At 60.2% G+C, this 56,349-nt stretch carries 54 protein-coding genes, 1 tRNA gene and 1 pseudogene (1 of these 56 only partly in view); 31 read left to right on the top strand and 25 right to left on the bottom strand.

The features are described from left to right. Positions 1–134: the 5' end (the start) of a pyridoxine 5'-phosphate synthase gene (locus tag U1A53_RS00280; RefSeq protein WP_322278085.1), read on the bottom strand. Its footprint begins 622 nt before the window's first position; 134 of the gene's 756 nt are visible here — the first part of the coding sequence; the start codon lies at positions 132–134; the stop codon falls past the left edge of the window. A gap of 158 nt (positions 135–292) precedes the next feature. Here U1A53_RS00280 and U1A53_RS00275 point away from each other — a divergent pair, with 158 nt between their 5' ends. The 3 genes from U1A53_RS00275 (at position 293) to U1A53_RS00265 (ending at position 1,759) form a co-directional block, all read left to right on the top strand. After that, the gene (locus U1A53_RS00275) at positions 293–1,207 is read left to right on the top strand and encodes a hypothetical protein (RefSeq protein ID WP_322278083.1); all 915 of its coding nucleotides are present in this window, start codon (positions 293–295) and stop codon (positions 1,205–1,207) included. A 116-nt stretch (positions 1,208–1,323) separates the two neighbouring features. Beyond that, positions 1,324–1,400: transfer RNA gene (locus tag U1A53_RS00270), tRNA-Asp, on the top strand. 44 nt (positions 1,401–1,444) lie between these two features. Beyond that, positions 1,445–1,759, top strand: coding sequence for an MGMT family protein (locus tag U1A53_RS00265; protein WP_322278081.1), 315 nt, complete (start codon positions 1,445–1,447; stop codon positions 1,757–1,759). Positions 1,760–1,765: 6 nt separating this feature from the next. Here the strand turns inward: U1A53_RS00265 and U1A53_RS00260 are convergent, their stop codons facing one another. Then, positions 1,766–3,604, bottom strand: coding sequence for a hypothetical protein (locus U1A53_RS00260; RefSeq protein WP_322278079.1), 1,839 nt, complete (start codon positions 3,602–3,604; stop codon positions 1,766–1,768). A 245-nt stretch (positions 3,605–3,849) separates the two neighbouring features. Between U1A53_RS00260 and U1A53_RS00255 the strand changes: the two genes are divergently transcribed. From U1A53_RS00255 to U1A53_RS00240, 4 genes are read left to right on the top strand one after another with little or no spacing between them, the layout of a single operon-like run. Further along, on the top strand, positions 3,850–4,587 hold the full coding sequence (locus U1A53_RS00255) for an ATP-binding cassette domain-containing protein (RefSeq protein WP_322278077.1): 738 nt from the start codon (positions 3,850–3,852) through the stop codon (positions 4,585–4,587). Between the two features lie 37 nt (positions 4,588–4,624). Beyond that, positions 4,625–5,383, top strand: a complete 759-nt coding sequence (locus U1A53_RS00250; protein WP_322278075.1) for an ABC transporter permease — start codon at positions 4,625–4,627, stop codon at positions 5,381–5,383. Positions 5,384–5,421: 38 nt separating this feature from the next. Next, entirely contained in the window at positions 5,422–7,497 is a 2,076-nt protein-coding gene (locus U1A53_RS00245) for a GldG family protein (protein ID WP_322278074.1), read from the top strand. A gap of 36 nt (positions 7,498–7,533) precedes the next feature. After that, positions 7,534–8,916: a DUF4340 domain-containing protein gene (locus U1A53_RS00240; RefSeq protein WP_322278072.1), complete on the top strand. Its 1,383-nt coding sequence runs from the start codon at positions 7,534–7,536 to the stop codon at positions 8,914–8,916. 96 nt (positions 8,917–9,012) lie between these two features. On the opposite strand, the gene U1A53_RS00235 is transcribed toward U1A53_RS00240, so the two are convergent. After that, the gene (locus U1A53_RS00235; protein WP_322278071.1) at positions 9,013–9,948 is read right to left on the bottom strand and encodes an endonuclease/exonuclease/phosphatase family protein; all 936 of its coding nucleotides are present in this window, start codon (positions 9,946–9,948) and stop codon (positions 9,013–9,015) included. A gap of 129 nt (positions 9,949–10,077) precedes the next feature. Between U1A53_RS00235 and fabG the strand changes: the two genes are divergently transcribed. Next, on the top strand, positions 10,078–10,824 hold the full coding sequence (gene fabG, locus U1A53_RS00230) for a 3-oxoacyl-[acyl-carrier-protein] reductase (protein ID WP_322278069.1): 747 nt from the start codon (positions 10,078–10,080) through the stop codon (positions 10,822–10,824). Between the two features lie 3 nt (positions 10,825–10,827). Here fabG and U1A53_RS00225 read toward each other — a convergent pair whose 3' ends face one another. The 4 genes from U1A53_RS00225 to U1A53_RS00210 form a co-directional block, all read right to left on the bottom strand. Beyond that, positions 10,828–11,655 (bottom strand): CPBP family intramembrane glutamic endopeptidase, encoded by an 828-nt coding sequence (locus U1A53_RS00225; RefSeq protein WP_322278067.1) that lies wholly within the window; start codon positions 11,653–11,655, stop codon positions 10,828–10,830. Between the two features lie 2 nt (positions 11,656–11,657). Then, positions 11,658–12,689, bottom strand: coding sequence for a signal peptide peptidase SppA (gene sppA, locus U1A53_RS00220; protein WP_322278065.1), 1,032 nt, complete (start codon positions 12,687–12,689; stop codon positions 11,658–11,660). A 107-nt stretch (positions 12,690–12,796) separates the two neighbouring features. Next, a complete protein-coding gene (gene galU / locus U1A53_RS00215; RefSeq protein WP_322278063.1) occupies positions 12,797–13,669 on the bottom strand; it encodes a UTP--glucose-1-phosphate uridylyltransferase GalU in 873 nt (290 codons plus the stop codon). Between the two features lie 2 nt (positions 13,670–13,671). Beyond that, positions 13,672–15,162 carry a hypothetical protein gene (locus U1A53_RS00210; protein WP_322278060.1) on the bottom strand — a complete coding sequence of 497 codons (1,491 nt, stop codon included), beginning with the start codon at positions 15,160–15,162 and terminating at the stop codon, positions 13,672–13,674. A 110-nt stretch (positions 15,163–15,272) separates the two neighbouring features. Between U1A53_RS00210 and U1A53_RS00205 the strand changes: the two genes are divergently transcribed. Further along, positions 15,273–16,595, top strand: a complete 1,323-nt coding sequence (locus U1A53_RS00205) for a glutamate--tRNA ligase family protein (RefSeq protein WP_322278058.1) — start codon at positions 15,273–15,275, stop codon at positions 16,593–16,595. A 28-nt stretch (positions 16,596–16,623) separates the two neighbouring features. Beyond that, positions 16,624–17,040 (top strand): hypothetical protein, encoded by a 417-nt coding sequence (locus U1A53_RS00200; RefSeq protein ID WP_322278056.1) that lies wholly within the window; start codon positions 16,624–16,626, stop codon positions 17,038–17,040. A 17-nt stretch (positions 17,041–17,057) separates the two neighbouring features. Here the strand turns inward: U1A53_RS00200 and cutA (U1A53_RS00195) are convergent, their stop codons facing one another. Then, positions 17,058–17,198 (bottom strand): divalent cation tolerance protein CutA, encoded by a 141-nt coding sequence (gene cutA, locus U1A53_RS00195; protein WP_322278054.1) that lies wholly within the window; start codon positions 17,196–17,198, stop codon positions 17,058–17,060. Positions 17,199–17,328: 130 nt separating this feature from the next. Between cutA (U1A53_RS00195) and U1A53_RS00190 the strand changes: the two genes are divergently transcribed. Further along, positions 17,329–17,550, top strand: a complete 222-nt coding sequence (locus U1A53_RS00190) for a DUF433 domain-containing protein (protein ID WP_322278052.1) — start codon at positions 17,329–17,331, stop codon at positions 17,548–17,550. Between the two features lie 2 nt (positions 17,551–17,552). After that, positions 17,553–17,870: a hypothetical protein gene (locus U1A53_RS00185; RefSeq protein WP_322278050.1), complete on the top strand. Its 318-nt coding sequence runs from the start codon at positions 17,553–17,555 to the stop codon at positions 17,868–17,870. Positions 17,871–17,887: 17 nt separating this feature from the next. Here the strand turns inward: U1A53_RS00185 and cutA (U1A53_RS00180) are convergent, their stop codons facing one another. After that, positions 17,888–18,208 carry a divalent-cation tolerance protein CutA gene (gene cutA / locus U1A53_RS00180; protein ID WP_322278048.1) on the bottom strand — a complete coding sequence of 107 codons (321 nt, stop codon included), beginning with the start codon at positions 18,206–18,208 and terminating at the stop codon, positions 17,888–17,890. 12 nt (positions 18,209–18,220) lie between these two features. Between cutA (U1A53_RS00180) and U1A53_RS00175 the strand changes: the two genes are divergently transcribed. From U1A53_RS00175 to U1A53_RS00150, 6 genes are all read left to right on the top strand, one after another. Then, positions 18,221–19,384, top strand: a complete 1,164-nt coding sequence (locus tag U1A53_RS00175) for an ATP-binding protein (RefSeq protein ID WP_322278045.1) — start codon at positions 18,221–18,223, stop codon at positions 19,382–19,384. A gap of 108 nt (positions 19,385–19,492) precedes the next feature. Continuing rightward, positions 19,493–19,780 carry an SWIB/MDM2 domain-containing protein gene (locus U1A53_RS00170; protein WP_322278043.1) on the top strand — a complete coding sequence of 96 codons (288 nt, stop codon included), beginning with the start codon at positions 19,493–19,495 and terminating at the stop codon, positions 19,778–19,780. Between the two features lie 201 nt (positions 19,781–19,981). Next, positions 19,982–20,737: a 3-deoxy-manno-octulosonate cytidylyltransferase gene (kdsB, locus tag U1A53_RS00165; protein ID WP_322278041.1), complete on the top strand. Its 756-nt coding sequence runs from the start codon at positions 19,982–19,984 to the stop codon at positions 20,735–20,737. A 34-nt stretch (positions 20,738–20,771) separates the two neighbouring features. Then, positions 20,772–22,391: a CTP synthase gene (locus tag U1A53_RS00160; protein ID WP_322278039.1), complete on the top strand. Its 1,620-nt coding sequence runs from the start codon at positions 20,772–20,774 to the stop codon at positions 22,389–22,391. A gap of 90 nt (positions 22,392–22,481) precedes the next feature. After that, a complete protein-coding gene (locus U1A53_RS00155; RefSeq protein ID WP_322278037.1) occupies positions 22,482–23,228 on the top strand; it encodes a Bax inhibitor-1/YccA family protein in 747 nt (248 codons plus the stop codon). A 38-nt stretch (positions 23,229–23,266) separates the two neighbouring features. After that, positions 23,267–23,962: a hypothetical protein gene (locus U1A53_RS00150; protein ID WP_322278034.1), complete on the top strand. Its 696-nt coding sequence runs from the start codon at positions 23,267–23,269 to the stop codon at positions 23,960–23,962. A 37-nt stretch (positions 23,963–23,999) separates the two neighbouring features. On the opposite strand, the gene U1A53_RS00145 is transcribed toward U1A53_RS00150, so the two are convergent. After that, positions 24,000–25,400 (bottom strand): MBL fold metallo-hydrolase, encoded by a 1,401-nt coding sequence (locus U1A53_RS00145; protein ID WP_322278032.1) that lies wholly within the window; start codon positions 25,398–25,400, stop codon positions 24,000–24,002. A 106-nt stretch (positions 25,401–25,506) separates the two neighbouring features. Between U1A53_RS00145 and U1A53_RS00140 the strand changes: the two genes are divergently transcribed. Together U1A53_RS00140 and U1A53_RS00135 are read left to right on the top strand one after the other, a co-directional pair. Next, positions 25,507–26,580: a hypothetical protein gene (locus tag U1A53_RS00140; RefSeq protein WP_322278030.1), complete on the top strand. Its 1,074-nt coding sequence runs from the start codon at positions 25,507–25,509 to the stop codon at positions 26,578–26,580. A 20-nt stretch (positions 26,581–26,600) separates the two neighbouring features. After that, positions 26,601–27,647, top strand: a complete 1,047-nt coding sequence (locus tag U1A53_RS00135) for a hypothetical protein (protein WP_322278028.1) — start codon at positions 26,601–26,603, stop codon at positions 27,645–27,647. 3 nt (positions 27,648–27,650) lie between these two features. Here the strand turns inward: U1A53_RS00135 and U1A53_RS00130 are convergent, their stop codons facing one another. Both U1A53_RS00130 and U1A53_RS00125 read right to left on the bottom strand, forming a co-directional pair. Then, positions 27,651–28,604 carry an endonuclease/exonuclease/phosphatase family protein gene (locus U1A53_RS00130; protein ID WP_322278025.1) on the bottom strand — a complete coding sequence of 318 codons (954 nt, stop codon included), beginning with the start codon at positions 28,602–28,604 and terminating at the stop codon, positions 27,651–27,653. A gap of 19 nt (positions 28,605–28,623) precedes the next feature. Then, complete coding sequence (locus U1A53_RS00125) at positions 28,624–28,884, bottom strand: twin-arginine translocase TatA/TatE family subunit (RefSeq protein ID WP_322278023.1); 261 nt, start codon at positions 28,882–28,884, stop codon at positions 28,624–28,626. Between the two features lie 185 nt (positions 28,885–29,069). Between U1A53_RS00125 and U1A53_RS00120 the strand changes: the two genes are divergently transcribed. Genes U1A53_RS00120 through U1A53_RS00105 form a run of 4 tightly spaced genes read left to right on the top strand, consistent with a single transcriptional unit; the run spans position 29,070 to position 32,067 of the window. Further along, positions 29,070–29,378 (top strand): Dabb family protein, encoded by a 309-nt coding sequence (locus U1A53_RS00120; RefSeq protein ID WP_322278021.1) that lies wholly within the window; start codon positions 29,070–29,072, stop codon positions 29,376–29,378. A gap of 15 nt (positions 29,379–29,393) precedes the next feature. Further along, the gene (locus U1A53_RS00115; protein WP_322278018.1) at positions 29,394–30,737 is read left to right on the top strand and encodes an aspartate aminotransferase family protein; all 1,344 of its coding nucleotides are present in this window, start codon (positions 29,394–29,396) and stop codon (positions 30,735–30,737) included. Further along, positions 30,731–31,426: a 7-carboxy-7-deazaguanine synthase QueE gene (locus tag U1A53_RS00110; protein ID WP_322278016.1), complete on the top strand. Its 696-nt coding sequence runs from the start codon at positions 30,731–30,733 to the stop codon at positions 31,424–31,426. Before U1A53_RS00115 ends, U1A53_RS00110 begins: the two co-directional genes overlap by 7 nt. After that, positions 31,423–32,067, top strand: a complete 645-nt coding sequence (locus U1A53_RS00105) for a thermonuclease family protein (RefSeq protein WP_322278014.1) — start codon at positions 31,423–31,425, stop codon at positions 32,065–32,067. The genes U1A53_RS00110 and U1A53_RS00105 overlap by 4 nt, the downstream gene beginning before the upstream one ends. Here the strand turns inward: U1A53_RS00105 and U1A53_RS00100 are convergent. Then, entirely contained in the window at positions 32,051–32,446 is a 396-nt protein-coding gene (locus tag U1A53_RS00100) for a (deoxy)nucleoside triphosphate pyrophosphohydrolase (RefSeq protein ID WP_322278012.1), read from the bottom strand. The two genes, U1A53_RS00105 and U1A53_RS00100, sit on opposite strands and share 17 nt — an antisense overlap. A 7-nt stretch (positions 32,447–32,453) precedes the next feature. Continuing rightward, positions 32,454–33,551: a glycosyltransferase gene (locus U1A53_RS00095; protein ID WP_322278010.1), complete on the bottom strand. Its 1,098-nt coding sequence runs from the start codon at positions 33,549–33,551 to the stop codon at positions 32,454–32,456. Between the two features lie 124 nt (positions 33,552–33,675). Here U1A53_RS00095 and U1A53_RS00090 point away from each other — a divergent pair, with 124 nt between their 5' ends. Continuing rightward, the gene (locus U1A53_RS00090; protein WP_322278008.1) at positions 33,676–33,909 is read left to right on the top strand and encodes a hypothetical protein; all 234 of its coding nucleotides are present in this window, start codon (positions 33,676–33,678) and stop codon (positions 33,907–33,909) included. Beyond that, a complete protein-coding gene (locus U1A53_RS00085; protein ID WP_322278006.1) occupies positions 33,906–34,199 on the top strand; it encodes a hypothetical protein in 294 nt (97 codons plus the stop codon). The genes U1A53_RS00090 and U1A53_RS00085 overlap by 4 nt, the downstream gene beginning before the upstream one ends. Here U1A53_RS00085 and U1A53_RS00080 read toward each other — a convergent pair whose 3' ends face one another. From U1A53_RS00080 to U1A53_RS00055, 6 genes and pseudogenes are all read right to left on the bottom strand, one after another. Then, a complete protein-coding gene (locus U1A53_RS00080) occupies positions 34,200–36,545 on the bottom strand; it encodes a DUF1592 domain-containing protein (protein ID WP_322278004.1) in 2,346 nt (781 codons plus the stop codon). Between the two features lie 77 nt (positions 36,546–36,622). Next, the gene (locus tag U1A53_RS00075; RefSeq protein WP_322278002.1) at positions 36,623–37,975 is read right to left on the bottom strand and encodes a Gfo/Idh/MocA family oxidoreductase; all 1,353 of its coding nucleotides are present in this window, start codon (positions 37,973–37,975) and stop codon (positions 36,623–36,625) included. Positions 37,976–38,015: 40 nt separating this feature from the next. Then, positions 38,016–39,560 (bottom strand): L-serine ammonia-lyase, iron-sulfur-dependent, subunit alpha, encoded by a 1,545-nt coding sequence (locus U1A53_RS00070; RefSeq protein ID WP_322277999.1) that lies wholly within the window; start codon positions 39,558–39,560, stop codon positions 38,016–38,018. Then, positions 39,557–42,322, bottom strand: coding sequence for a sialate O-acetylesterase (locus U1A53_RS00065; protein ID WP_322277997.1), 2,766 nt, complete (start codon positions 42,320–42,322; stop codon positions 39,557–39,559). Before U1A53_RS00065 ends, U1A53_RS00070 begins: the two co-directional genes overlap by 4 nt. Beyond that, positions 42,319–44,073 (bottom strand): hypothetical protein, encoded by a 1,755-nt coding sequence (locus tag U1A53_RS00060; protein WP_322277995.1) that lies wholly within the window; start codon positions 44,071–44,073, stop codon positions 42,319–42,321. The genes U1A53_RS00065 and U1A53_RS00060 overlap by 4 nt, the downstream gene beginning before the upstream one ends. Beyond that, positions 44,070–45,317 (bottom strand): annotated as a pseudogene (locus U1A53_RS00055) (FAD-dependent oxidoreductase); the annotation flags it as partial. The pseudogene U1A53_RS00055 and the gene U1A53_RS00060, both read right to left, overlap by 4 nt. 158 nt (positions 45,318–45,475) lie before the next feature. Between U1A53_RS00055 and U1A53_RS00050 the strand changes: the two are divergent. Next, positions 45,476–46,267, top strand: coding sequence for an SDR family oxidoreductase (locus tag U1A53_RS00050; RefSeq protein ID WP_322277992.1), 792 nt, complete (start codon positions 45,476–45,478; stop codon positions 46,265–46,267). Positions 46,268–46,276: 9 nt separating this feature from the next. Here U1A53_RS00050 and U1A53_RS00045 read toward each other — a convergent pair whose 3' ends face one another. The 4 genes from U1A53_RS00045 to U1A53_RS00030 form a co-directional block, all read right to left on the bottom strand. Next, positions 46,277–48,451 carry a prolyl oligopeptidase family serine peptidase gene (locus tag U1A53_RS00045; RefSeq protein WP_322277990.1) on the bottom strand — a complete coding sequence of 725 codons (2,175 nt, stop codon included), beginning with the start codon at positions 48,449–48,451 and terminating at the stop codon, positions 46,277–46,279. Continuing rightward, positions 48,448–49,311 (bottom strand): proline racemase family protein, encoded by an 864-nt coding sequence (locus U1A53_RS00040; RefSeq protein ID WP_322277988.1) that lies wholly within the window; start codon positions 49,309–49,311, stop codon positions 48,448–48,450. Before U1A53_RS00040 ends, U1A53_RS00045 begins: the two co-directional genes overlap by 4 nt. Before the next feature lie 81 nt (positions 49,312–49,392). Beyond that, entirely contained in the window at positions 49,393–50,202 is an 810-nt protein-coding gene (locus U1A53_RS00035; RefSeq protein WP_322277987.1) for a 3-methyl-2-oxobutanoate hydroxymethyltransferase, read from the bottom strand. 54 nt (positions 50,203–50,256) lie between these two features. Then, complete coding sequence (locus U1A53_RS00030; RefSeq protein ID WP_322277985.1) at positions 50,257–51,153, bottom strand: dihydrodipicolinate synthase family protein; 897 nt, start codon at positions 51,151–51,153, stop codon at positions 50,257–50,259. A gap of 74 nt (positions 51,154–51,227) precedes the next feature. Here U1A53_RS00030 and U1A53_RS00025 point away from each other — a divergent pair, with 74 nt between their 5' ends. The 4 genes from U1A53_RS00025 to U1A53_RS00010 are packed head-to-tail and all read left to right on the top strand — an operon-like array spanning position 51,228 to position 55,846. Next, a complete protein-coding gene (locus U1A53_RS00025; RefSeq protein WP_322277983.1) occupies positions 51,228–51,947 on the top strand; it encodes an AraC family transcriptional regulator in 720 nt (239 codons plus the stop codon). 53 nt (positions 51,948–52,000) lie between these two features. Beyond that, a complete protein-coding gene (locus U1A53_RS00020; protein WP_322277982.1) occupies positions 52,001–53,572 on the top strand; it encodes a DUF1549 domain-containing protein in 1,572 nt (523 codons plus the stop codon). Between the two features lie 4 nt (positions 53,573–53,576). Next, entirely contained in the window at positions 53,577–54,833 is a 1,257-nt protein-coding gene (locus tag U1A53_RS00015; protein WP_322277980.1) for a DUF1501 domain-containing protein, read from the top strand. Further along, positions 54,833–55,846 (top strand): hypothetical protein, encoded by a 1,014-nt coding sequence (locus tag U1A53_RS00010; RefSeq protein ID WP_322277978.1) that lies wholly within the window; start codon positions 54,833–54,835, stop codon positions 55,844–55,846. The genes U1A53_RS00015 and U1A53_RS00010 overlap by 1 nt, the downstream gene beginning before the upstream one ends. Positions 55,847–55,852: 6 nt before the next feature. Here the strand turns inward: U1A53_RS00010 and U1A53_RS00005 are convergent. Beyond that, on the bottom strand, positions 55,853–56,349 hold a 497-nt coding region (locus U1A53_RS00005), incomplete at its 5' end, for a DUF1501 domain-containing protein (protein WP_322277975.1).

The raw sequence follows: 56,349 nt of genomic DNA, 5'->3' as shown, positions 1-56,349 counted from the left end.
GCCTCGGCCTCCAAGGCCGCTGTCAGCGCGGAAGGCTCCGCGTTGGGCGACTCCAGCATGGCACGATAGCGTGCCTGACGCAGGGTCACGACATGGTCGATGTTGACTCCGAGGAGCAGATTGGGTTGGGGCATGAACGCTATGTAGCGAAGGCATTCGTGCCCGCAAGCAGCACGTCCTGGTTCCCTTTTGACACACTTTTGACAGAAAAATGTAACTGCCCGCCCAAGAAGTGGAAGTACTGGATCGCTTGCTCATGTGATGACGCATGAGTCATCAATCCCCCACTCTCATGAAATCACTCTTCTATACCATCCTCATCATCGGTGCCGCCTTTCTAGGTTATGATTACTTCCTGGCACCTCCTGGACAGAAAATGGTCTTCAAAAGCCTCAACCCGCCGAAACAGGCAAAAGTCGTTCCCGTGAAGCCGGTTGAGGAGAAAAAACCAGTCACGATCGAAACAGCGCCCGCACCGGTCAAGCCCGTGGTGGTGGAGACGCCCAAGCCGGTGGCACCCACTCCGGCATCTGCGTCTGTCGCGGTCTCAGCGGGGCCCAGGTTCGATCCCATCGAGGTTCTCACCGGCAACTGGCAGAAGATTCCGCCTTCTGCTTTCGCCCCCCCACGCGAGGTGCAACTGCTGCAGGAGGCCGAGTTCAAGATGAGCGTCGGCGCCAGCAAGGTGGCTGCCGGTGGCATAGCCTTTGCCATCAGCGCTGACAACGGTGTCATCACGTTAGCGCCCACGGCCACGTCACCAGCACGCGCGCAACTGCCCATCGACAGCACAGATTTGAAGATGCGGCTCAATGAAGTTTACGAAAAGTGGAAGATCGTGCGCGCGGCGGAGCTCAAGGCCATTGCGGCAAAGAAGCAGATGTCCTCCGCACAGCATGTCTCTGCCGCGCCCTCCAGCAGCGAGGCGGATGCGAGCGGCAAGCCGGTGCGTGACTCGTCCGGCGCTTATCCGCTGCTCGTTGCCAGCATGAAGCGCGGCCAGGTCACGGAAATCACGCCGGAGAACATCACCGGCTGGCAGGAGCCGCAGCCCACGACGATCCAAGGCAAGGGTGGCTGGGCGGTGAAGGTGAACTTCAATGCAAAAACCGTGTTTGGCCCGCAGCCCGCCGAAGCACAGGCGCTCGTTCTCAACGGCAAAGTCACCGGCTGGTACTTCACCGGCTCCGGTGAAGAAGTGCCGTGAGCTGCTGCTGCGGCGGCAGACGCTTTTGCAGGTGCGTCGATAAAATATCCGCACGTGGAAGTTTCCGTTTGCCAGAGCAATGCATGCGTTTAATATCGCGGCCCTATTCTTGGTGAGGAGCGGTAGCTCAATTGGTTAGAGCGCCAGCCTGTCACGTTGGAGGTTGCGGGTTCAAGTCCCGTCCGTTCCGCCATGAATTTTAAAGCCGCCTGTGCCAGGCGGCTTTTTTCATGCCACATGACACCGTTTCAGCAGAGAGTTTATGAGTTCATCCGCGAAGTGCCGCGGGGAAAGGTGACGACCTACCGCGCGATTGCGAAGGCGCTGCATTGTCGCTCAGCTCAGGCGATCGGGCAGGCTCTCAAACGCAACCCGCTGGCTCCCGAGGTGCCCTGCCATCGTGTGATTCGCGCGGATCTGACGCTTGGGGGTTATTCCGGTCAAACTGCGGGTAAGAAGATGCGTGAGAAATTGGCGCTGCTGAAGTCTGAAGGCGTGGAGTTCGTGGACGGACGGCTCAAAGATTCCGCCAGAGTGTGGCCTGAAGAATGAAGGTGGTTACTTCAGCGGGAATTCATAGCACCGGCGCTCCTCTGGCAGCATGCTGGCCTTGGGGCTGATGGACTTGATCACGCCTTTGGCTTCGTCATGGAAGCCACCGCTGTGGGCGATGGCGGCAAAGACAGCGCGTTGTCCTTCGGTGAGAAGATTCAAATCCATGTACTGAAGATAGGAGACAGCCTGCTGGATGTCATGCAGACGCCAGAAGGCCAGGGCCACGGTGAGCCGGCGCAGATTGTCCTTGGGCTGGGTTTGCAGCAGTTTCTGGGCGTTGCGCAGACACAATTCGATGTTCCTTCCAGCCAGCAGGCTGGTGTAGAGGTGACGTTCAATAAACGAATTGTCATCGGGCCAGCGTTGCACGGCATCCAAGGTCGCTTGCAGCAGAGCTTCGGTGTTGTGGTTGGCCTCGCAGGACTTGATGAGACCGGCAAACGCCTCGCGTTCGATCCGTGGCGGTGCTGAAGCGCGCTGAGCGGCCTTGATGGTAAGACGGTAGGCATCCTCGGCGATGTCGAAATGGCCGCGGTCCTCGCCATACTGGGCGATGCGCAGCAGGGAGGGGTAGCGCCCGTTGATTTGGGCCGCATCCTTGGCGGCGATGAGTTTGGAGCGCAGTTCCTCGGCGGGTTTTTTCAAAACGTAGGCCAGGTGCGCGCGGAACATGGCCACCGTGGTGGGGTCGAGAATATCCGCGACTTTGGGATCATTGACCAGGCGTTCCAGGTCGTTGAACCGCTGGAGCATGGTGAGCGCGTTGAGGTAGTTCTCCAGCAGCCCCTGATGGGCCTTGGCATCCTCCTCGGGCAGGATGGTCAGCACCTGCAGGAATTCACCCTCCTCGACCAGCCAGCGCACAAACGGCAGCAGTTCATTGCGCTTTTTGTCCCGGTACTTCGCCGTGGCCTCCATGACGATCGCCTTTTTGCGTTCCGGTGACTGCTGCACCTCGCGTTTCAAGGCGGTGACATAGTGCCGGTCATCCGCCTTGGGATGTTTCTTGAGACGTTGGATCAGCTTGACGGTGTCGGCAGGTGTCAGGGATGGCAGTCCGCTGATGTACTCCAGGGTTTGCAGGCCGAGCGCGTCATCTTGAGCGGCCAGAGTCCAGAGCAGTTCCATGCCCTGGCCTGCCTCGCCAGGATTGCCAGAAGAGATTTGCACCTTGGCGAGACGCAGTGCGCTCTCCTTGTCGTCGGGATTTTTTTCGGTGTAACTGCGCAGCACATTGAGCAGCGGTTTGTTCTGCTCACGCTGGCCCCAGACATCCTCGGCCAGCTTCATCAGCGCCTCGCTGGGCTGCTCCACGCGCATCAGTTGCTCCAGCGCCGAAGAGGCCTCCTTCGGTCTTCCGAGGTTCATAAGGCAGCGCACATGCATCTGCTCATCGGCGGGGGTGAGGGCCTCGTGCTCCTTCAGCTTGTCATAGAAAAACAGCGCCGTGTCGCGCTTCATCTGCGTGAAGTACTCAAAGTTCAGCCGGATGGCCTCGACGCTCTCAGGAGCCTTGGTGTAGGCCTCCTGCGCCTTCATCACGGCATTGACGATCTGCCCGTTCTCCGCCATGCGCCGGGCCTCCTTCACCATGCTCTCCGCACGCATGTTTTTGTACGAGTTCTTCAGCGGCCTGGCATACACGATGCCAAGGATCAGCAATGTGGTGGAGATGCAGATGATCACGAAGGCGGCGATCCAGCGCGCCAGCGGCGACTGGCGGTCACGATGCGCCACCGTGGGCGGTACCAGCCATTCCCATGCGGCGATGAAGGGACGCCACAGGACAAAGGGTTTCTGTGACAGATCCTTGGTAGGATCAATGTTTTGGTTCCAAAGCATGAAGATCGGCGGCTGGGGGCATGGAATGTAGGTGGTCGGGGTGCTCAGTCACGTTGAAATTTTTTCTGCAACCTGATTGTCAGCAGCCGCGTTCAACGCAGCCCGCACCCTGCGAAAATTCAGTTGAAAAGACCTGCGGACCTCCTAAAGCAGCGATCCGCGATTGAACGTCCGGAGGGGGCGAACAACCAGACGCCTCCCCCCTGTGGCGTCAATCTCCCCAACCAACCGATCCCAACGACGTTATGATCCAAGTTAAGAACCTCATCAAAGTGTTCGGCACCAAGGTGGCAGTCGATGATGTCTCCTTCTCCGTGGAAAAAGGTGAAGTGCTCGGCTTCCTCGGGCCGAACGGCGCCGGCAAATCCACCACCATGCGCATGGTCACCGGTTACTTCCGCCCCACCGGCGGCAGCGTGAAACTCTGCGGCATCGACATGCTGGAGGAGCCGGAATTAGCGAAGCAGCGCCTCGGCTACCTGCCGGAAAACGCCCCGCTCTACTCCGACATGACGGTGGCCAGCTTCCTGGCCTTCTGTGCCGAAATGCGCGGCCTGCACGGCTCCGCACGCACCAAGGCCATCGACCGCGTGCTGGACATGTGCTTCCTCGACAACGTGCGCAATCAGAGCGTTGACACGCTCTCCAAAGGCTACCGCCACCGCACCTGCTTCGCGCAAAGCATCATCCACGACCCCGATGTGCTCATTCTCGACGAGCCGACCGATGGCCTCGACCCGAATCAGAAGCACGAGGTGCGCAGCATGATCAAGCGCATGGGCCAGAACAAGGCCATCATCTTCTCCACGCACATTCTGGAGGAGGTCGAGGCCGCCTGCTCGCGTGCCATCATCATCGACCGCGGCAAAGTCGTGGCCGACGGCACGCCGGAAAGCCTCAAGAAGCTCGTCCCCGGCGCGAACTCGCTCGACGAGGTCTTCCGCAGCATCACGAAGCCCGACACGGCAAAAAAAGCGGCGTAACGTCCCAATCATTCCCCCCAACCCAATTCTACTCAACATGAGCAACCGCGACATTCAAAACACCGTGGCCGTCTTCAAACGGGAGTTTCTGGCCTACTTCAATTCGCCCGTGCTTTACGTCATCGTCGTCATCTTCCTGCTGGCGTCGATGGGCTTTCCCTTCTTCTTCTCACGCATCCTCGACAGCGAGGACGTTTCGTTGACGGAACGCTTCTTCGTCTGGCATCCATGGATTTACACCGTGCTCGCGCCCGCCGTCGGCATGCGCCTTTGGTCAGAAGAGCACCGTCTCGGCACGATTGAGCTGTTGCTGACCATGCCGGTGTCACCCTGGCAGGCCATTCTCGGCAAATTCTTCGCCGCCTCGTGCGTCTGGCTCATCGGCCTCACACTGACCTTCCCCATCGTGTGGACCGTCTGCTACCTCGGTGATCCTGACATGGGCCCGATCATCAGCGGCTACATCGCCAGCTACCTTTACGCGCTGGCCTGCCTCTCCGTCACCTGCGCGGTGAGCGCCATCACGCGCAGCCAGGTGGTGTGCTTCATCGTCAGCGTGGCCTTCTGCATGGTCATAGCCCTCATCGGCGATCCGGGCGTCACACACACCATCGTCAGCACGGTTCCGGACTGGGCGGAGGGTGTCGTGCGGTTCATCAGCTACTTCAGCTTCATGGATCACTTCTATGAGCTGACCAAGGGCATTTTTGTCTTCCGCGATGTGCTCTACTTCCTCTCCGTCATCGTCGTGACTCTCTTCATCACCAACCAGGCACTGCGTGCCAAACGCGCCTGATTTTGGCATCAAACCAACCCAACACCTGATTTGACACCATGAGCGTGAATCTCAACAGCAAGCAAGCCACCACCGGCATCACCGCCGTCCTGGTGATCGCCATTATCGTCGTCCTGAACTTCCTCGTCGGCGGCCTCGGTTTCGGCAACTTCCGTATCGACCTCACCGAGGACCGCATCTACACCCTCTCCCAGGGCACGAAGAACATTCTCAGCCGTCTCAACGAGGATGAGCCGGTCACCATCCGTTATTACTACACCACGGATGACCGCGTGATGCCGAACGTCCTCAAGCCGCATGTGCGGGCCGTGGAGGATCTCCTGCTGGAACTCGTGAAGGCCTCCGGCGACAAGATCATCCTCGAAACCATCCACCCGAATCCGAACACGGAGGAGGAGGACAAGGCGCGTGAGGATGAAATCCAGGACATGGGGCCCGTGAACCAGGAGGGGGATAAAATCTACCTCGGTCTCGCCATCCAGTGCCTGGATCAGAAGGAGGTCATCCCCTTCCTCAATCCGCCGGCACCGAATGAAGGCTCCGCCGTCGAGTATGACATCGCCCGCGCCATTTCGAAGGTCATCAAGCCGGCGAAAAACGTCGTCGGCGTCATGAGTTCCATTCCAGTCATGGGTTCGCCCATGTATCCGTTCCAAAAACAACGCGGGCAGGAGCCCTGGGTGGTCGTTCAGCAGCTTCGTGCCGACTATGAGGTCGTCGAGGTGCCGATGGGAACCGACAAGATCGACTCCAACATCAAGGTGCTCCTCGTGTTGCATCCGGCGGACATCATGGAAAGCGCCGAATACGCCATCGACCAGTTCCTGCTTGGCGGCGGCAAGGTCATCGCCCTCGTCGATCCAAACAGCGTCGTCGCCCAGGCCTTCAGTGGTCAGCAGAATCCGATGACCGGCCAGCCCGGCGGCCAGATCAACACCGCCTCCGACCTGAAAAATCTCTTCAAGTCCTGGGGCATCGGTTTCAAGAACGACATGGTCGTCGCCGACATGAACTACCGCGGCATGCTGCAAGGTCGCAACAACCCCACCGCGCTGCAACTGCCTGCGGCAGCCATCAGCCGCGAGGATCGCATCACCTCTGGCCTCAACTCGCTCACCATGGTCACCTCCGGTTCGTTCAGCATCGACAAACGTGACGGCATTGACGCTGACACCCTGGTCACCAGCTCGGAAGAATCTGCCATGATCGACATCGCTGATGCGGAAAAAGCGCGTTCGCCGCAGGGTCTCACCACCTTCAATTCCGGTGGTCGCAAGCAGATCCTCGCCGTCCGTTTGACCGGCAAATTTAAAACCGCCTTCCCGGACGGCAAACCTACCAAGGCCCCGGGCAAACCTGACACGGGCGGTGCTCAAGACGAAGCGAAGCCCGCGCCTGTCACAGTCACCACGCCGCCGGTAGCTGTTCCCGCCGCCGCTCCCACCCCGGCTACTGCACCTGTGGCAGCTCCCGCTGCTGTACCGTCCGCCGCACCTGCACCAGCGGCTGAGAAGAAAGAAGAGCCGAAGAAGGACGACGGTTCCCTCAAGGAATCCGCCAACAGTGAAGGTGTCGTCATCCTCTTCGCCGATGTGGACATGCTCTATGACGCCTTTTGCGTGCAGCAGGATCCCATGACCGGCATGCTCGTTTCCCGCACCGGCAATCTGCCGGCGATCTTGAACGCCGTGGAAGTCCTCTCCGGTGGTGGCGATCTCCTTCAGGTGCGCAACCGCAAGTCCGCCGTGCGTCCCTTCAGCACCATCAAGGAAATGCGCGAGAAGGTGGAAAGCCGTTTCCGCCCGCAGTTGATGGCCTTGGAGGCCGAGCGCCAGAAAACTGCCGAGAAAATGGGCTCTCTGCGCCTGAAGCGCGATTCCAAAGGCAAGGGCTTCATTGTCGATCCTCAGCAGCAGAAGGACCTCGAGGCACTCATGCAGAACGATGTCGATCTCTCCCGCAAGGTGCGCGACATCAAGAAGGAGCAGAACAAGGAGATCGAGTACACCAAGACCATGCTCAAATGGCTGAATTTCCTCGCCGTGCCGCTGCTCGTCAGTTGCGCCGGCATCCTGCTCGCCATCCGCCGTCGTGCCGTCACCGCCGCGGTTTGATTCATCCCCTCATTTCCAATCCTGTTTTTACACACCATGAAAAAGATCATCATTCTGCTCGTCGTGCTCGTCGCGCTCGTCGGAGCCGCTCTTTATCAGCAGAAGGACCGCAAATCCCGTCTCAGCACCGGTTCCCGCAAGGGCACGGACTTGCGCGAGCTGCTCATTCCTGACTTCGACGTGAACAGCGTCCAGAAAATCCGCATCAAGGATGCCCAGGACGAGGTCAACGTTGTCCTCAGCGGCACCACCTGGACCGTCGCCGAGCGCGGCGGTTATGAGGCCAGCTTCGACAAGATCAGCCGCGCCCTCCTCGCCCTCAAGGAGCAGAAGATCAGCCGCAAGCAGTTCGTCGGCAAGGAATCCTGGGGCAAGGTCGGCGTTCAGCCTCCCGGCGAGCCCAATGCCTACGGCATCGGCACCCTCGTCGAACTGCTCGACACCAAGGGCAACATCAAGAAGTCCCTCGTCCTCGGCGGCAACGTCACCAGTTCTGGCAATCAGAACGCTTCCCCCTTCGGTGGCAACAGCGAGCGTCTCGTGCGCATGGTGAACCCAGACGACGGCGAAACCATCTGGACCGTGGGCAACACCTTCGCCGACCTCGAAAGCAAGGCCGACACCTGGCTGGAGAAGGCCTTCTTCGACGTGCAGAAGGTCAAGTCCGTCGAAGTCACCGCCGCCAAACCCGAAGACTCCTGGAAAGCCTCCCGCCCCGATGCCGAGGCCACCGAGTTCACCCTCGAAGGGGCCAAGCCCGGCGAAAAACTCGACAACGGCAAGACCAACCTCACCAGCCTCCTCTCCAGCCCTACCTTCAACGACGTGCTGGTCAAGGACAAGGCCGCCGCCAGCCTGAAGGACGCCGTGAAGGCGAAGCTCGTCACCTTCGAGGGCTTCACCTACAACGTCCAGGCCGTGAAAAAGAACGTGGACGGCACGGACAAATACTATCTCTCCGTCACCATCAGCGCCGACCTCCCCAAGGAACGCGCCCCCGTGAAGGATGAAAAGCCCGAGGACAAAAAGACCAACGACGAGGCCTTCGCCGCCGAAAAGAAAAAGCAGGAGGAAAAGCTCACTGCTGAGAAGAAACTCGAAGGCTGGGTCTATGAGGTCACCGAATACACCGTGAGCAACCTCCTCAAGAAACGCGGCGAAATTCTTGCCGAGCCGGAGACGAAGGGCTCCCCCGTCGGTGTTCCCGCCACAGGTGGAAGTCCCACCGGCCTGCCCGATGTGAAAAAGATGCTCGAAGGCCTGAAGCCCGCCCCGGCCGCTCCGGGTCTCACCACGCCCGCCTCCCCGCTGCCCGAAGCGCCCAAGCCGGAGATCAAACCCGCGCCTGCTCCCGGAGCCAATCCCGTCACCGGCGAAAAACCTGCCGCCAAACCCGCTGCCGACGCCGCGAAGAAGTAGCCGCGCTTGTCAGAGCACGGCGCAACGCTGCCCCACTATTCACCACGGAGTGATGCCCTTGAGCATCACTCCGTTTTTTCAGTGCAGGTCGAAGCCTTACGGGCCGAAACCAATCTCCACCAGCACCGACCGGTGATCTGAACCCATCGCCGGTCCGATCACACGCTTTCGCACCGTCAGCCCGCCTTTGACCAGCACATGGTCGATGGGAATCATCATCGGCAGGTTCAGACCCCATGTCGGAGGCCAGACAGGATCGACGGAGCTAAATCGCAGGCCGCTTGTTTCGCATAGCAGCCGCATGCCTTCGCACCAGGGCGTGGCATTGAGATCACCGGCCAGGATGACCTCGCCGTTGATGCTGGCTGCGATGGTGCCGATCTGGGAAAGCTGTGAGCGCCACTCCTGCGCACTCAAACCACCCATCGGCGGCATGGGGTGTGTGGCGATGACCGTTAGTGGGCGGCCGAGATGATCGAGATTGAGCAGGACCGTCGGCAAAGCCCAGACCGTGAACCGGCGGACCTCGCTGCTCTTCAATGGCAGGCGCGTGTAGCAGGCGACGCCAAAATTACCATCGTTCATCTCCTCAATACGATGCGGATATTTCACCCGCAGCGGCTCCAGGCTCATGCGCCAGGTGTCGTTCACCTCAAGCAGGCAGACGATGTCCGCGTCTGCCTTCAGCACATGCTCGATGGCGGCGACGTGGTTCTCATTGTCCACCATGACATTGAAGGTCATCACCCGCAGCGGCTTGTCAGCCTTGATCATCGCCGCATCGGAGGTCTGGTGGAAGGCATGAACGATCTGCGCGTTCCACAGCAGCGAGATCAGAGAGGCGAGGACCAGCCAGGTGCGGCGTCGAAACAGAGCGAAGATCAGCACGGCACCACAGGCGAGGATGTATTGCAGACGGAAGTGCGATAGCAGATCAAGCATCCATCCATAGCGCCCCAGACTGCCCAGCCAGGTGCCCGTGAGTGACAGAAAAGCGATGACCTCGCAGAATCCCCCGAAGGAGACGGACATTTTCAAAAGAGAGGGTTTGTCGGCTGGCGGCGCGTCGTCACTCATCGGCAATGGCTGTGACCATGAATGCGATCCGTTCTGGATGCACCTTCTTCTTGCACGGTGATGGCCCCCGTTCATGGATGACACATGGGCAAACTCCAGGATAAAATCGCAGTCGTCACCGGGGCCGGACGCGGCATCGGCAAAGCCATCGCAGAAGCCTTCGCCGCCGAGGGCGCGAAAGTCGCCGTCGTCAGCCGCACACAGGCGAATGCGCAAAGCGCCGCCGATGCCATCAACGCGGCACATCCCGGTGCCGCCAAGGCCTATGCACTTGATGTGGCCGATGGTCCCGCTTGTGCCGAGGTCGGGAAGCAGATTCTCGCTGATTTTGATCACGTGGACATTCTCGTGAACAACGCTGGCGTCACCAAGGACGGCCTGCTTCTGCGCATGAGCGAGGAAGATTGGGACGTCGTGCTCGACACCAACCTCAAAGGCGCCTTCAACATGGTCAAAGCCGTGCAGCGCAGCATCCTGAAGCAAAAAGGCGCGCGCATCATTAACATCAGCTCCGTCATCGGTCTCATCGGCAACGCCGGTCAGGCCAACTACGCCGCCAGCAAGGCCGGACTCATCGGCTTCACGAAGTCGCTCGCCCGTGAGTTCGCCGGACGCGGCGTCACCGCGAACTGCATCTGCCCCGGCTTCATCGCCACCGACATGACGCATGTGCTCAATGATCAGGTGAAGGAGGAGATTTTGAAGAAGATCCCGCTCGGTGATCTCGGTGCCGCCGAAGACATCGCCGCCGCCGCCCTCTACCTCGCCAGCCCGGCCGCACGCTACGTCACCGGTCAGGTGCTTGCCGTTGATGGCGGCATGGTGATGTGAGTTTCACGGCGCATCCAGAAACAGCATTCCGACAATGCTCATCGCGTTGAAGATCGAATGTAGCAGCATCGGCACCAACAGGCAGCCGGTGATCTCGTAGGCGAGGCAGAACAGCACCGCGAGCATCCACAGCGGCAGCAGGCTGCCGACGTGCAGGTGGATGATCGCAAACATGAGTGATGAAGCCAGTGCCGCGAACGGGGCGTCCGTGTAGCGCTTCAACACGCCATACACAAAGCCACGAAACAACGTCTCCTCGGCCAGGGGGGCGATCACCACGGCGGCGATGATCACCAGAATTTTGAAACCGATGCCGCCGGACTCAAACGCCTTCACGGTCTCCTGCGGTTGAAGATCAGGCCAGATGTCCTTCAGCCAGCTCACGGTGGCGGCGGAAACGAGATTGACGGAGATCAGGATGATCACAGTGAACATCAACACCACCATCGCCAGCGACCGCCAGTGCAGGTGCTGCAGGCCGAACAGCTCCGCCGGATTCAATCCGCGCAACCGGTGCAAATAGAGCAGCAGTCCGGCACACACGACGAGATTGAAGGCCATGCTCACCACCAAGCCGCTGTCATTCACGCTCCTGCCACCTTCACCTCCGCTTTGCGGATCCATGGCGATGATGAAAAACAACCCCAGTCCTGCCAGCACCAGCAGATCCGGCACTGCATAAGGCCGCGAGAGCACCTGCCCTTCGTAATTCCACGAGACCTCGGGCCGGTAATGCCGTAGCAGGCGATAGCCGATCAGCGCCAGCGCCGTGGCGAGACTGACAAGGATCGAGAGGTCACGCAGGACCCCCGCTGTGGGAACATCCAGCATGATCAGCGGGCAAAGCTCGGCGGCAGATAGTAGGGCACACCCGGCAGCAGTTTTGGCAGCAGTCCGCTGCTGAGATCGAGCTGAACCTTGGCCGGTTGAGCGTTTGCCTTGGCTGAGGCCATGCCGAAAGCATCAAACAGGCTCATCTCCTGGCGATATTTCACCACGCCGGCATCCGCCGCCTTGCCGAGTTCACGCGCCAGCGCGTACGCATCCTCCACGTAGCCGATCTGATCCACCAGCTTCGCCGTCAGCGCCTCGCGTCCCGTTACTACACGGCCATCGGCCACGTTTTTGAGCTGATCTTTGGGCACGCCGCGCGCCTCCGAGACGATGCCGAGAAAACGATCATACATCTGCGTCACAAGGTTCTGCACATAAGCCTTCTCATCGTCACGCATCGGCCGTGCGCCGCTCAGCGAGTCCTTGAACGCGCCGCTGGTGAAGGTCGTCATCGACAGGCCCACTTTGCCAAACAACTCGCTGTAGTTCATCGTCTCGATGATCACGCCGATGCTCGCCGTGAGCGTCGTCTCGCTCGCCACAATCTTCGTGGCACCGCAGGCGACGTAGTAACCGCCCGAGGCCGCCATCGAGTCCATGTAAACGACCACCGGCTTCTCCTTGGCCGCCTTCTTCACCGCGTTGTAGATGATGTCCGAAGCCGTCACCTCGCCGCCGGGAGAGTTCACGCGCAGCACGATGGCCTTCACGTTTTTGTCCTCCACCGCCTGCTCCAGCGCACGCTTGATCGAGTCCACGCTCGGCATCGCGTTCGAAAAAAGCCCGCCGATGTCCATCGACGAAATAATGCCCTCAAGGTCGATGTGCACGATCTTGTCACGTGTCGGCTTCTTCGCCGTCTCCACGGTGGTTTCATGCAGATGGCGTTTGGGGCGTGCGGTCGAAAACATCGCCTCGCCGCCGACATCCAGGTTCAGCTTGCCCATGAACTGGCCCAGATTCAGGCCAAGGCTCACGACCAGCGCGAGTAGCAGCAGGACGATCAGGCATCCATACGATTTGTTGCTCATAATAGAGCGAAGCTACGCGTCACCACACCCCTTGCCAAGCCGTCAGCGTAAAATTGTGCTTCACAATACCAAAGCATCGCTGACCAGCACATTTTCGAGGCATTGTTTCAAACGAGCGACTTCAAATACTCGCGCAGGGCAGGGGCGATGTCGTCGCGTTGCAGGCCGAAGTGGATGTTGGCCTTGATGAAATCAAGCTTGTTACCGATGTCGTGACGTGCGCCGTCGTAGCGCAGGCCATAAAGTGTTTCCTCGCGCATGAGGCTGGCCATCGCATCGGTGAGCTGGAGTTCGCCGCCTTTGCCGGGCGGTGTTTTGGCGAGGTGGTCAAAGATGCGTGGCGAAAGCACGTAGCGTGCACTGACAGCGAGATTGGACGGCGCCTCCTCGGGTTTCGGCTTCTCGACGAAGGTGGTGGCACGAATGAGGCCGGGGGAGATTTCATTGCCACCGAGAATGCCGTAGCGGCTGACTTTTTCGGGCGGCACTTGTTGCAGCGCGACCGCAGAACCGCCGTGCGTTTCAACGACATCGGCCAGTTGACGTGTGACAGGCTTGTCAATGTAGCTGGTGACGACGGTGTCGCCCAGCAGAACGGCGAAAGGTTCATTGCCGACATGATCGCGGGCATGGAGGATTGCGTCGCCGAGGCCGCCCATTTTTGGCTGCCAGATGAAATGGATGCGTGCCATGGTCTGCATGCGGCGCAGCTCAGCGAGGTCAGCATCGCGGCCTTTGGCGGCGAGTTCGGCCTCGAGATCGAAGGCAGGATGAAAATGCTCCTCAATCGAACGTTTGGAGCGCGAGATGATGATGAGGATGTCCTCGATGCCGGACGCGACGGCTTCTTCGACGACATACTGGATCACCGGCTTGTCCACCAGCGGCAGCATCTCCTTCGGCACGGCCTTGGAGATGGGGAGGAAGCGGGTGCCGTAGCCAGCGGCGGGAATGACAGCTTTGCGGACGCGTTGGGACATGGTCAGTCTTTTTTGAACAATCCTTTGAGGCCTTTGAAGGTGTCGATCAGCTCCTTGGCCTTGTCCTCGATGTCGCCACCAAGAAGCCCCTCCAAACGGCGCTGGATGTCCGGCTTCACCTTCGGATGGGAGAGTGTGCCGGTGATCGTGAGGTCGAAGGAGAGACGACCCTGCTCATCAGAGAAGCCATCGACCACCATGCGGGAGATCGTCTCGCCCAACCCCCGGGAAGCGACGCCGCGCACGACCTGTTCCTTCAAGGCCGGGCCGCAATACAGTCGCGTGAGCAGTGTCTGGTCGTCCTTGGCCATGTCCAGCCAGGAATCCCGCTTCACCGTGACCTCGTAATCGGGCAGCGCGAGGTGGGCGTTGTCGAGAAAGGTCACGCGCTGGTCCTTCGAGAGGATGTGGATATTGAGATCCTGCGCCAGCGGGCCGCCGAGACGGATGCCGCGCAGATCAATGCCGTATTTCATGAGCTTGTCGAGGTTCTCGCCTGCGGCGTCGCCGATGGTGATGTGGCCGCCGAGGGTCGAGCCGCGGTCGATGGTGAGCTTGAGCATCGCGGCGGGCGACCACATCCCCGTGGCAGGATCGGCCGGGTTCACCTCGCCTTCACCATGCAGCCTCATGTCGGCAAAATGCACCTGCTGCATGTTTCCGCCGATCTTCGCCACGCCATCCACCACCACTTTGGCACTCAGACGGGCATGCAGGCGGTTGTGCGCCGCGAGATTATCCGGGTCGATGTCGATATCGGTCAAGGCGAGGCTGAAGTCACTGATGTCGGCGTCGAACTTGGCATCAGCGTCCTGGTTGATGATATGAAAGTGTGCCTGCTCGATGCTGATTTCCTGCAGGGCCAGCCGTGCGGCGCGTGATTTCTCATTCGGCGGCACGTCCACATTGGGGACGGAGGCAATCACCGGCTCGGTGGTTTCCTGCACCAGGGTGGGCTTGCCAGGGGCTAGCGGCACAGTCACCGGTGGTTCGGCCCCAGGTGGAGGCACCGGGATCGCGCGTGGCACGCCATCTGCGGTCAACAGCATGCCTTCCGTGGGCCGCTGAAACAGCCTTTCCAAGGAGCTGCCCTGCGGACTCAGCGTTTCCTGCACTTCCACGCCCATGATGCGCAGCACGCGCGGGTAAACGTCCCGCCGCCACAGCCCGGCCGGCTCCAGTTCGAGGTAAGCCATTTCGATCTCCACCGGCGCATGCTTGAGCGGCGGGCGCGCCTCCAGCGGCGTTCCGGCATACTGGTCACGCGGTGCGATCTTCAGACCGCTGAGTCGAAGCGTCGGCGGCCAGGCAAAGAGCGTGAACACCACGTCATCGAGTTGCACGCGAGCGTTGATGTTCTTCTCCGTCTCCAGCACGAGACGCTCCTTGTTCACGTAGCTTCTCAGCCACCAGGCGCCGCCCAGCGGTGCGGCGACCGCCAGCAGCGTGAACAACCCCAGCAGGATGAGGACAAGGCGGATGATCTTTTTCATGCGGTGAGCATAACCACCGATGCGCGCTTGGAAATTTGAGATTTGAAATTTGCAGCGGCGAATCCCGGCTATTGTCGCCACCCCGTTTCAACCCCTCCGCCCACTTTCCCATGTCCATCCGCGTCCGCTTTGCCCCCTCTCCCACCGGTGATCTCCACGTCGGAGGCGCACGCACGGCCTTGTTTAACTGGCTGATGGCCCGCAAGCACGGCGGCACGTTCGTGCTGCGGGTGGAAGACACCGATGGTGCGCGCAACACGGCTGAAGCGGCGGCGGGCATTCTCAAGGGCATGCGCTGGCTCGGGCTGGACTGGGATGAAGGCCCGGAAGCCGGCGGTGATTGCGGCCCGTATTTCCAAAGCCAACGCAAGGACCTCTACGATGCCTATTTCAAGAAGCTGGAGGACGCTGGACGCGTCTATGCCGAGCACGACGGCGCAATGCGCTTCAAATTCAGCCGCACGGCCATCACCGTGCATGATCTGGTCTGCGGCGATGTGACCTTCGCACCCACCGAGGAGCCGGACATGACGATCCGCCGCCCGGACGGCAGCTACATCTTCCATTTCGTCAATGTCGTCGATGACATCGAGATGCGCATCTCGCACGTCATTCGCGGCGAGGATCATCTGTCGAACACCTGGAAGCACATCGACCTCTTCAACGCCTTCGGTGCCACCGCGCCGACCTACGCGCACATCCCGCTGATTTTGAATCCGGACGGCACCAAGATGAGCAAGCGCGACGAAGGCAGCGCCATCGAGCACAGCTACATGAACGCCGGTTTCCTGCCCGACGCCGTGTTCAATTACCTCTGCATGCTCGGCTGGACGCCGAAGGCCGAGAGCGAAAAACTCTCCCGCACCGAACTCACCGCGCTGTTCGACGCCGACGCCATCCACAGCAGCAACGCGAAGTTCGATCTCAAGAAAGCGCAGTGGTTCAACGCCCAGTACCTGCGCGAACTGAGCCCCGCAGACCTGCTGAAGCACGCGAAGCCGTTCCTGACCGCCAAAGGCCTCGCCTGGACCGATGACGCGTTGGCCGCCGCCGCCGTTCACAGCGTACGCGAGAAGGTCAGCCTGCTCACCGAGCTGCCCGAGTGGGTGCATTACTTCTTCCGCGAGGATTTCCCCTTCGAGGCCGATGTCGTGACCAAACTGAAGGCCAAACCCGAAAACGCCGGCCTGCTCAAGGCCGCCAGCGATCAACTCGCCCAAGCCACCGAATGGACGGAGCAGAGTGTGCATGATGCCGTCGAAGCCGCCGCGAAGGCTTTGAGCGTGAAACCTGGTGCCATGATGCCACTGCTGCGTTTCGCTCTCAGCGGCCAGTCACGCGGGCCGGGTGTCACGACGATTGCGCAGTTGATTGGGAAAGAGAAGACGTTGGCAAGAATTCAGCGGGCGCTGACTGAGGTGCTGGTCGCATAGTTAGACGATATTCCACGCTTCTAGTCATATGTGGCCCTTCAAAAATAAACAGCCGAAGAAATCGGTATTCGACAATCCTCGCTACAAGGAGAATCCAATCTATCTCTTTTTTGAAGACTACATCTTGGACGTAATGGGCCATTTGCCGTCCGATAAGATCGACTCCATCCAGGCAATGAATCTCCAGAAGATATTCTCCACTCAATCGAGCCAGTGGCGAGATGTTATCCGCGAGGTTCTTCATTTATCCGCGACCATCGACATCGCCATTCTCGACCTCTGGATTCGCAACCAAAGCTGCTACGACGATACCAACCAAGGTTATCTCGCTTTCGCCCAGGACTTTACTGACCGCTACATGGCAGACGACAGCAAGATTGATGTATGGCCTGACGGCGCACTAGAGACAGCAAAGGAACGCATCAAACAATACCAATCCCAATGACGTCCAACTGGGGGTCATTATGAAACACTCTCCCCCACCCACTTCGCATAGCTCTCCGCCACCTGCTCCGGTTTGAGCGCCACGATCTCTGGCACGTCGTAGGGAGGCAGTTCACGCAGGCGTGATTCGAAGCGGGGGCCAGGCGGCTGTGTGGCCACGCTCGCCAGAGCGTGGAGGGGCAATGCGTCCGCCACCGGTCGTTCCGCCTTCTGGCGAAAGCAGCCACACAGGCACGCTGTGCCGCACACAAAGGTTGCGGCTCAACGACCGGGCGGCTATTCTCCCACCATGAACGACTGGCAAAAATGCCCTGCGGTGGAACGCGACCCTGAGCGGGTGAGCGGCGCGTGGATTTTCCGAGGGACGCGGGTGCCGGTGCGTGCTTTGTTTGAGAACCTGGAGGATGGCGCAACGGTGGATGACTTTCTCGAATGGTTTCCCGGCGTGCAACGCGCGCAGGTGGAAGCCGTGCTGAAACATGCGGAACGCAGCCTGTTGGTGGCAGCCTGATCATGCGAATTCTGTTCGACCAAGGCACACCCGCGCCGCTGCGCAGACATCTGCACCCGCATCCCGTGGATACGACCGCAGAGCGCGGCTGGTCCATGATCTCCAATGGTGAGCTGTTGAAGTGCGCGGAGGAGAGTGGCTATGAGGTGTTCATCACGACTGACCAGAACCTCTGCTATCAGCAGAACCTCACCGGCCGCCGCATCGGCATCGTGGTGCTGATGGCCACCTCCTGGCCACGCACGCAGCAGCGCATCCCGGAGATTCTCGCCGCCGTCAATCGTGTGCTAGGTGGCGGCTTTGAGGAAGTGGCGCTGTAACGCGCCACGTTGACCCCTTAAACGGCAACACTCTCCCCCACCCACTTCGCATACCCCTCCGTCACCTGCTCCGGCTTGAGCGCCACGATCTCCGGCACGTCGTAGGGATGCAGTTCGCGGAGGCGTGATTCGAAGCGGGGCCAGGCGGCGGGCGTGGTTTTGAAGATGGCGAGCACCTCGGCGGCGGTTTCGACCTTGCCCTCCCAGCGGTAGATGGATTCGATGGCGGGGATGAGATTCACGCAGGCAGCGAGTTGCGATTCCACCAGCGCCGTGCCAGTCTCGCGGGCTTTCCCGAGGTCCGGGAAGGTGCAAAGGACGATCAGGATGTCGTTCATGACCGCCAGTGTATGAGATCTGCCTTCATCGACAAGCTTATCAAACGCATGGACCGCCTCGAACCGGGCGAAGTCCAGGGCATCGTGCTGGAGCTGCTGCGGGAGAAGAAATTTCAGGAGAAGGTGTTCGAGGCGTTGCAGGAGGGCGTCATCCTGCTCGATACCGAGGGCAAGGTGAGCTACGTGAACCGGGCGGCCTGCACGTTTTTCGGCATGCAGCAGGATCAGGTGCTTGGACAACGACTCGCCCAAGGCGTGCGTGGTCTCGACTGGAACGAACTGCTCAAGCCGGGCACGGTGGTGAGCCGCGATCTGGAGGTGTTTTACCCCGAGAACCGCTACCTCAATTTCTACATCACCAGCATCGACGATGACTCGCCGCTGGGCTTCGTGATGCTGATCCGCGATGTCACGGAGACCCGCAAGCGCACCGAGGAACAGCTCGAAAGCGAGCGGCTGAACGCCTTCACGCTCCTGGCGGCCGGAGTAGCGCATGAGCTGGGCAATCCGCTCAATTCGTTGACCATCCACCTCCAACTCCTCGAACGCCGCCTCAAAAAGATGGGCGCGAAGGGCGAAAGCCTGCGCGAGCACCTCGACGTGGCCACGGGCGAGATCCGGCGGCTCGATTTCATCATCGGCCAGTTCCTGGCGGCCATCCGCCCCACGCAGCCGCAGCTCCAGCGCGTGCAGTTGCGCGAGCTGCTGGATGAATGCGTGCGCTTCCTGCAACCGGAGATCGAGCAGTCGAAGGTGAAGCTCAAACTCGATCTGCGGGCCGATTTGCCCGCCATGCCGCTCGATCCCGGCCAGATGAAGCAGGCGGTGTACAATCTCATCCGCAACGCCTGCCAGGCGATGCCGAATGGCGGCACGCTGACGATCAACGGCACCTTTACCGACTACGAGGTGCGCCTGAGCTTTGAAGACACGGGGAAAGGCATCAGCCCCGAGCAGATGGGCAAGCTCTTCCAGCCCTTCGCCACCACCCGCAGCACCGGCACCGGTTTGGGCCTGCTCATTGTGCGCCGCATCATCCGCGAGCATGGCGGCGAGATCGACATCGAAAGCCGCGAAGGTTTGGGCACCCGTGTGAGCCTGTGGCTGCCGCTGGTGGAGAAAAAGGTGCGGCTGCTGGAGGCGGGCGGGGAGGGAATGACGAAAGCAGCAGGATGAATGACGAATTTGCCGCCTAGGCTGGGCGCTGATCGAGATGCCCCCGGACAAAAAGCTCTTTATCACCGCTATTGACCCATACACAGTCAACCTCCAGCATTCCTTCCTATGCCAACCAAACCCAGCACCGATCCAAAACCAGCACGCAAACTGAACCCAGCCCTCTCGAAGCCCGTCCAGCCGGATGAGATTCTCGCGAAGGTGATCGGTTCCACGCCGCTCTCTCGCGGCGAAATGACCAAGAAACTGTGGGAATACATCAAGAAGAACGGCCTGCAGGACCAAACGAAGAAGACCAACATCAACGCTGATGAGGCGCTGAAAGCCGTCTTTGGTGGCAAGAGCCAGGTGACCATGTTTGAGATGACCAAGCTCGTCTCCGCACACGTCAAATAACCGGCAGCCGCAGGTTTCCCTGATATTCAGAAGATTGACCGCCTGAAAATGGCCGTCGTGGTCGGCGTCCCGAAGTGATTCGGGACGCCGATCGCAGTTTTTGGGAACAAGAACTGGCCACTTGGCCGCGCGGCCAATTCGCCCTTGCATCACCCGTCCATCCGCGTCATCTCAGGTGAACCTGCTCGTCACCACTACACCTTGGCAACCTCCGACACTTCACGCACCCTCGTCGCCATTCCTGCCCGCTGGGGATCCACCCGCTTCCCAGGCAAGCCGCTCCACCTCATCGCCGGAAAACCGCTCGTGCAGCACGTCTGGGAGCGCTGCCAGGACTGCAAGCAGGTCGATGACGTGATCATCGCCACGGATGACGCCCGCATTGCTGAGGCGGCCGCCAGTTTCGGTGCCAGGGCCGTTTTGACTTCGCCGGACCATCCCAGCGGCACGGATCGCATCGCTGAAACAGCGAAGTCGTTCCCTGACCACCGCATCATCATCAATGTGCAAGGTGACGAGCCGCTGATCTCCCCGGCCCTCATCGACGAACTGGCCTGCACCATGCGCGACGATCCCAGCATCAAAATGATCACCGCTGCCGCCCCGATTCACGATCCGGCGCAGATCAGCGACGCAAACGTGGTCAAAGTCATCTTCGACACGCATGGCGACGCGCTCTACTTCTCGCGTTCACCGCTGCCTTATGTGCGCACCCCGGAGGCCTGGCCGCGCAGCTACCGCCACCTCGGCATCTATGGCTTCCAGCGCAGCTTCCTCTTCCAGTTCGTCGCCTGGCCGCCGTCACGGCTCGAACAAACCGAGTGCCTGGAGCAGCTTCGCGCCCTCGAAAACGGCTCCCGCATCCGCGTCGTTCTCACGGACGAGCTTTCTCCAGGCGTTGACACGCCGGAGCAGGCCGCCGCCATTGAAAAACATCTGAAAAAACATTCTTCTTGAACTGCGCCCCGGAAACCGCGAACCGAAAACAACCATGAAATACATCTTCGTCACCGGCGGCGTCGTCAGCTCACTCGGCAAAGGCCTGGCCGCCTCCTCCCTCGGCACCCTGCTCGAACTGCGTGGCCTCAAGGTCATCATGCAGAAATTTGACCCGTACCTGAACATCGACCCAGGCACGATGAACCCGTACGAGCATGGCGAGGTGTACGTGCTCGATGACGGTGCCGAGACCGACCTCGACCTGGGCCACTACGAGCGTTTCACGCACACCAACCTTTCCAAGCTCAACAACCTCACCAGCGGCCAGGTGTATCAGAGCGTCCTCGACAAGGAACGTGCCGGCAAATACAAAGGCCGCACCGTGCAGGTCATCCCGCACGTCACCAACGAGATCAAGGCCCGCATGCACGAAGTCGCCGAGAAAATGGGCGGCGATGTCATCATCACCGAAATCGGCGGCACCGTGGGCGACATCGAGGGCCTGCCTTTCCTCGAAGCCATCCGCCAATTCGGCCACGAGGTCGGCCAGGGCAATGTTCTCTTCATCCACGCCACGCTCGTGCCTTACATCAAGGCCGCGCAGGAGCTGAAGACCAAACCCACGCAGCAGAGCATCGCCAAGCTGCGTGAGATCGGCATTGCCCCGCACATCATCCTCTGCCGCACCGAGCATCCGCTCGACCTTGATGTGCGCGAAAAAATCTCTCTCTTCGGCAACGTGCCCATCGAAGCCGTCGTCGAAGTCCGCGACGTCAAACACACCATCTACGAGGTGCCGTTGAAGCTGCACGAGGAGCGCCTCGACGACAACGTCTGCCGCCTGCTCAATCTCACCACACCGCAGCCTGACCTCACCCGCTGGCGCGGCTTCGTCCAGCGCGTCATCCACCCCTCCCATCACGTCCGCATTGGCGTTGTGGGCAAATACATCGAGCTGCAGGACGCCTACAAGAGCATCTACGAATCCCTCACGCACGCCGGCGCCGCCAATGATTGCAAGGTGGACATCGTCCGCGTCGATGCCGAGAGCATCGAAAAGGCCGGTCCCGATCTCTACCTCGCTGGTTTGCAGGGCATCCTCATCCCCGGCGGCTTCGGCGACCGTGGCACGGAAGGGAAAATCACTGCCGCGCGCTACGCCCGCGAGAAAGGCATTCCTTACTTCGGCGTCTGTCTCGGCATGCAGATCGCCGTCATCGAGTTCGCCCGCAACGTTTGCGGTTTGAAGGACGCCACCAGCACCGAGTTTGACAAGGCCACGCCGCATCCCGTCATCAGCCTCATGGAGGAGCAGAAGAAGGTGAAGCAGCTCGGCGGCACCATGCGCCTCGGCTCCTGGGTCACCGATCTCGTCCCCGGCAGCAAGGCCTACGAGTTGTACCACAGCGTCACCATCACCGAGCGTCACCGTCACCGCTACGAGTTCAATTCCGACTACAAGGAGCTCATGGAAGGCAAAGGCATGCTCATCTCCGGCACCTCGCCCAAGGGCGATCTCGCCGAGATCATCGAGCTGCCCGCGCACCCTTACTTCGTCGCCTGCCAGTTCCATCCCGAGTTCCTCAGCAAGCCGAACAACCCGCACCCGCTCTTCTACGGCTTCGTCAAAGCCGCCATGCAGCACCACGCGGTGGCCGATCCGGTGTGCTAAGCGCAAAACCCGGGTGAATTGCGCCAAAGAGGTGGATTGACCAACCCGCCGCGCGTCTTGTAGGCTGCCATCGAAATCAGCCCCACAATCATGCGCACCTCCAATCCCACCCTTGGCGACCACGTCTTCGAGCGTTCACGCACCGGCAATGCCGCCGATGGCGTGATGACCCTCAACGGCACCGTCATTAAAACGGCCATCCTCACGCTGCTGCTCGTCACGGGAGCCAGTTGGAGCTGGAAGATTGCGTTGGAAGGCAACGCGCCTTCCTGGTTTGGCACCGCGCTTACCTTTGGCTGGATCGTTCCCCTGGGGGTGGCTTTGGTCATTTCGTTTGTTCCGAAGACGGCCCCCGCGCTCGCGCCGCTTTATGCCATCACCAAAGGCGTGATCATCGGCATCATCTCCGCGCTTTATGAGAAGCAGTTTGGCGGCATCGTGCTCACGGCCGTCATGATCACCTGCGGCATCCTGTTTGCCCTGCTCGCCGCCTACATGACCGGCATGATCAAGCCCACCGAGAACTTCAAACTCGGTATCTTCGCCGCCACGGGCGGGATTGCGTTGTTCTATCTCGCCGCCTGGGTGCTGGGCATGTTTGGCATCCAGATTCCCGGTTTGTTTGGCAACGGCTGGGTCGGCATCGCCTTCTCCGGCTTCGTCGTCGTCATCGCCGCGCTCAATCTCGTGCTCGATTTCGATTTCATCGAGAATGGCTGTGCATCAGGAGCGCCGAAGCACATGGAATGGTATGCCGCCTTCGGCCTGCTTGTGACGCTCGTCTGGCTCTACCTCGAAATCCTGCGCCTGCTGGCCAAGCTGCGCAGCCGTGATTGAGCTTCTCCCCAATCCCAACTCCAACCTGATCCATCCACATGAAACCGATGTTATTTTTTGGCCTCCTGTTCGCCAGTGCGTCACTGATCCAGGCGAATCCTGAAATCGCCACCATCATCGACCAGGAATACGGAGCAGCCACCTCCGAAGGCATCGTGCTGCTGCAATCGCCCGCCAGCCCCGCCGATCCGGTGCAATGGGCGGTCTATGCGCGTGATCCCTTCCGCCAGGGCGAACTCGTGCGCGCCACGCTCACTGCGGAAAAGAGCGGCTGGGCCCCCAAGGCCAACGGTGCTGGCTCCAAGCTGCTCAGTCGTGTGCCGCCACAGCCGATCGCCTTCAATCGCATTCAATTCCGTTCTTCCGAAGCACGCCGAATCGCGCAGCAGAATGCGGTGCTGGCCAAAACCAACTTTGTCACCGCCGCTTACCAACTCGCTGCCAACGCCACCACCGGAGCGCCGGAGTGGGGCCTCGCGCTCAACGACACCAACGGTGCCGAAGTGGGTTTCATCGTCATCTCCGCCGAAACTGGCGCCGTCATTCATCAGCAATGGAACAACGGCCTGGCCAGCAATGTTCCCGGTGCTCCTGTCACCTCGACCGAACCTGGCTCCCGTGGTGAAAAAGCCGCCGAGGATGTGAAACGCACCGCGCGCCGTGCCTGGGAATGGACCGGCGACACCGGCCTCGAAGTGGGACGGTTCTTCAAAAAGCTGTTCAGGAACGATTGATCCAACCTCGTTGGACACAAGAACCGGCGGTGGTGCTTTAAAGTTCCACCTGCTGGTTTAGCACCGCCACTTCTACGCTGCCGGCGGTATGTTTCACCTCCAGCGCGGCTTTGAGCGCGGATGAGCGCTCCGGCTCGCCGTGGACGAGGAAGACGCGGCTTTTCGGTCCCTGCACGCGATCAAACCAGCCGAGGAGTTCGTCATGGTCGGCGTGGCCGGAGAAGGAGTCGAGGATTTCGACATCGGCGTTCACCTCGAACTCGTCGCCGAGGATGTTCACGTGCTTGTGGCCTTCACGCAGCTTCCAACCGAGGGTGTTTTCGGCGCAGTAGCCGACGAAGAGCAGGATGTTGCGCTCATTCCCGACGTTGTTGCGCAGGTGGTGCAAAATGCGGCCTGATTCAGCCATGCCGGAAGCAGAGATGATGATGGCGGCACCTTTGATGTGATTGAGACTCTTCGATTCATCGACGCTGCGGACGAGTTGCAGCCCCTCGAAGCCGAAGGGGTCGTTGCGCATGAAGATGGCCTCGCGCACGCTGGGTTTGAGGTCATCGATGTGGAGGCGGAAGATTTCCGTGGCCTTCACAGCCAGCGGGCTGTCCACAAAGGTGGGGATGGGCGGGAAACTCTTCTCATGACGCAGATGATCGAGCGTGAAGAGGAGCTGCTGCGTGCGTTCGACGGCGAAGGCGGGGATGATGAGTTTGCCACGTTGCTGGAGAATACGGCGGATGATCTGGCAAAGGTGCTCCTTGGCATTGGTGGACAGCTCGTGATGCCGCCCGCCATAGGTGCTCTCCATGATGACGTAGTCGATGTTCTCGCAGGGCTCGGGATCGAGCAGGAGGTCGTTGTCAGGCCGGCCGATGTCGCCGGAGAACAGCAGCCGTGATTTTTTGCCGGTTTGCTTGTCGTCGATGTCGAGAATGACCTGCGCGGAGCCGAGCACGTGCCCGGCGTCGATGAAGGTCATCTTCACACCGTCGGCGATGATCATCGGGCGGTGGTAACCGATGGAGACGAACTGCCGCAGGCATTTCTCCGCATCGGCCATGGTGTAGCTGGCTTCAAGCAGCGGCAGTTTGTCCTGCTTGCGATGGCGGTTGAGCCAGTTGATGTCGCTTTCATGAATGTGCGCGGCGTCGGGCAGCATGATGCTGCACAGGTCACGTGTGGCCGGTGTGGCGTAGATGTTGCCGATGAAGCCGAGCTTGCAGAGCTGCGGCAGATTGCCGCTGTGGTCGATGTGCGCGTGGGAGAGCACCACCACGTCGATCTTGGCCGGGTCGAAGGGGAAATTGCGGTTGCGCTCGATCGTGTCCTTCCGTCGGCCTTGATACAAACCGCAGTCGAGCAGAATACGCTGGCCGTTGACCTCGATGAGATGCTTGGAGCCGGTGGTGGTGCCGGCCGCGCCGCAGAAGGAAAGTTTCATGGTGATGGGATACGAACCAGAGACGCGCCGGATGTGCAAGCCACAAGCAGACGATGTTTGAAAAGAAGATGGATCGTGGCAAGAATGCGCGTCTTTTATGTCCACCATGCGCCCGTTCCTTCTCCTTGCCTTCCTTCTTCAGTCCGCCGCCGCCGCCGAATGGACCATCTCCACCTTTGCCGGCACCGGCATCAAAGGCGGCAGTGGTGATGGCGGCCCCGCCACTGCGGCTCAGATCGACAATCCCTTCGGCGTCGTGCGCGGACCGGATGGCGCGATCTGGTTCTGCGAGTACACCGGCCAGCGCATCCGCCGCGTGGCTCCTGACGGGACGATCAGCACCATCGCGGGCACGGGAGCCAAAGGTTACAGCGGCGATGGCGGTCCCGCATTGCAGGCCACCTTCAATCTGCCGCATGAGCTGCGCTTCGACGCGAAAGGCGACCTTTACATCGTGGACATGACGAATCATGCCGTGCGCAAGATCGACATGACGACCAAGATCATCACCACCATCGCAGGCAATGGCAAACCCGGCTACAGCGGCGACGGCGGCCCGGCGAAGGACGCGCAGTTCAAGCAACCGCACAGCATTCAGTTTGGCCCTGATGGCAGTCTTTACGTTTGCGACATCGGCAACAACGTGATCCGCAAGATCGACATGAAAACCGGCGCGATCAGCGCCTTCGCCGGCACCGGCAAACCCGGTGTGACACCGGATGGCGCTCCGATTGCGGGCACGCCGCTCAAGGGGCCACGCTCGATGGATTTCGACAAGCAGGGCAATCTTTGGATCGTGACGCGTGAGGGCAATCAGGTTCTCAAGTTCGATCTCAAGGCCGATAAAATCTTCCACATCGCCGGAACGGGAGCCAAAGGCTTCACCGGCAACGGCGGCCCTGCGAAACTCGCGACGCTTAGTGGACCGAAGGGGATCTCGATTGATGCCGATGGCAACGCCTGGCTCGCCGATTGCGAAAGCCACAGCATCCGCATGGTGAATGCCAAGACCGGCAATCTCGAACTCATCGCCGGACTCAATCAGAAAGGTGATGGCCCCGATGGCGACCCGTTGCAATGCAAGATGGCCCGCCCGCACGGTGTCTTTTGCGATGCCGACGGCACCGTGTTCATCGGCGACAGTGAATCGCACCGCGTGCGCCTGCTGAAGAAGAAATAAACCCCTCAACCGATACCATCATGAATTTCCGCCTCTTCTGCGCCTCGTTTTTCCTTCCCTTCATTGTTCACGCCGATCAAATCGTCCTTGTCGCTGGAGGTGAGCAGGATGTCATGGACATTGCTGCCACCGAGGCGCGATTGAAGGAGCCGTTTGGCACCGCGTTTGATTCTGGCGGGCACATGTGGATCGTCGAGATGGTGTCAGGCAATCGCTTGCTCCAAGTCGATGGCGGCGGCGTGATCCAGCATGTGGCCGGGCAACTCAAGCCTGGAGACAGCGGCGATGGCGGCCCTGCCATCCGGGCGCAGTTCAACGGCCCGCACAACCTCGCCATCCTGCCGGATGACAAAGTGCTCATCGGCGACACCTGGAACGGGCGTGTCCGCGTCGTGGACGTGAAGGCGCGCATTGTGAGCACGCTCGAAGGCTGGCAGGCACCGGCGGAAAAGGCACGTGGCAGCGGCCCCTACTGCATCACGCTGAATTTTGACGGCACGAAGCTCCACATCGCCGACCTGCGTCAGGTGCATGAGCTGGACCTCGCCACACACAAAAGCAAAGTGATCGCTGGCAACGGCAAGAAAGGCAAACCCGAGGACGGAGCTGTGGCGGTGGACGCGCCGCTCGTTGATCCGCGTGCCGTGGCCTCCGACCGCCAGGGCAATGTCTATATCCTCGAACGCGGCGGCAACGCACTGCGTGTCGTCGATAAAAACGGCCGCATCCGCACCGTCGTGAATGCCAGCGGCAAAAAAGGCGGGGAAGGGGATGGCGGTCCGGCCTTGGAGGCCACGATGAACGGCCCAAAGCATCTCTGTGTGGACAAGGATGACACCGTCATCATCGCCGATGCCGAGGCGCATCTCGTGCGTCGCTATGTCCCTGCCACTGGCAAGATCGAGCGCGTCGCAGGCACGGGCAAACAAGGCAGCACCGGTGTCGGCGGTGATCCGAGGCAGTGCCAGCTTTCACGTCCTCACGGTGTCACCATTCACCCGCAGTCCGGCGAGCTTTACATCACCGACAGCTACAACAACCGTGTGTTGAAAGTCGTGCGGCAGTGAGGATCAAGGCGCGGCGTCCTTTTTCAAAATCGGCTCCGGGCTGATTTTGATCACCAGCGGGCGATGGTCGCTCGCTTTGTCGAAGTCGCGTGCCGAGTAAATGAAGCACCGGCTGAAGTCGATGTGCGGACGCAGCAGGCGGCTGGTGAAGCAGTAGTCGAGACGGGAATACGTGTCTGCCGCGTCCCAGAAGTGCGTCCAGACCTCGCCATCCTTGTCCTTCAGCCACACGTCCTGCATGGCGGTGTCGCTGGTACGCGGGCTGCCCATGATTTCGCCGATGGCGGGTTCGTTGCGGTGCTCGTTGATGTCGCCATAGGCCAGGATGCGCGCGCCCGGCTCCTTGGTAAAGATTGAGTCGAGGTGCTTGCGCAGCAGGCGCGCCTCATTGCGCCGCATCTGGGCCTGGTCGGCCTCCGTGATCTCGCGCATCGACTTCAAATGCACGCCCACGAAGTGCAGATCAAAGGTGGGCGTGATGGCGATGGTCACATCGAGAATGCCGCGTTGAAACGGCAGTTCGAGAGTGCCGATTTGGTACTTCAGATCGGTCTGTGAGTTGCGTGCTTTGATCGGCAGGCGTGAAAGCAGTGCCAGGCGGCGTGTCACATCGCCACCATGAGCCAGTTCGGTGTGTGGCAGGTCGATCCCGGCGGCCTTGAGGCGTTTTTGCAGGTCGGCGAGATCATCCGCTGTGCCGATCTCGCAGACGCCGAGGATGTCCGGTTTGATGGCAGCGAGAATTTTTACCACGCGAATGCGCTCATCTTCGGGCTTGGGAGCAGATGGCAGCGTCTTGTAGGTCTGCATGTCGAACCGGTCCATGGTGAGCCAGTTCTTCAAGTTGTAGGAGCAGAACGTGAGGCGCTCCGGTCCCTCGGCGGCCAGCAGGGCCGTCGTGATAAAAAAAACGGCGGGCCCGAGGACCCGCCGCACGATTGGAAGCAAAGGGATCATGCCGCTGGAGGCGCTACGATCAGGTATCCTCCACGCTGGCCACTGGCTGGCGCTTTTCTTGTGGCTGCTGGATCTTCGGGGTCTCGGCCTCTTCCTGGGCGTTGTGAAGTTCGTTTTCGAACTCCGTGCGTGCCTTTTTGAACTCACCCATGCTCTTGCCGAGGCTGCGCGCAAAGGTGGGCAGTTTTTTCGCGCCAAACAGCACGAGTACGAGGATGGCGATGATGATCAACTCGGGCGTGCCGAGGGGACCGAAAGCAAGGATTTGGGGGGTGTTCATGATGGTACTAGGTTTGCATTGTTAGTGGTCGTCTGCAACGCGGACTTTCAGTCGTTCCCAGTGGGGCCATCGTCCGTTGAGCGGGGTGAAATCTGCGAAAGCAGACTTCTGCTCCTTTAACGCATCGAAACCGGCAGGATTAGCAATTGCACGCAAGATTTCTGCGACTTACCAGTCCGGCCACCATGATTCACAACGTCTATTTCTGGCTCAAACCCGATCTTACCACCGAACAACGCTCCACTTTCGAGACAGAGCTGATGCACCTGCTCGAAATCGACTATCTGGAACACGGGTTTGCCGGCAAGCCTGCGGACACGGAGAAAAGACCGGTCACCGACCACTCGTTCAGCTACTCGTTGACGCTGCACTTCAAAAACATGCAGGATCATGAATTCTACCAGAAAGACTGCCCGAAGCACAAACGCTTCGTAGATGCGTGCAAGACGTTCTGGGACCGTGTGATGGTCTATGACAGCTCGCCGCTGCACTGATTCCATCCACCCGCCATGTCCTACACCTTCCCGAAGTCCGTCGAACTCTTCGCGCGCGCGCAGCGCAGCATCGCCGCTGGCGTGAACAGCGGCATCCGCAAGATGGAGGCCCCCGTACCTCTCTATTTCGACCACGGCAGCGGCTCGCGGCTGTTTGACGTCGATGGCAATGAGTTCATCGACTTCCAGATTGGCCAGGGCGCAATCCTTTATGGCCATGCACCGAAAGGAATGGCCGATGCCATCGCCAAGCAAGCGCACAAAGGCACGCACTGGGCCGCACAGAGCGAGTTGGAGATCGATGTGGCCGAGCGGCTGCAACAGATGATCCCCGGTGCGGAACGTGTGCGCTTCAACAACTCCGCCACCGAGGTCGTGCTCTCCGCGCTGCGTCTGGCGCGTGCACACACCGGCAGGCCGCTCATTTTGAAGTTTGAAGGCCATTACCACGGCTGGAGCGATGAAGGACTCGTTGGTTACGCTCCACCACCGGACAAGTGGGGCACCGAAGATGACCCCACGCGGCTGCATCCGAGCCAGGGCGTGATTCCCGAGGTGTTGAACACCTTCGTCGTCGCCCGTTGGAATGATCCTGAGCATCTGCGTCAGCGTGTGAAAGAGCATCACGGCCAGATCGCCGCGATCATCTTTGAACCCGTGCTTTGCAACACCGGCTGCATGCCGCCCGTGCCCGGCATGATCGAAACGATTCGCGAATTGTGCGATGCGAACGGCATCGTCATGATCGCCGATGAAACCATCACCGGCTTCCGCTTCGGTGCTGGTTGCGCCCAGAAATTCCTCGGCTTCACCCCCGATCTGACCATCCTCGGCAAAGCCGTCGGCGGTGGCGTGCCGTTCGCGGCGCTCGTTGGCAAAGAAAAATTCTTCGCCAAGATCATCAGCGGCCAGGTCGTGCATGCCGGCACCTTGAACGCCAATCCGCTCTGCCTCGCCGCCGCGAAGTGGTGCCTCGATCAAGTCATCGCGCTCGGCGACACGCATCCGGCAGGCATGATCCACCTCGGCGAGCAGTTGATGGCTGGCCTCTGCCAGCTCGCCCAGCAGCATGAGGTGCCTGTCCTGCCTCAGGGCTTCGGCCTCGTCTTCCATTGCACCATGCTCAAGCCGGATGTCGAGGAAGGCCCCATCCTCAACTACCGCGACTACGTTCATCGCCACGACGCCCCACGCTGGGCGCACCTGCGCCGCTGCCTGCTCGAAGAAGGCGTCCGCGCCATTGAACGTGGTCTGTGGTTCCTCAGCCTCGCGCATACGCAGGCCGACATCGACGAAGCGCTGAAGCGCGCCGCGAAGGCGTTTGCGCGGCATGCAGCCGAGTGGAAAGCCCCATGCTGATCTCCGAGATCTTTTACTCCGTGCAGGGCGAGGGCACGCTCGTGGGCGTGCCTTCCGTATTTGTTCGGACTTCGGGATGCAATCTGCGGTGCGGGTGGTGTGACACGCCATACGCGTCGTGGAAACCGGAAGGCGATGAGATGAGCGTGGCGGCCATTCTTGAGGCGGTGAACCAGCATCCGACGAGATTTGTCGTCGTTACGGGCGGTGAGCCGATGATTGCGAAGGAGATGGCGGTGTTGCTGTCCAAACTGCGTGACGCTGGGAAGCACATCACCATCGAAACGGCCGGAACGATCGCACCAGACGGTGTGGCCTGTGATCTGGCGTCGGTCAGCCCCAAACTGGCGCATTCGACGCCAGATGAGGCGAAGGCGGGCAAGACTTGGGTGGAAAAACATGAGCATTTACGGCTCCAACCGGAGGTTCTGAGGGCTTGGTGTTCCAATTACGAGTTTCAACTCAAGTTCGTCATCGCGAGCGAGGCGGATATCGCTGAAGTGCGTGAAGTGATCGATTCAATTGGTGTTTCGATTCCGGCGCAGAAGATTTTGCTGATGCCTGAGGGAATCACCCAGGAGGCTCTGAAGGCAAGACAGGCTTGGCTGGTGGAGGTGTGCAAGCGCACGGGCTGGCGCTACTCGCCAAGGCTGCACATTGATCTGTTCGGGAACAAGCGTGGCACATGAAAACGCGGTCCCATCTCTCGCGGAATCTCTGGATCCTGGTGTGGCTGTCGGTCGGGCTGATTCAGGCTTGGGACCATTTTCGCGACAAACCGACGCCACCGGCACCGGAGCCAGACGGACATTTTGTGGCGTTGAAACACGCGCGTCTGGTGGATGATTCGGGCAATGATGGTGACAGTTTCAAGATCGCTCACGACGGCGGCGAGCATGTGCTGCGGCTATATTTCGTCGATTGCCCAGAGAAGCGGCAGTATTCGCTGGTAATCGGCCGATTGAAGGATCAGGCGGGCTATTTCGGCGGCATGAGCATCCCGCAGACGGTGAGCGTGGGCGTTGAGGCGAAGGCGTTCACGGAGAAGTTGCTGAACGAGCAGCGGTTCACGATTCAGACGCGCTGGGAACGCGTGTATGACAGCGAGCGCTCGTATGCAGTGGTGCGGTTCGGTGATGGGGCGGATCTGGCTGAAAAACTGGTCAAAGCCGGCCTCTGCCGCATCCACACGAAAGGCACCATGATGCCGGACGGTCAGCGCGAATTTGATTTTGAGAACCATCTGCGCGGGCTGGAGCGCGAGGCGAAGGCCGCCAAACGCGGCGCCTGGGGCAAGCCAAAGCGCGCCCCGCCTAAACCCAAGCCGTGAGCAGCGGCACATCGGCAGGTGCAAGATCATAAGCGCTGAGCTTTGCACGCTCGACCCAGGCGAGTGCGGTGTGCTCATGCGGATGAGGTTCGGGGCTTTCTGCGGCAAGTTCACAGACGAAGGGAATCAACTCGATGCTTCCCCATGGATAAGCGTGGACGAAAGCTGGCAGTGTTTGGGTGATGCGCACGGTACAGCCGAGTTCTTCGTGCAGCTCTCGATGCAACGCCGCCTCGGAGGATTCTCCCGCTTCAACCTTGCCACCAGGAAATTCCCACAGGCCGCCAAGCTTCTTTCCAGGCGGGCGTTGCGCGATCATGATGCGCTCACCGCGCACGATGATGGCGCAGACGACAGGCACTGGCGGTTTGACTTCCATCCGCAGATCAAGGGGCGGCGATGGTGAGTGCCGCGCGCGCGGTGCGCACCGCGGCATCAGGCACGCTGATCTTGGCCATGCTGGCCCGCATCCGGCGTGCGACCGCGCCCTGGTTGGTGAGGATGCTCTCGACGGCGGCGGCTGTTTCGCGCGCATTGTGCGTGACGATGCCGCCATCGTGCTTGGTCACCATTTCGGCGTTTCCTTCCTCCTGGCCGGGCACGACATAGTCGATGACGGCAGGGATTTTTGCCGCGAGCACCTCGTGCAGGATGGCCCCGCCGGCCTTGCAGATGACCACATCATGCGTGCGCAGAAACTCGGGGATGCGGCTGGTCCAGCCGATAACTTCGACTTTGTCCGGTGGCAGCGAATCCGTGAAACGACGCAGCACATGGTACAGACGTGAGGCGTGCTTGCCGACGGGAAGAGTGAGCTTGGCCCCGCCAAGAAGAACTGGCTTCAGGGCGTCCAGCGTGGCGGCCACATGACGCCCCGGCGTGGAAGGCAGGTAAAGAATGCGCGAGCCTTCATGCGGTGGCTCCTTCGGCAGCGGCTCCGTGAAGGCGAGGCTGACAGGGAAGCCGGTGGTGCGGATTCTTGCCTCGGGCACCCCAAAACCGGCGACGACCTTTTTCGTTTCGTCATCCGCCACGCAGAACAGATCACTCCCAGACATGACCCAGATGCGGTTCACGCTGATGGAATCGGTGATCACAGTGCAAAGCGGCGGGATGGCCTGCTGTTTTGCCAGTGTCTCCAGCAGCACAGCGTAAAGCGGATAGGTGCTGATGATGAGACGTGGCTGCTGCTCCTCCAGCCGCTGTTTCAGAGCGTTCACCATCGCGGTCTGCCAGACGGAATCCGGGCCGGTGACCGAGCGCCTGCCCATCAAGTCATAGGTCATGCGCCAGGCGGCAGGGAAATGGGTGATGGCGAGCTGATAGAGGCTTTTGCACACGGTCGCGACCAGTGGCTGGGCCTCGCTGATGAGGTCGCTCACCTCGATTGTCTCATCGGGACACAGGCGGTTCAAAGCTTCCGCCACAGAGCGTGCGGCGGTGTTATGCCCATCGCCAAAACCTGCGGTAAGGATTAAAATCACCGCGCATCGCTGGCGCGAGAAGCGAGTGAAAACAAGCAAAAAGGCAGGTGCAAAGACGTTGTTGACTTTAGTTAGGAAAAGTTAAATAATTACCACACTGATGACCCGGCAACGTCCCAGAACGATGAGTCAGATTCTCGCCGCCGCAGTGACTTTTGCGGCGGTGTTGATCATGCTCACGCCTCTGCGCCGGGGGCCCTCGGAAAACCAGTCGCGGCAAGCGGGCTGGACGCCGCTGACGAACCTCGGCGGCATGGCTGAAACCAATGCGTTTCGGCGGTTGAGTACTTCGCTAACGCGCTTTGCCGCGAGCGCCAGGCCGTTGAGCCGCCAAGTTTCTCCGCAGCCGCTGCCATGAGCGGGCGTTTCAAGCCTCCTGGGCAATGCCCTGCCTGCGGTGAGTGGGTGCCATGTGGATCAGCGGCTTGTGATGAATGCGGAGCCTGTGAAAAATCCGGCTGGAACGGCGACACGCATGCGGACGGACTCGATCTTCCCGACGATGAGTTTGATTACGATGACTTCATCGCGCGCGAGTTTGGCGGCAAAAGTTCCAAGCAGCCGCTGACCTCGAACCTCTGGTGGTGGGTGGCCCTAGCGCTGCTGATTGCCTTTGCTCTTGCGTCGCTCCTACCGCTGTTCGGCTAATCAAGGCTGCGCTTTGACGCCCTCCATAGCCGTGACCGTCGCAATCTCGAGAATGAGTTTCTGGATGCTGCAGCCGTCGGCGGCGAAGGATTTTTGAAGGTCATCGAGCACTTTCGGCCCATATGCGGTGGGATCTTGTTTGATGAGGTGATGGAAGAGGTGGCGGATGAAGGCACGGTGGCCGCCGGGATTGGCGGCGACGTAGTTCACGATGTCGCGCGGGCCGGTGAGGCGGACCAGCTTGCCTTCATGCGTGGTGAACTCGCTCACGGGGTTCACGAGCTTGTTGTTGTCCTTGGTGCGCCAGCGGCCCACGGCGTCGAAATTCTCCAGGCTGAAACCAAGCGGGTTGATCATGCTGTGGCAGCTCATGCAGGCGCCGCTGCGGGTGAGTTCGCTGATTTTCTCGCGCATGGTGAGCTTGGGGTTGAAGTGGCTGTCCTCGAACACGACGGCTTTCTGCGGCGGCTTGAGCGACATGCCGACGATGTTGCGCGTCAAAAACACCCCGCGATGAATCGGCGATGACTGCTTGGTGTAGGCCAGCGCGGCGAGCAGATACGGGTGCGTGACAACGCCAGCACGCTGTTTCGGGTCAAAGCCGACACGCTGAAACTCCTCGCCGGTGACGGGGTGACCGTAAAACTTGCCGAGACGCTCGTTCATCAGCAGATAATCGGCCTGGAGCAGTTCACGGTAGTCGGATTTCTCGCTCCACACGACCTCGTCGATGAATTGCAGCAACGACTCGCGCAGATCGGCGATCAGTTCGGGCGTGAAGTCGGGGAATATTTTCGGATCCTTGCTGGCACCCTCGGCACGTTCGAGTTCGAGCCAGTGATGGAAGAAGCCATGCAGCTTGGCCTTCGTGCGCGGATCCATCAGCATGCGTTGCGCCTCGGCCTTGATTTGATCGCGGGTCTTGAGTTTCCCGGACGCGGCGATTTGCGCGAGCTTCTTGTCGGGAACCGAATCCCAAAGCGGGAGGGCGAGGCGTGAAGCGATCTCGAAGTCATCCGGCGTTTCGCCCTGCTGAAGGTTCGGATAAAGAAACTGCGGCGATTTCAGTGCGAGCAACACAACCCGCTTCACCGCCGTCTCAGGCGATTTGGCACTCGCGAAGTGTGACTCGACGAAGAGCTGCTTCAAGTCATCGCTGAGCGGCCTGCGGAAAGCCGCCTCGACGAAGGCGTGCGCGAATTTACGCATTTTCTCGCCTCGATCCGGCGCTCCCGCCTTGGTTTGCGCGAGTTCGCCGATGTTTTCGATGACGTGCTCGGCGGTGGCGATGGCAGCATCGGTGACGGCTTGGTCCCAGGCCTTCGAAATCGTCGTGCCACGCGGATAGCCGCCGCTGCTGTCATCGGCAGGAAACTCGGTGCTCACGATCATGAGTTCACGCGGACGGTCCGTGCGCAGCGCATGCGCGGGCATGAGTTCCTTCACACCATGCGGCGGTTTCCACCACAGCTCGATGGACGCGGACTTCTCTTTGAATTTGAAATGCTCCAGCCGCAGATAGTAAGAGCGTCCCCCGACGAGGTAGATGCTTTTCTTTTCCTCCCGCACCTGCGGTCCGGCGCTCACCCAGCCGTCAATGAGCGCATCGCCCTCGGCGGTGTCATTGATCCACAGGCGGAAGCCGTTCTCCGACTTCACCGCGAACTCATACACGCCAGTCTCGCGGGCGGCGACGCTGCCCTCGAAGCGATTTTGAAACTGCTCGGCCTCCAGCACAGCCTTGTCGGGACTGTCAGGCCCCCAGTGAAAGGCGATGACCGGCTCCACCTTCTCGATGGTCTTGTTCGGACGCTTGGCCTTGATGCCTTTCTTCGGCGTCGTGTCCACGGCCTTCTCACCCGGCTTGGGCAGCTCCACGCCGCGATAAAATGCCTTCAAGCCCTGCTCGGCATTGATGGGCCGGTCAAAGCCCGGCCCCATGCGAAAGCGACCGATCACATCCATCACGCTATTGCGGAATTGGTCGATGGTTAGTCGTGCGAGTTCCTTCTTCGGTGGATTTAGCCGCGCCTGCGCCGCTGGCGAGTAAAACGCATCGTGCATGTAGGCTGCGACGAGCTTGGCATCCTCGGCGGTCGTCTTCTCCGGGTCATCCTCGGGCATCGTGCGGTCGATGTACTTCGCCAGCGCCTCCACCCCTTTCTCGCCGGTCAGCGGCTCGTCAAACTCGTCCTCCACGCCCTGGCCGCGATCACCGTGGCACTCGGCACAAAGCTTCTTGTATATGACTGCGCCTGGATGTTCCGCCGGTGTGGCAAACGCACACGTCGTGAACACCCACAGCACAGGCCATGGAAATCGAAAATGGGGAGATGGGGCAGCCATGAGGGGGGATTAAAGTGGCTGAAAACATAACCCCCGCCACCACAGAGCTCTTTCAGGCAATCATTTCGCCGGGATGATCACAAGCTCCATCCTTCGCGATACTCCGGCGTCAGCAGCGTGTTTGCCTCGGCATCGTTGGTGAACTTCATCGCGTCGTTGTTCCATTCCAGGCGGGTGCCGGTGCGGCGCACGGCGATCATGCCGAGCAGGCCGATTTCGCTCAAAGCACCGCCGTATTCGAAACTTGAGCCCGCAGGGCGATTCTCGCGGATCGCGTTGAGCCAGTCTTGCTGATGATTCCCCTTCGGCACGCGCGGGATCGTCTTCTCCGGCACTTTGAAGTCCTTCATGCTTGCCTCAGGGATCAAACGCACGCCGCCCGCGCCATGCGAGCCGTGCATGATCTTGCCTTTGTCGCCAATCACCACCGCGCCGATGCCGACGACCTTGCGATTGTCCTGCTTGAGTTCCTCCGGCTGAGGAATGCCGATCTCGCCATCGTGCCAGATGAGCTTGACCGGCCCACGATTGCCCTTCGCCGGAAACTCATACGTGATCCGCGTGCCCTGCGGGTAGTATTCGGCATTCTTGACCGGATCATAGCCCTTCGTCTCCGCAGTGATCGCGGTGGGCATACCGAGATCGAGCGCCCAGAAGGATGGATCGACGACGTGGCAGATCCAGTCGCCGATGCAGCCACTGCCGAAGGCCGAAAAGCCGCGCCAGCTAAACGGCACATAAGCGGGATTGAACGGGCGCGTCTTCAGCGGTCCCTGCCACAAATCCCAGTCGAGTTCCTTCGGCACGTCGTGCTTCTCGGTTTGAATCGCCTGTTGCTTGCCGATCTGGCAATACACTTCACGGAAGGCATCGCAGCCCGCGTGAATCTCCGACACGTTGCCGATGGTGCCAGACTGCACCATTTCGACGAACAGCCGGATGCTGTCGGATGAATGCCCCTGATTGCCCACCTGCGTGATCACCTTCTTCTCCAGTGCCGCCTTCCGCATCGCACGCACCTCCGCAACGGTGTGCGCAAGTGGCTTCTCACAATACACATGCTTCCCATGGCCGATGGCCGCGAGCGTGGTCACCGCGTGCGTGTGATCCGGCGTGGCGATGAGCACGGCGTCGATCTCGTTGTTCATCGCATCGAACATCTTGCGAAAATCCGTGAAGCGACGCGCCTTCGGGAACTTCTTGAAGCTTTCCGCCGCACGGCGCTCGTCCACATCGCATAGCGCCACGATGTCCTCGCCCGCCATGTCGCCCAAATCTGCCGCACCGCGTCCACCACAGCCGATCACGGCCAGGCGAATCTTGTTGGCGGGCGTTTTGGCATCACCCTGAGCACGCAGCACATGTGCGGGGACAAACTGGAATCCAAAGGCAGTGGTGGCGGAGGTGGAGATGAAGGAGCGGCGTTTCATGGTGGGATTAGAAGTCGGCCGCGGTGTGTTTCTTTCGGACTCAGCAATGACAACTGCCGCAACCCTTGCTTTTCAGCGCCGCGAGCTTCCGCTCGATCTCCAACGAGGTCGGTGTGATCGCCAGACCCCCCAATGACGTGCAGCGATGTTCACGCGGCATCGTGGCGGAGACATTTTTCGCGGCATCGATCACTTCGTCGAGCGGTATGAGCGGGTCGAAGCTCGCGAGGGCCATGTTCGCGCATGACAACGCGTTGCTGGCTGCCATAACGTTCTTGCCGAGGCACGGTGCCTCGACTCGATTCGCGATGGGATCGCAAATCAAGCCCAGCATGCTTTGAAACGCCATCGAGGCCGCCGCGATGGCCTGATCTCGTGTTCCACTTGCGAGCGTGATGAGCGCCGCCGCCGCCATGCTGGCCGCGGAACCACCCTCGGCCTGACAACCACCGACTTCCGCCGCAAAGGTCCAGCGAGTGGCGATGAAGACGCCGATCAAACCAGCCGCCAGCATCGCTTTGGCCATTTCCTCTTCATCTTTGTCCATCGACTCTGCCATGGCGATCACCGCGCCAGGCAGAGCGGCACAGGCTCCGGCAGTCGGTGCGGCGACGATGACGCCCATGCTGCTCTTCACTTCCATCAAGGCGGTGACGTAGAGGATGATGCGATTCAAGGCTCCGCCATCGAGCAAGCGTCCCGCGTTCATCATTTCGGCAAAACGTCCGCTTTGATGATGCAGCACGCGATCCTCGTAACTCGTGCCTGAGATACCGCTGGCGATGGATTTGCGGAGGATGCGCACGATGGCGATCATCTTGTCGATGACTTCACGCTCTGTGAAGTCTCCACGGGCACGCTCATACTCGATCGCGAGCTGCCAGAGAGGCGTGTTCTGAGCACCATCGTGGGCCAGCATGTCTGCGCAGTTCGTGAAGGGCACGCGCATATCTCTCCGCGAAGGCACTGGCAGCACCGGCGCGAGCCTTTTGACCGAAATCGTCTTCAAGCCAGCGGTGGAAACAAAATGAGCCGCTTTGACCTGCACGATCTGAAACTCGCCGGCGTCGTGAATGATGACCTCATCGGCCTCAAAGTCGCTCACCGCACCTTTCGGCAGCCAGATCAGCGTCTCATGATAACCGCCGTCCATTTTCATTGCCACCCCGTCGATGCTCAGCACCTCCATCATGCCGCCACCGGTCGAGATGGCGATGAGCGAATGTGTTTCGCGTTCATTGCGCAGCGTGAGTCGATACGTGTTCGGATGCGGATCGCCGACATCGACGGTCTCGATGCGCAGCTTGATCCTGGCATTCGCGAGCGCCTCCGCCGAGTCCGGCAGCCGCTCATCATCCGCCTCCCAGCCGAGCAAGCCACCAAACAGGCCCATGTCGCTCCCCTGGCTTTCGTGCGTCGTCGGCAGTGATCCTTCGCGATCAAACTCGACGAGCACATCCATGATCTCGCCATCCATCAAATCGCGAGCGAGCCTTCCGATGCGCAGCGCCGCCGCACAGTGCGAACTCGACGGCCCGCGCATCACGGGGCCGATCACGTCATTGAAGATGGAGACGGCGTTCATGGCGCTTCCAGTTCCTGCCGAGTGGCGATGGGTACATAGCCGATCTCCAGGCCTTTCGGCGGTGTGAGGATCAAGGCGGGATCGATGCTGGCGAGCGTGCCGACATCGGGCGGGGTGAGGTAGTTGCGTTCCTTGGTCCAAGTGCGATGCAGTTTCTCCACGCGGGCTTGCACTTGCTCACGCTCGGCATCGGTGAGGTCGGCGTTGAGCATGGCGGGCTGGTCGGCGAAGCGATACCAGTAATAGGTCACCACGCTGCCATCGCCGAGCTTCGCTTTGAAGGGGCCAGCTTTCGGGCCGGGTTTCTTCCAGCAGCTTTCGGCATCATCGGGCGTGGTGCGTGGTTCTTGAGGCTTCTCTGGAGGGGTGACAAAGCGATGCTGCGTGAGGCCAAGATCGGCGGGCACGTCTTTGGGCTGCATCACAGCCCACTGCGGCTTGTTGCGGGCGTTGGTGCCGAGTTGGTAGTATTCGGGCAGGGTAACGAGGCCGTCGCCGGTGCGCGTGAGTTGCTCGTTCCACTTGTAGCCGAAGGTGATCGGATTCGGCGTGAACGAAGTGGCGAAGGCACTCCAGGCGAGTGGCACCTTTTCTTCACGCTTCGTGCCCGGCGGATAGATGCTCCAGTTTGACCCGCCACCTTCGCGGAAGGCATGCACGGCGGAGGCTTCGGCCTTGATCGCGCCATCGGCAGGAGCGCCGCCATCGAACCACTTTTGCACCTCATCCCAGAGCGCCGCTTTCTTGTAGGCGGTGAGTCGATGAAGCACGGTGGAGGTGCCATCGGGACCGACGGGGAACGAAGTCGGAGCGACTCGTGCGTGTTGGCTATTCAAAACGGCAGGCACATGCTGCGTCTCCATCTGAATGGCTTTGTTCGGTCCGGCAGGACGTGAATCGAGCAGCAGTCCGCCCCACTCGGGGTGCTCGACGATGGCCTGCGTCCAGAAGAACGGCGTGAAGAAAGTCGCAGGGCCTTTGAAGTTCGCGGTGTTCAGAAACAGCGTCCAGCAATGGTTCCCGGTGGGCACGTTCTTGCCTGCGGTGGTCGCTTTCGGGTTCGTGAGCGGCAGTGGCAAGTAGCCGTAGCCAAAGAGTTCGCCTTTGGTGCCTTGCTTCAGATTGAGGCCATCGAGCGGGAACAGCAGCCACGGACTCAACTGCGCCACGCCATACTGCCCGCGCGGCTTTTCCCAAGTGCCCGCGCCGTAGCCGGGACCATTCGCGATGAAGGAGAAGTTCGGCCCCACGCCGCCCATGATGAACTTGGGTGTCGTCGTCGGAAAATGCGTGTCACGCCACCAGCCGAGCCCGCCCTCGATGTCCGTGTAGCATTTCTCCTTCGGTTTCTGTGCATCCGTCCACTGCGGATGCATCCAGGTGCCACAGAGTCCGGTTTGAAACTTGTGACCCGGATACGTGCCCACCAGCGGCCAAGCAGCCGCGTAGAGAGAGAAACCACCATTGAACTCCTCCGGCACTTTCTCCGCAGGCCCGAAGAGATAACCCGCCATCTCGCCTTCTTTGATCTCGGCCGATGCGGTCGATGGCTTGCGCAGAAGCGCCTCCGCAAAGGCTTTTCCCATCTGTGCAAAAGTCTTCGAGCAGCCAAGATAATGATAACCAGCATTCGAGGCACCTCGCTGCCACAGGGCGACTTCAGCAGACGAGATGAGTTTGGTTTCGAACTGCTTCAAATACTCGCGCTTTTGCTCCTCGGTCATGTGGCCGTCGGCGTTGGCGTGATCTTTGTGCTTCGAGTTCAAGTAGAAGCCCATCTGGCGCACCTGCTGGCGTTTGTCGTCGATAGCGCCGAGTTCCTCGGACCAAAACGGTGAGGTCGGCACGGCGAAGACGTTGCCGTTGAACTCAGGCAGCAGCGAGGGTGCTGTCATCGCCTCGCGGAAGGCAACGGTGTCCGCTCCGGCTTTCGCGCCGCCGACACCCATGACGCCGATGATGAAGGGCAGCTTCGGTGCGCCGAGGTCATTGCGCACATCGCGGATGAAGTGGGCGAGCAAGTCGCTGTAAACCGCAAATCGCCCAGACTTGCCTCGATCAGGATAAGTGTGCCCGTCCACCATGTCGTTCCAGCCTTGCAGCCACGCGAATCCGGCGATCTCGTAGCCCGCAGATGCATCATAAGCAGGGCAGACGCGCTTCGGATCAGCGAGCACGCGTTTCACATGCTCCACCATGAGCCGGTAGTAATGGCCGGTGTCCTTCTTTTTATCCGCGAGCCACTGGGTCATGTCTTCAGGCACGCCGTGGCCTTTGGGTCCGTAGTAAAACTTGCGCTGGTAGTCATTGAGTTCATACGCCCCGGCGCTCGGCGGCCGAAAATCTGTGTGCAGGCTTTTTCCGCCCCACGCCGTCTTGATGATCAGCACCGGCTCATTGAGCACCGCATCCAACGTGAGGCCGAAGGTGAACTCCGGGCCGATCTTGCCGCCATCCTGATCCGGCTTCTGTCGCGAGCCGTAACCAGCGGTCAGCTTGCCAAAGCCCTCACCATTCTCCTCACCCATGCCGGTGAGATACGAGATCCACACATGATTGCACACAGCCGGCTTGCCATCCGCGCCTCGCATCTGCTTCAAGAGCGGCGCAGTGGCCGGATCATCACCGATGTAGTCAAAGGTCTCGATCTTCGCATGCCCCTCCATGTTCGACTGACCGGCGAGGATGAAAACCTTGAGCGGTTTCGATGTGGCGGGGAGCGCTGTCGCGAACAGCGAGGCGAGGATGAGCAAGTGTTTCATGGTGGTGATTGGACGCCCCAAAGCTTCTCCAGCAAGTTAAACATCTCGGGATCGTGCAGCTTTAACTCGTTGCGAGTAAAGGGGAAGAAGTCGTTGCGGCTGAAATAGGCTTCCGAGCATTCGGCGAAGTATTCCTGCGGCGTGGTCATGGCATAGGCGCGATCCATGCGGCTGCGGCCTTCGCTGTCCTTGCGTTCGACGCGATCATACTTGCCGCTGGCCTTGGCTTTTTTATAGGCCGCCTTGATTTCCAGGTTACCAAAGCTCATGTGCACCACGAGGTTGTGATACGCATGTGCCAGCTCATGCAGCGCGAAGTTCGGCATGCGCCGCTGCTCGGCTTCAAAGATGCGCACGTTGGTAAACTCGACCGTCTTTGCCATCACGGGATCGCGACCGTTTTCGCGAAGCCAGCCTGCATCGGGATGAAACTCGGCGCGTGGTCGTGTCTTCGGATACTCGGGATTGATCCACAGCGGCACCTTCTGCAATTCGGCCACCGCAGCCTTCGGCACGACGCGTACGATCTCATCAAGCTGCGCACGGAGCAGTTGCATCGCCTTCTCGACCGCGGGTGCCTCTTGCTCGATGAGCTTGGTGCTCACATGCACCTTCCAGCCAGCGATCAGGCGTTCATCATGCGACTTTGCTCCCGTGGCGGCTTGGAAACGTTCAAGTTGCAGCTTCTTGATCAAGCCGCGTGCTTTCATGAGACGTTCGGGCCACACAAAGCGTGGCGCTTTGGCTGGATCGTAGCCCGCGAGGTGGCCGGTGAGCCGCGTCTGCGGCTTCGTGTATTTCAAAACGGTGTCGCCAAACACCTCACGGCAAAGCGCGGCGAGTTGTGGGTCATACGTGATCAATTCGTCGCGTGTGTTGACGTGATTGTGCTGCGCATCGTTCTCGCGGTTGTTGTCGAACCAACTCTGCACACCCTCCGCCCAGTATTCGTGATGATTCGATGACGCGTAGGCTCCTTTCCATAGCCCCGCCTTCATTGCGGCGTCAAAAGCGGCCTTCAATCGCGTGTCGAAGGTCGGATCGACATTTGTCATGCCGCGCAGGTGCATGTTGTGTGCGAATTCGTGGATGAGGATGTTTTCTGTGTCATACGGATCACCGTCGTAGGCCAGCAGGTTCTCTTCCGCGCAGGAGCAAAAAGGATCGTCCTCGCTGCCACCAAGTCCGCGTGCCCGGGCATCCCAATATTCCTTCGACGTCAGTGCCGCATGGTCCTTCACTGGCTCCAAATGTGCGAACTCCGGCTGGTCCATCGTGAACTCATTGTGTGCCAGAATGCACAACCGTGCGCCACTGGCCGCCATCGCATCGCGAACATCCGGCCGTTTCGCCAACATCATTTCCACCAGATAAACAGCCTCTTTCACCGCAAACGGATTCACTTTCTCCGAAGCCACGATGGGAAACGCACCCACGCTGGCCCGTTGCGTGTAAAACGCGGGAACGCCATCCGTCGTCGCCGGATCGTAGCGGAAGCCCTGCACACGAACCCTGCTCACCACATCGGTCTCACGCTTTCCATCCACAATGACAAACCGGTGACCGATCGTCGTGCCGATGACCTTATCCTTGCCGGGTTCGATCTTGCCATTGGAGACACGATGCCCATCGTTCATCTCCCAATACACCTCCACCGCATTCGGCGCGGCATTGATGATTTGCAGCTTCGGGCGGTCCAATGCCAGGACCGTTGTTGAAACGAGCAACAAGAAGATGGTGGTAAGCTTCATAGAAAGCGGTCTGGTGACATCAAATCGAGCGCCACAGGCGATTTTTCGCCGCAAAGCAAATCCGCGACGATTTTCCCCGTCGCGGGAGCGAGGCTCAAGCCCATCATCGCATGGCCGGTGGCGATGGTGAGATTCTTCCAGCGCTGCGTGCGGCCAATATAGGGCATGCCATCTGGTGAAACGGGGCGCAGGCCGCTCCAGGGCTTCACGTCGGCGAAATCGCGTTCTTCAAAAGCGGGGAAGTAATTCGGAAAGGCCCGTGTGATGCCGCGCACGCGGCGCTGGGTGATGGATTCGTCCGTTCCGGACATTTCCATCGTGCCGCCGACACGCAGAGATCCATCCATCGGCGTCACCGCGAGCCGCGCCTCGGTGCAGATGCTGCACAGCTCGGGAAGCTGCTTCGGATTCGTCAGCGTGACGCTGTAGCCTTTGCCGGCCTGCATCGGCAGCTTCAAATCGAGTTCCTTCGCCAGCTCCGCCGACCACACTCCGCCACACAGCACCACTTCTTGACCCTCCACTGGACCTTTTGACGTCTTGACTGCTTGCAACGCTCCACCTTCGACTTCGAAACCCTTCACCTCCGTCTCCCACAGCATTTCGACACTGAGACGTTCCAATTCCGCTTCCAGTGCAGCGATGAAGCGTCCCGGTGAGAGATGGCAGTCCTTCGGGAAGAACACGCTGCCGCAAACATCCATAGTCACCGCAGGATCGAGTGCGGTGGTGGCTTTCGCATCAAGAACCTCGGCGGGGATGCCGAGTTTGTTCGCCGTCGCGGCCATATGGGCTTCTTCATCGAGCGTCTGCTGTTTTTTGCACAGCATGAGCAGTCCCTTTTTCACCAAACCGAAGTCGAGGCCGATCTCTTCGAAGCATTGACGGCTCAGCAGGCTCAAATCACGCAGCACGGGCGCGGCGGCATCGACGCGCTGCTTTGTGGCGGCTTTCCAGAACTGCAGGCCCCAGGTGAGCAGATCGAGATTGAGCCGTGGCTTGATGTAGAAGGGCGATTCGGGATTCCACATCCACTTGAGGCCGAGCTTCACCATGCCCGGAGCCGCCAGCGGAATGAAATGACTCGGCACGATCATGCCCGCATTGCCAAACGAGCACCCATCGCGCTGACGCGGCTTTTGGTCGATGATCGTCACCTTCATGCCGCGCCGGGCGCAGTAAAGCGCCGTGCTGAGGCCGATGACGCCTGCGCCGAGGATGGTGACGTGTTTGGGTAGCATAGGCTTTCTAGCCTGTGGATTTGAAGTTGAAAAAGACGTTCATGAACGAACACAGGCTAGAAAGCCTATGCTACTCGTCTTGGTCGCTTTGGCAGCCAGCGCCGCAATTTTTGCCAAGCTCACAGGCTGGACGTGCTGCGTGTGCTCGTTAGCATCGGTGCATGGACCAAAATTGGACTGACAAGATCGTGATCATCACCGGCGGTGGCGGCGGCATGGGACAGGCGACGGCGAAACGTTTCGCCGAGGCCGGTGCGAAGACGTTTGTGTTTGGACGCACGCTGGATTCGCTGCAGGAAAGCGCCGCGCTCTCTCCGAACATCATCCCGGTCGTCTGCGACGTGGCGGACAGCGCCAGCATCGCCACGGCGATGGCGGAAGTGCTCAGACACGGCACCCCCCACGCCCTCATCCACACCGCGGGCATCAACACGCCGGATCGCTTCATGGCGCATGCCGATCCGTCGAGAATTGCCAGCGAGGAGAGCTGGCGGAAGGTCATGGAGATCAATGTCATCGGTGTGGCGAACATGATCCAGGCCGTCGCCAAGCCAATGGCGGCGAGTGGTGGCGGCAAGATCGTCGTCGTGTCGTCCACGGCAGGGCATGGCTATGATTCCTTTGCCGGAGTGCCTTACACCGCGAGCAAGTGGGCCGTACATGGCATGCTTTTCACCGCCCGCATGCAACTCAACGCGCACGGCATCGTTGTCTCTGAATACGCCCCCGGCGAAGCCGACACTCCGCTCGTCAAAAAGCGCCCCGTGCAGCCCTCCGCCAAGCATAAGGAAGCCATGATCACCTGCGCCGATTGCGCCGACGCCATGTTCTTCATCGCCAGCCAGCCGCACAGCATGAGCATCGTCCAGCTCCCCGCCTACCAGCCCTTCGGCGGCATGCCGCCGCAGATCACGCTGCCGTGGCTGGATGCGTTTGAGATCACGCCGAGGTGACACTGCTGATTAAGGTCTCAAATGACGCACCAAAAACTCCATGCGCAAACGTGAACCATACGGCGTCTCGGCTGCGCCGTGGCCGGTGCCAATGATGGGCATATAGTCGAAGGTCTTTCCCTCTTTCTGCAAGGCACCGACGACCTGTGTGGTGCTGGCGGGATCGACGTTGGTGTCGAGTTCGCCGACGATGAGGAGGAGATGGCCTTGGAGCTTGTGCGCGTCCTCTTTGTTGCTGCTCTTGATGTAGCTCTCATCCACGGGCCAGCCCATCCACTGCTCGTTCCACCAGATTTTGTCCATGCGGTTGTCATGACACCCGCAGTCGGCGACGGCCACTTTGTAGAAGTCGTGATGATCGAGCAGCGCACGCATGGCATTCTGACCACCGGCGCTGCCGCCGTAGATGCCGACGCGGCTCAAATCCATCCAAGGGCGTGATTTCGCGGCTTCTTTGATCCAGAGCTTTCGATCTGGGAATCCGGCATCTTTGAGATTTTTCCAGCACACGTCGTGGAAGGCCTTGCCGCGATGATTCGTGCCCATGCCGTCGAGTTTGACGACGATGAAGCCCAACTCGGCGATCTGATGCATGCGGAGCTGACGATCAAAATCCTTTGGCGCAAAGGCTCCGTGTGGCCCGGCATAGATGTCCTCGACGATGGGATATTTTTTCGCGGCGTCGAAGTTGGAAGGCTTGATGACGATGCCGTGGATCTCCGTTTTGCCATCACGACCCTTCGCCACGAAGCGCTCCGGCATCGTCCAGCCTGCGGCGAGCAGCGCGGAGGCATCCGCCTTCTCCAAATCGCACACGAGGCTGCCATCGCTGCTGCGGCGTAGTTCGGTGACGGGTGGATGATCGGCGAGGGACCAAGTGTCGATGAAGAAATCGCGTTTCGGCGAGAACTCGACGCGGTGGTTGCCATCGCCAGCCGTGAGGTGCTGGAAGCCGCTGCCGTCGAAGTTCACCCGGCAGAGATGCAGATGATAAGGGTCCTCCACCGGCCGTAAGCCGCTCGCGAGGAACCAAATCTCCCGCTTCGCCTCATCGACGTGCAAAACCTCGCGCACCGGCCACTGGCCCTTGGTGATTTGATGCTTCGGCTGGCCCGTTTTCACGTCGTAGAGCCAGAGATGGCACCAGCCGTCGCGTTCGCTCATCCAGATGAGTTCGCCGCTGCCGTGCAGCCAGTGTCGCCAGCTTTTTCCGGAGTAGTGGATGAAGGTCTTCGATGTTTCCTCCACCACCACACGCACCGCTCCCGTCTCCGCATTCGCGGCGAGGATACGGTAAAGCTGATGGCCGCGTTGGTTATAATCGAAGTAGAACTCGCTGCTGTCCGGTGCCCACGTCACATCGATGCGGCCTTCGGTGTTGAAAGGAGTTTCATACAAGTCTCGCGGCACGCGAATTTTCCGCCCATCCGCCTGCGTGATCGCCAATTGCGGTTTTGGCAAAGCATCACCCGGCTTGATGTAGTCGATGACTTTGGTTTTCGGCTGTAGGCCATCCTTGGGCGAAGAATCGACGATGGTAACTTTGCGGATTGGGACCAAGTCGGGTTCATTGGTGACGACACACGAGCCATCGGGCGATTTGAAACCTAGCTCGGGCTTCTTCGACTCATCCTTGGTTTTCGTGAGGCCTTTGCCGTCGATGATGAGCGTTTTCACTGTCGCTTCGGCCTCGACGATGGCGAGGTGTTCGCCGGTGCGGCTTGTGATGAGCCAGACATGGCCTTCATAAGTGTGCTGCTCCCGCTCAGCGCCAGCACGGATGCCGCCGTAGCGGAGGTGCTCGCCTTGCTGGTCGATCCAGAAGAGATCGACATCTTCACCGAGCTTGTTGATGAACTTGAAGCCGGAGGATTCGCCGGTGCGCTTGGTGGGACGTAACTCAATCTTCAACGCAGATGTCTTGGCGTCTTCGGAAACAATGCCGAGTGATTTAAGATCGGCGGCGGTCTGGCGTTTGCCGGTTTCGGCGTTGATGAGGACATACTCATGCGTCTGCGGTCCAGTCTGGACGCGATACCAAAACGTTTTGCCATCTGGGAGCCAATGCGCCTGCACGCGGTCGCGGAAGACTTTGTTCTCCGTCCGCTTCGACAGGCTGAGCGCATGGTCGAAGTCAGCAGACATGGCTGCGGTGGCACAGACGAGTAGTAAAAGTGATTTCATGCGAAGCCGAATTGGAAAGGATCGTTTGGGTCGAGGATGAGCGTCGATTCCGCCGTGATGTAAGCCTGGCCGGTGATGGTGGGGATGATCCCATCAATCGTGGCTTCGTAGCTGCCTTCAAACACGGACCCGAGGATGCTTTCCTGCCGCCATACCTCGCCTGGAGAGAGTTTTCCGTCCGCTGCAAGACAGGCGAGTTTCGCACTCGTGCCGGTGCCGCAGGGGGAGCGGTCATATTCGCCACCAGGACACAAAACGAAGTTCCGGCTGTGATTCGCTGCCTCATGCGGCGGCGCGAAAAGCTCGACGTGATCGACTTCGGGATAGCCGGCAGCTCGCACGACCTCGCGCATCGCGAGACTGGCCTGCGTGAGCTGCGGGACGTTTTGCAGCGTGAGTTCGAGTCCGTGATCGGAGACGAGGAAGAACCAGTTTCCACCCCAGGCGACATCTCCGGTGACTCCACCGGCCTTCACGGCCTTTGCCTGGCGATACGCAGTCACATTGCGAATGCTCACGCGACCATCGTCATGCAGTGTGGCCGTCACGATGCCCACCGGCGTCTCCACGCGATGCTCGCCAGCGGAAATGCGCCCCAGATGCTTCAGCGTCCCAATGAGGCCGATCATGCCGTGTCCGCACATGCCGAGGAGGCCGACATTGTTGAAAAAGATCACGCCAGCCGCACAGGTCGCGTCTTTGGGCTCCACGAGCAACGCGCCGACGATCACCTCGTGCCCGCGCGGCTCGCAGATGATGGCGCGGCGGTAGGTTTCGAGTCGATCGGCAGTCACACCGCTCAAGACCACGCGGGTGGGCTCGCCGCCGGTGTGGGAGTCGATGATAGGAATGCGCAGCATGGCCACACGGTGGCCAGCGATCGAGTCGCATCTTGGCTGATTCCGGCAGAGGAGGCGTGATTTCGCTCAAATCGTGGCTAGTCAGTGGGCCACGGATTTCACCACCTCGTCGAGCAGCGCGGCATCCATCTCGGTGAGGTGGCAGCGCTCGGGGAAGCGGCCTTCTTTGACGTCGGCGATGTATTCGCTGAAGGCGGCGATGCGCTCGTTTTGCAGACGGCGGTTTTCTTCGGCGAAATTACGGTAGGACTTGGCGTGGCGCGGGATGCGCTCGTCGTAGTCGCCGAGAATGTCGCATGAGAAGAGGAACTGCGTGTCACAGCCCGTGCCGGAGCCGAGGGACATGAGGAGCATGCTCGTCTGCTTGCAAAGCCACGACGCGAGGTTGTGCGGCACGATTTCGATCTCGGCGGCATAGGCACCGGCGTTTTCGAGTTCCTTCATCTTGCGGTAGAGCGCCTTCGCCTCCTCCACTGTCTTGCCGAGGCTGCGGTAGCCGGTCCAGGTGACATGACGCGGCACCATGCCGATGTGGCCGACGACGGGGATGCCTTCGCGAGCCATCGCCTCGATGATGAAAGGGCTGCACGAGCAATAAACGGAGCTGGCACCCATTTCGAGGGCGCGGAAACCGGTGCGGATGGCCTCTTCCTGCGTGGCCATGCCATGCGGCGTGGAGCCGGAAAGGAAGGCCGTGGGCGCGGCGGCGACGAGCAGCGGCAGTCGCGCCTGCGCCTCCGGTGAGTCAAAGCTGCAGCTCATGAGGTCGATGCCCGCAGCTTCCGCAGCTGTGGCCTCCTCTGGCGACTTCACATGGATGTGTGTGAGGCAGCGTTTGCCTTTGAGCTTAAGGAGATCGTGAACGGTGTATTTTTTGCGCGGGCGGACCATGGCGGCCCGAGGATGAAGGTAAAGCCGCCTGGATGCAACCGCACAAAGCGTGCGTCACGCTGGCCGCTGCATGAGCGCCTCGCGGATGATTTTGAGCACCTGGTCGCGCTCGGCTCCGGCGATGGGCAGACGCGGCTCGCGGACCCATTCTTTGCCAAGGCCGGTCTCCTGGCAGAGAAGCTTGATGTATTGCACGAAGTGGATGTGGGTATCCAGCTTCATGAGCGGCTGTGCCCAGCGGTAGAGGGCGCGGGCCTCGTCCCACCGGCCTGCTTGGGCGAGATCCCAGAGCTGTTGGTTCTCCTTCGGGAAGGCGATGCCACTGCCAGCGACCCAGCCGTCGATGCCGAGGATGGCGGATTCGAGGAAGAGATCGTCCACGCCGGTGAAGATCTGGTAGCGATTGCCGGTGAGGTTACGCAGCTCAGTGATGCGGCGGGTATTCGCGCTGCTCTCCTTGATGGCGGCGAGATGGGGGATGTCGGCCAGTTCGACGAACATCTCCGGCGTGACATCGGTGTGGTAGCCGACGGGGTTGTTGTAGAGCATCCAGGTCAAAGGCGTGGCCTTGGCCAGTGTTCGGAACCAGTGTTGCGTCTCACGCGGGTCGGTCTTGTAAACCATCGGCGGCATGATCATGAAACCGGCCACGCCGAGCTTCTCGCAGTCCTGCATGTAGGAAGTCCCGGCATGGGTGCTCATTTCCGCCACGCCGGTGATGACAGGCACACGTCCGGCGGCCACCTCGATGGCGTGTTTCACCACAGCGCGCTTTTCCTCGGGTAACATGCATTGATTCTCGCCCAAAGATCCGCAGACGATCAATCCAGCGACGCCAGACTCGATGACGGCCTCCCAGTGCCGCGTGCAGGCCGCGAGATCGAGGGATTGATCCTGGTGCATCTGAGTGACGACTGCCGGAAAGACGCCGGTCCATTGGGGAGGAGACATGGTGTAGGTTGAAACACGTTCCGCGAAGGGTCTTGATTGCTTTTTGGCAGCGAACCTGCCAAATCAGCCAAAGCATGTCCTCCTCCGGCCCATTCTCCGAGCACGCGGTTACTGAGGCGCTATTCGATGCGCTACCAGATGTGGTATTTTTCATCAAGGACACGTCAGGACGTTATGTGCGGGTGAATCAGACGCTGGCGAATCGTTGCGCAGGTGGAGACAAGACGAGGCTGATTGGGAAACGACCAGCGGAGGTGTTTCCGGCGGCGCTGGCGACGAGTTATGCACGTCAGGACGAAACGGTGCTCAAAACAGGGAAGCGCGTCGATCATCAGCTCGAACTGCACATCTATCCCGGTGGCAAGGCGGGCTGGTGTCTGACAACGAAGCATCCGTTGTGCGATCCGAGTGGCAGAATCACCGGCGTGACGGGCATCTCGCGTGATTTGAACGCGCCGGGTGACAAAGCGAGCGGCTTCGCCGAACTCGCGACGGCTTTGAAACTGATGCAGACGCGTTACACGGAGAGTCTGCGAATCGAGGACATCGCGAAGAGAGCGGGGCTGAGCGTGTATCAGTTTGAGCAGCGGGTGCAGCGGTTGTTTCAGATGAGCCCGCTGCAATTGTTGCACAAACTGCGCCTGGATGAGGCCACGCGATTGCTGCGCGAGACGGACATGTCGCTGGCCGACATCGCCATCGAAACGGGCTGGTGTGATCAAAGTGCCTTCACGCGTCACTTCAGCCGCTACACAGGGATGGCTCCGGGCAAGTTTCGCAGCATCCGTGCGTAACGGGACTTGAGGCCCGCTTGCAACAGACCAGCCCTTGCCTGCGTAGTGGCCTCGTGCGTCAGACTTGGACATTCGTCATCTTCGGTGCCTTCAGCGTTCTTTTGCTGACAGGCAGCGCCTTGTCGGCGGAGGCGCTCGCTCAAAAGATCGACGCCGTGCTTTTCGCTAAGCCGCCTTCACAGGCCGAAGATGCGGAGTTCCTGCGGCGTGTGTGGTTCGATTTTGATGGAGGGATTCCGACAGCGGACGAGGCACGAGCGTTTTTGGCGGACAAGACCGCGGACAAACGGACGAAGTTGATCGACAAGCTCATCTCGGCCCCGCGATTCGCGGTGCGGATGGCGGACGCGTTTCATGTGATGCTCATGGAGCGCCGGGGTGACAATGAGGCGTGGAAAGCGTGGCTGGTGGAGAGTTTTAAAACCAACAAGCCCTGGGATGCGATGGTGCGCGAGATGCTGGCGCCGGATTTCCTCGATGAGAAGCAGCGCGGAGCCGGTTACTTCATCACACGGCGGTTGGAGAAGGTGGGGCAGCAGGACACTGACTATCCCGGCCTTACCCGCGATGTCGGGCGCATGTTCATGGGCATCGACTTGCAGTGCTGCCAGTGCCACCGGCATCTAAGCGTCAGTGACTACAAGCAGATCGACTTCAGCGGCCTCTACTCCGTCTTTCAGAACCTCAAGCTTCAGCCAGCTGACGACAAACACAAGACCCCCTGGCTCAGCGAGGGCCTCATCGCGGCCAAATACGAGTTCGTTTCCGTCCTCACCGACAAAAAGGCCCAAACCGCGCCGCGCATCCCCTTTGGCGAGGAAGTCATGATTCCCGTCTCCACTGGCGACGACGCATGGCTGGTCAAACCCGACCGCAAAACCAAGGAAGTCGGCCAGCCGAAGTTCAGCCCGCTGCGTGAGATCGCGCAACGCGTGCCAGCGCCGGAGAACGCGCTGTTTGCCAAAAACATCGCCAACCGCGTGTGGTTCCTATTCATCGGCAAAGGCATCGTCGAGCCGCTTGATTTGCATCACACCGAGAATCCGCCCGCACATCCCGAGTTGCTCGATCTGCTCGCCAAAGAACTCGCCGCACATCATTTCGACCTGCGCTGGCTCATTCGCGAAATCGCCCTCACACAGACCTACCAGCGCTCCGGTGCTCACCAACGTCATCTCACCGCCGAGCAGCAGCTCCGCGCCTTCCTCATCGCCACCGTCGAGCGCGAGCGGCTCGAAAAGAACCCCAAGCCCGACGTGAAGGTCGATGCGCTCAAATACAACCTCGCCGACTTCGAAAAAGCCTTCGCCGCCGCGCTCGCCAATCCCGCGAAGGAACCGGAACTTGCCGCGAACCCATCGCTGCGCAGTGCGTTGTTCCTTCGCAACAGCGATCACGTTCAGTGGGCGCTGAAACCGCGTACGGGCAATCTGATCGACCGTCTGGCCAGACAAACCGATCCTGTCGAAGACCTTTATCTTACCGTCCTCACCCGCCTGCCTGACGCTGAAGAAAAAGCACAACTCAAGTCGTGGATTGCCGCTCATGCTGACGACAAATCGAAGGCGCTCGGCGATTTCGCCTGGGCCCTGCTCAGCTCGACAGAGTTTTTTGTGAACCACTGACGTTATGAATCCTCTCTGCTCGCCACGCGATCACACACTCTCCCGCCGTGCATTTCTCGGCGGCGGGCTGGGCCTGCTGGCGTCACCGCTGTTCGCAGAAGCGATGAAGCAGCGGGACAAGCAAGTGCTGTTCGTGTGGCTGGACGGCGGGATGTCGCAGCTTGAAACGTGGGATCCTAAACCGAACACGGAGTTTGGCGGGCCGTTTCGCAGCATTCCCACTTCAGTGCCCGGCATCCATTTTGGTGAACTCATGCCGAAGCTGGCCAAGCAGATGCACAAGCTCTGCGTGGTGCGCAGCATGTCCACGAAAGACAACGCGCATTCGTCTGGCGTGGACCGCATCCAGCGTGGTGATCCAAAAAATCGCGGTGTGCCGTATCCACATTTCGGCGCGGGCGTTGCGAAGCTGCTGGGACCGGGCACGAGCGGGCTGCCGCCCTATGTGTGGATCAAACCGGGCAGCGGGGGCTTCCGTGCGGAAGACGCGGGCTTTCTGGGGCCGAAATACGGCTCGCTGGCCTTTGGCGATGGCAAGCCGCCGGACAATCTGCTGCGCCATCCCGACATCAGCGCGGAACAGGACGCCGCGCGCAATGAACTGCGGCAGATGCTTGATCAACGTTTCGCTAAACAGCGTGAGAAGCGTGTGGTGGAGGCGAATGCGTCCGTTTTTGACATGGCGGAGAAGCTGATGGCCCGAGCCGATATTTTTGATACCTCCAAGCTGCCGGAACGTGATCGCGACCGCTATGGGCGGCATGATCTCGGCCAGCACATGCTCGTGGCGCGGCAGATGCTTGAGGCAGGCGTGCGGTTCGTCAAAGTCACCAGCTATGGCTGGGACACGCATGGCGACCACTTCAATTCTCAAACCACGATGGTTCCGAAGTTCGACCAGGCCTTCAGCGCGATGCTGGAAGACCTGGAGTCAAGCGGACTGCTCAAAACGACACTCGTCATCTGCTTGAGTGAATTCGGCCGCACACCGCGCATCAACGGCCATGTGGGCCGCGATCACTGGCCGGAGGCCTGGAGCATCGCCATGGCAGGCCACGGTGTTAAGCATGGCATGGTGGTGGGCGAGACCAATGAGCGCGGGACTGAGGTGAAATCGCAGCCGTTTGACATCGGCGCGGCGTTTCACACCTGGTATCAGGCGCTGGGCATCGACTCTCACAAGGTGGAGTTCGACAACGCGGGGCAGCCACTGCCCATCGCGCATGATGACATGCTGCCGATCAAGGAGGCTCTCGCGTGATGAAACTGGAGCCGAAACAGATCGCGGAGTTCAAATCGGAGCGCCAGATCAGCGCGGCGCGGTTCAGCCATGATGGCAGCATGCTCGCGGCGGTGGGTTATGAGCCGATAGTGAGGCGCTGGGCCTTCGATGGCAAGGCGGTGACACCGCTGCCTGCCATCGAAGGTTTTCATGGCTACAGCACGGCGCTGGCCTTTCATCCGAAGCAGCCGCGTTTGTTTGTGGCGGACTCTTGGGGCCAGTTGCGATGCATCGAGGGCGAAAAGACACTCTGGCAGCATGAATCGGCGCACGATGGCTGGCTGCGGCAGATCGCAGCTTCACCTGATGGCAGCCGCATTGCGACGTGTGGCAAGGATGGCTTTGTGCGGGTATGGGATGCGGCGACGGGCAAAAAACTGGCCGAGCATCAGGCTGGCGAAGATGTCTATGCGCTGACGCTGACGGACAGCATCACCTTTGGTGACATGCGCGGGCGGATTGAGACCTGGGATGTCGATTTGAAAAAGAAACAGCGCTCCTTCGATGCCTCAGTTCTTTACAAGCTCGACCGGCTTCAAGACCTCGGTGGTCTGCGCGTGCTGCTGTTCATTGATGGCGGCAAAACATTGCTCGCTGCTGGAACAACGCCGCAGAACGGAGCCACGCCGCAGAGCATCCCGACGATTTTGTTCTTCGACACGGCCACGGGCAAACTCACGAAGACTGTCACGCATGGCACAAACAAGGAAGGCTACGTTCATGATTTGGTGCAGCATCCGAATGGCTGCCTGATGGCCGTGACCGCAGGCACACCGGGCAGCGGGCAGCTCTTCCTGCTTGATCCTGCGGAGAAGGAAGCTTTTCACGAGAACAAGAAGATGGCCAACTGCCACGCTCTGGCGCTGCACCCAGATGGAAAGCATTTCGTGGTCACCTCGACCAATCGTGACAGCAATGGCAACGGCAAATCGCTGACCAAAGACGGCGCGTACAAGACGAACACGTCGCCGCTGCATCTGTTTGAGGTGTGATCCGCCTCACGCCAGCAGCGCCTTCACCACCTTCGCAGGGTTCACGCCGATGAGCTTGGCGTCGAGGCCTTGGAATTTATAGCTGAAGCGGTCGGCGTGGAAGCCGAGCTGGTGGAGCACGGTGGCGTGGAAGTCGCTGATGTGGAGCGGGTCTTTGACGATGTTGTAACTGAAGTCGTCCGTCTCGCCGTAGATCGCGCCGCCTTTGGCGCCGCCGCCGGCCATCCACATGGTGAAACAGCGCGGATGGTGGTCACGACCGTAGTTTTCCTTGGTGAGGCCGCCTTGGGAGTAGATCGTGCGGCCGAATTCGCCGCCCCAGATGACCAGCGTATCGTCGAGCAAGCCGCGGCGCTTGAGATCAACCAGAAGCGCGGTCGTCGCTCTATCGCTGTCGGCGCACAGGGTGCGGTGACGGTTGTTGTTGTCTTCGTGCGTATCCCAGGGCTGATTGTTGTTCGGCGCGAGGTAATAGACCTGCACGAAGCGCACACCGCGCTCGC

It is taken from the genome of Prosthecobacter sp. (assembly GCF_034366625.1).
GTDB lineage: Bacteria > Verrucomicrobiota > Verrucomicrobiia > Verrucomicrobiales > Verrucomicrobiaceae > Prosthecobacter.
Note: the sequence above shows the minus strand (reverse complement) of the source record. Positions and strands in the feature narration are given on the sequence as shown.

Excerpts from the sequence above, each read along its gene's own strand:
- U1A53_RS00120 (WP_322278021.1), top strand. The coding sequence starts at position 29,070 with ATGATTCACAACGTCTATTTCTGGCTCAAACCCGATCTTACCACCGAA.
- U1A53_RS00015 (WP_322277980.1), top strand. The coding sequence starts at position 53,577 with ATGAATCCTCTCTGCTCGCCACGCGATCACACACTCTCCCGCCGTGCA.
- galU (WP_322278063.1), bottom strand. The coding sequence starts at position 13,669 with ATGTCCCAACGCGTCCGCAAAGCTGTCATTCCCGCCGCTGGCTACGGC.
- U1A53_RS00040 (WP_322277988.1), bottom strand. The coding sequence starts at position 49,311 with ATGCTGCGCATTCCTATCATCGACTCCCACACCGGCGGCGAGCCCACC.
- U1A53_RS00110 (WP_322278016.1), top strand. The coding sequence starts at position 30,731 with ATGCTGATCTCCGAGATCTTTTACTCCGTGCAGGGCGAGGGCACGCTC.
- U1A53_RS00200 (WP_322278056.1), top strand. The coding sequence starts at position 16,624 with ATGTGGCCCTTCAAAAATAAACAGCCGAAGAAATCGGTATTCGACAAT.
- U1A53_RS00085 (WP_322278006.1), top strand. The coding sequence starts at position 33,906 with ATGAGCGGGCGTTTCAAGCCTCCTGGGCAATGCCCTGCCTGCGGTGAG.
- sppA (WP_322278065.1), bottom strand. The coding sequence starts at position 12,689 with ATGAGCAACAAATCGTATGGATGCCTGATCGTCCTGCTGCTACTCGCG.
- U1A53_RS00045 (WP_322277990.1), bottom strand. The coding sequence starts at position 48,451 with ATGAAATCACTTTTACTACTCGTCTGTGCCACCGCAGCCATGTCTGCT.
- U1A53_RS00225 (WP_322278067.1), bottom strand. The coding sequence starts at position 11,655 with ATGCTGGATGTTCCCACAGCGGGGGTCCTGCGTGACCTCTCGATCCTT.
- U1A53_RS00030 (WP_322277985.1), bottom strand. The coding sequence starts at position 51,153 with ATGTCTCCTCCCCAATGGACCGGCGTCTTTCCGGCAGTCGTCACTCAG.
- U1A53_RS00190 (WP_322278052.1), top strand. The coding sequence starts at position 17,329 with ATGAACGACTGGCAAAAATGCCCTGCGGTGGAACGCGACCCTGAGCGG.
- fabG (WP_322278069.1), top strand. The coding sequence starts at position 10,078 with ATGGGCAAACTCCAGGATAAAATCGCAGTCGTCACCGGGGCCGGACGC.
- U1A53_RS00150 (WP_322278034.1), top strand. The coding sequence starts at position 23,267 with ATGAAACCGATGTTATTTTTTGGCCTCCTGTTCGCCAGTGCGTCACTG.
- U1A53_RS00090 (WP_322278008.1), top strand. The coding sequence starts at position 33,676 with ATGAGTCAGATTCTCGCCGCCGCAGTGACTTTTGCGGCGGTGTTGATC.
- U1A53_RS00050 (WP_322277992.1), top strand. The coding sequence starts at position 45,476 with ATGGACCAAAATTGGACTGACAAGATCGTGATCATCACCGGCGGTGGC.
- U1A53_RS00160 (WP_322278039.1), top strand. The coding sequence starts at position 20,772 with ATGAAATACATCTTCGTCACCGGCGGCGTCGTCAGCTCACTCGGCAAA.
- U1A53_RS00135 (WP_322278028.1), top strand. The coding sequence starts at position 26,601 with ATGAATTTCCGCCTCTTCTGCGCCTCGTTTTTCCTTCCCTTCATTGTT.
- U1A53_RS00125 (WP_322278023.1), bottom strand. The coding sequence starts at position 28,884 with ATGAACACCCCCCAAATCCTTGCTTTCGGTCCCCTCGGCACGCCCGAG.
- U1A53_RS00205 (WP_322278058.1), top strand. The coding sequence starts at position 15,273 with ATGTCCATCCGCGTCCGCTTTGCCCCCTCTCCCACCGGTGATCTCCAC.
- U1A53_RS00245 (WP_322278074.1), top strand. The coding sequence starts at position 5,422 with ATGAGCGTGAATCTCAACAGCAAGCAAGCCACCACCGGCATCACCGCC.
- U1A53_RS00130 (WP_322278025.1), bottom strand. The coding sequence starts at position 28,604 with ATGATCCCTTTGCTTCCAATCGTGCGGCGGGTCCTCGGGCCCGCCGTT.
- U1A53_RS00260 (WP_322278079.1), bottom strand. The coding sequence starts at position 3,604 with ATGCTTTGGAACCAAAACATTGATCCTACCAAGGATCTGTCACAGAAA.
- U1A53_RS00155 (WP_322278037.1), top strand. The coding sequence starts at position 22,482 with ATGCGCACCTCCAATCCCACCCTTGGCGACCACGTCTTCGAGCGTTCA.
- U1A53_RS00265 (WP_322278081.1), top strand. The coding sequence starts at position 1,445 with ATGACACCGTTTCAGCAGAGAGTTTATGAGTTCATCCGCGAAGTGCCG.
- U1A53_RS00275 (WP_322278083.1), top strand. The coding sequence starts at position 293 with ATGAAATCACTCTTCTATACCATCCTCATCATCGGTGCCGCCTTTCTA.
- U1A53_RS00185 (WP_322278050.1), top strand. The coding sequence starts at position 17,553 with ATGCGAATTCTGTTCGACCAAGGCACACCCGCGCCGCTGCGCAGACAT.
- U1A53_RS00255 (WP_322278077.1), top strand. The coding sequence starts at position 3,850 with ATGATCCAAGTTAAGAACCTCATCAAAGTGTTCGGCACCAAGGTGGCA.
- U1A53_RS00235 (WP_322278071.1), bottom strand. The coding sequence starts at position 9,948 with ATGTCCGTCTCCTTCGGGGGATTCTGCGAGGTCATCGCTTTTCTGTCA.
- U1A53_RS00175 (WP_322278045.1), top strand. The coding sequence starts at position 18,221 with ATGAGATCTGCCTTCATCGACAAGCTTATCAAACGCATGGACCGCCTC.
- U1A53_RS00250 (WP_322278075.1), top strand. The coding sequence starts at position 4,625 with ATGAGCAACCGCGACATTCAAAACACCGTGGCCGTCTTCAAACGGGAG.
- U1A53_RS00065 (WP_322277997.1), bottom strand. The coding sequence starts at position 42,322 with ATGAAACACTTGCTCATCCTCGCCTCGCTGTTCGCGACAGCGCTCCCC.
- U1A53_RS00115 (WP_322278018.1), top strand. The coding sequence starts at position 29,394 with ATGTCCTACACCTTCCCGAAGTCCGTCGAACTCTTCGCGCGCGCGCAG.
- U1A53_RS00170 (WP_322278043.1), top strand. The coding sequence starts at position 19,493 with ATGCCAACCAAACCCAGCACCGATCCAAAACCAGCACGCAAACTGAAC.
- U1A53_RS00240 (WP_322278072.1), top strand. The coding sequence starts at position 7,534 with ATGAAAAAGATCATCATTCTGCTCGTCGTGCTCGTCGCGCTCGTCGGA.
- U1A53_RS00210 (WP_322278060.1), bottom strand. The coding sequence starts at position 15,162 with ATGAAAAAGATCATCCGCCTTGTCCTCATCCTGCTGGGGTTGTTCACG.
- U1A53_RS00145 (WP_322278032.1), bottom strand. The coding sequence starts at position 25,400 with ATGAAACTTTCCTTCTGCGGCGCGGCCGGCACCACCACCGGCTCCAAG.
- U1A53_RS00010 (WP_322277978.1), top strand. The coding sequence starts at position 54,833 with ATGAAACTGGAGCCGAAACAGATCGCGGAGTTCAAATCGGAGCGCCAG.
- U1A53_RS00080 (WP_322278004.1), bottom strand. The coding sequence starts at position 36,545 with ATGGCTGCCCCATCTCCCCATTTTCGATTTCCATGGCCTGTGCTGTGG.
- U1A53_RS00075 (WP_322278002.1), bottom strand. The coding sequence starts at position 37,975 with ATGAAACGCCGCTCCTTCATCTCCACCTCCGCCACCACTGCCTTTGGA.
- U1A53_RS00105 (WP_322278014.1), top strand. The coding sequence starts at position 31,423 with ATGAAAACGCGGTCCCATCTCTCGCGGAATCTCTGGATCCTGGTGTGG.
- U1A53_RS00025 (WP_322277983.1), top strand. The coding sequence starts at position 51,228 with ATGTCCTCCTCCGGCCCATTCTCCGAGCACGCGGTTACTGAGGCGCTA.
- U1A53_RS00035 (WP_322277987.1), bottom strand. The coding sequence starts at position 50,202 with ATGGTCCGCCCGCGCAAAAAATACACCGTTCACGATCTCCTTAAGCTC.
- U1A53_RS00060 (WP_322277995.1), bottom strand. The coding sequence starts at position 44,073 with ATGAAGCTTACCACCATCTTCTTGTTGCTCGTTTCAACAACGGTCCTG.
- cutA (WP_322278048.1), bottom strand. The coding sequence starts at position 18,208 with ATGAACGACATCCTGATCGTCCTTTGCACCTTCCCGGACCTCGGGAAA.
- U1A53_RS00070 (WP_322277999.1), bottom strand. The coding sequence starts at position 39,560 with ATGAACGCCGTCTCCATCTTCAATGACGTGATCGGCCCCGTGATGCGC.
- U1A53_RS00100 (WP_322278012.1), bottom strand. The coding sequence starts at position 32,446 with ATGGAAGTCAAACCGCCAGTGCCTGTCGTCTGCGCCATCATCGTGCGC.
- U1A53_RS00140 (WP_322278030.1), top strand. The coding sequence starts at position 25,507 with ATGCGCCCGTTCCTTCTCCTTGCCTTCCTTCTTCAGTCCGCCGCCGCC.